The 55,011-nt window shown below is 71.9% G+C and carries 54 protein-coding genes and 1 pseudogene (1 of these 55 only partly in view); 26 read left to right on the top strand and 29 right to left on the bottom strand.

The genetic code is table 11. From position 1 onward, the window contains the following. The 3 genes in view from ngcE to ACWEOZ_RS30240 are tightly spaced (at most 60 nt apart) and all read left to right on the top strand, a layout consistent with a single transcriptional unit that may run on beyond the window. Positions 1–118: the 3' portion of an N-acetylglucosamine/diacetylchitobiose ABC transporter substrate-binding protein gene (gene ngcE / locus ACWEOZ_RS30250; protein WP_451914059.1), read on the top strand. 1,319 nt of this gene lie to the left of the window's left edge; the window shows 118 of its 1,437 coding nt (coding positions 1,320–1,437); its start codon lies off the left edge, out of view; it ends in the stop codon at positions 116–118. A gap of 60 nt (positions 119–178) precedes the next feature. After that, positions 179–1,090, top strand: a complete 912-nt coding sequence (locus ACWEOZ_RS30245; protein ID WP_360547582.1) for a carbohydrate ABC transporter permease — start codon at positions 179–181, stop codon at positions 1,088–1,090. A gap of 19 nt (positions 1,091–1,109) precedes the next feature. Beyond that, on the top strand, positions 1,110–2,030 hold the full coding sequence (locus ACWEOZ_RS30240) for a carbohydrate ABC transporter permease (RefSeq protein ID WP_451914058.1): 921 nt from the start codon (positions 1,110–1,112) through the stop codon (positions 2,028–2,030). Positions 2,031–2,086: 56 nt separating this feature from the next. Here ACWEOZ_RS30240 and ACWEOZ_RS30235 read toward each other — a convergent pair whose 3' ends face one another. Together ACWEOZ_RS30235 and ACWEOZ_RS30230 are read right to left on the bottom strand one after the other, a co-directional pair. Further along, positions 2,087–3,283, bottom strand: coding sequence for an MFS transporter (locus ACWEOZ_RS30235; protein ID WP_451914057.1), 1,197 nt, complete (start codon positions 3,281–3,283; stop codon positions 2,087–2,089). After that, a complete protein-coding gene (locus ACWEOZ_RS30230; RefSeq protein WP_451914056.1) occupies positions 3,280–5,538 on the bottom strand; it encodes a glycoside hydrolase family 3 C-terminal domain-containing protein in 2,259 nt (752 codons plus the stop codon). The genes ACWEOZ_RS30235 and ACWEOZ_RS30230 overlap by 4 nt, the downstream gene beginning before the upstream one ends. Before the next feature lie 59 nt (positions 5,539–5,597). Here ACWEOZ_RS30230 and ACWEOZ_RS30225 point away from each other — a divergent pair, with 59 nt between their 5' ends. Both ACWEOZ_RS30225 and ACWEOZ_RS30220 read left to right on the top strand, forming a co-directional pair. Beyond that, positions 5,598–6,194: a TetR/AcrR family transcriptional regulator gene (locus ACWEOZ_RS30225; RefSeq protein ID WP_451914055.1), complete on the top strand. Its 597-nt coding sequence runs from the start codon at positions 5,598–5,600 to the stop codon at positions 6,192–6,194. A gap of 30 nt (positions 6,195–6,224) precedes the next feature. Next, positions 6,225–7,913 carry a bifunctional 3'-5' exonuclease/DNA polymerase gene (locus ACWEOZ_RS30220; protein ID WP_451914054.1) on the top strand — a complete coding sequence of 563 codons (1,689 nt, stop codon included), beginning with the start codon at positions 6,225–6,227 and terminating at the stop codon, positions 7,911–7,913. A 1-nt stretch (position 7,914) separates the two neighbouring features. Here ACWEOZ_RS30220 and ACWEOZ_RS30215 read toward each other — a convergent pair whose 3' ends face one another. After that, entirely contained in the window at positions 7,915–8,736 is an 822-nt protein-coding gene (locus ACWEOZ_RS30215) for a phosphotransferase family protein (protein WP_451914053.1), read from the bottom strand. A gap of 166 nt (positions 8,737–8,902) precedes the next feature. Here ACWEOZ_RS30215 and ACWEOZ_RS30210 point away from each other — a divergent pair, with 166 nt between their 5' ends. Then, the gene (locus ACWEOZ_RS30210; protein ID WP_451914052.1) at positions 8,903–9,445 is read left to right on the top strand and encodes a hypothetical protein; all 543 of its coding nucleotides are present in this window, start codon (positions 8,903–8,905) and stop codon (positions 9,443–9,445) included. Between the two features lie 331 nt (positions 9,446–9,776). Next, positions 9,777–10,754, top strand: a complete 978-nt coding sequence (locus ACWEOZ_RS30205) for a tetratricopeptide repeat protein (RefSeq protein WP_451914051.1) — start codon at positions 9,777–9,779, stop codon at positions 10,752–10,754. Between the two features lie 603 nt (positions 10,755–11,357). On the opposite strand, the gene ACWEOZ_RS30200 is transcribed toward ACWEOZ_RS30205, so the two are convergent. Further along, positions 11,358–11,627, bottom strand: a complete 270-nt coding sequence (locus ACWEOZ_RS30200) for a hypothetical protein (RefSeq protein ID WP_451914050.1) — start codon at positions 11,625–11,627, stop codon at positions 11,358–11,360. A gap of 627 nt (positions 11,628–12,254) precedes the next feature. Continuing rightward, entirely contained in the window at positions 12,255–12,986 is a 732-nt protein-coding gene (locus ACWEOZ_RS30195; protein WP_451914049.1) for a carbon-nitrogen hydrolase family protein, read from the bottom strand. 148 nt (positions 12,987–13,134) lie between these two features. Between ACWEOZ_RS30195 and ACWEOZ_RS30190 the strand changes: the two are divergent. Next, positions 13,135–13,428, top strand: a pseudogene (locus ACWEOZ_RS30190) (GNAT family N-acetyltransferase); the annotation flags it as partial. Between the two features lie 97 nt (positions 13,429–13,525). On the opposite strand, the gene ACWEOZ_RS30185 reads toward ACWEOZ_RS30190, so the two are convergent. Further along, positions 13,526–13,831 carry a DUF7677 family protein gene (locus ACWEOZ_RS30185; RefSeq protein ID WP_451914048.1) on the bottom strand — a complete coding sequence of 102 codons (306 nt, stop codon included), beginning with the start codon at positions 13,829–13,831 and terminating at the stop codon, positions 13,526–13,528. Between the two features lie 208 nt (positions 13,832–14,039). Between ACWEOZ_RS30185 and ACWEOZ_RS30180 the strand changes: the two genes are divergently transcribed. Beyond that, positions 14,040–14,303 (top strand): antibiotic biosynthesis monooxygenase, encoded by a 264-nt coding sequence (locus ACWEOZ_RS30180; RefSeq protein ID WP_451914047.1) that lies wholly within the window; start codon positions 14,040–14,042, stop codon positions 14,301–14,303. 34 nt (positions 14,304–14,337) lie between these two features. Here the strand turns inward: ACWEOZ_RS30180 and ACWEOZ_RS30175 are convergent, their stop codons facing one another. The 3 genes from ACWEOZ_RS30175 to ACWEOZ_RS30165 all read right to left on the bottom strand — a co-directional run bounded on the left by ACWEOZ_RS30175 (position 14,338) and on the right by ACWEOZ_RS30165 (position 16,573). Beyond that, positions 14,338–15,159, bottom strand: a complete 822-nt coding sequence (locus tag ACWEOZ_RS30175) for a hypothetical protein (protein ID WP_451914046.1) — start codon at positions 15,157–15,159, stop codon at positions 14,338–14,340. A gap of 5 nt (positions 15,160–15,164) precedes the next feature. Next, positions 15,165–15,989 carry a metal-dependent hydrolase gene (locus ACWEOZ_RS30170; protein ID WP_451914045.1) on the bottom strand — a complete coding sequence of 275 codons (825 nt, stop codon included), beginning with the start codon at positions 15,987–15,989 and terminating at the stop codon, positions 15,165–15,167. A 119-nt stretch (positions 15,990–16,108) separates the two neighbouring features. Next, the gene (locus ACWEOZ_RS30165) at positions 16,109–16,573 is read right to left on the bottom strand and encodes a DUF1707 SHOCT-like domain-containing protein (protein ID WP_451914044.1); all 465 of its coding nucleotides are present in this window, start codon (positions 16,571–16,573) and stop codon (positions 16,109–16,111) included. 204 nt (positions 16,574–16,777) lie between these two features. Here ACWEOZ_RS30165 and ACWEOZ_RS30160 point away from each other — a divergent pair, with 204 nt between their 5' ends. Continuing rightward, positions 16,778–18,094, top strand: coding sequence for a sensor histidine kinase (locus ACWEOZ_RS30160; protein ID WP_451914043.1), 1,317 nt, complete (start codon positions 16,778–16,780; stop codon positions 18,092–18,094). Then, the gene (locus tag ACWEOZ_RS30155) at positions 18,091–18,777 is read left to right on the top strand and encodes a response regulator (protein ID WP_451914042.1); all 687 of its coding nucleotides are present in this window, start codon (positions 18,091–18,093) and stop codon (positions 18,775–18,777) included. Before ACWEOZ_RS30160 ends, ACWEOZ_RS30155 begins: the two co-directional genes overlap by 4 nt. A 217-nt stretch (positions 18,778–18,994) precedes the next feature. On the opposite strand, the gene ACWEOZ_RS30150 is transcribed toward ACWEOZ_RS30155, so the two are convergent. Further along, positions 18,995–19,609 carry a LysE family translocator gene (locus ACWEOZ_RS30150; protein ID WP_451914041.1) on the bottom strand — a complete coding sequence of 205 codons (615 nt, stop codon included), beginning with the start codon at positions 19,607–19,609 and terminating at the stop codon, positions 18,995–18,997. Between the two features lie 74 nt (positions 19,610–19,683). Here ACWEOZ_RS30150 and ACWEOZ_RS30145 point away from each other — a divergent pair, with 74 nt between their 5' ends. Beyond that, complete coding sequence (locus ACWEOZ_RS30145) at positions 19,684–20,592, top strand: LysR family transcriptional regulator (RefSeq protein WP_451914040.1); 909 nt, start codon at positions 19,684–19,686, stop codon at positions 20,590–20,592. 10 nt (positions 20,593–20,602) lie between these two features. Here ACWEOZ_RS30145 and ACWEOZ_RS30140 read toward each other — a convergent pair whose 3' ends face one another. The 3 genes from ACWEOZ_RS30140 to ACWEOZ_RS30130 form a co-directional block, all read right to left on the bottom strand. Next, positions 20,603–21,268 (bottom strand): hypothetical protein, encoded by a 666-nt coding sequence (locus ACWEOZ_RS30140; RefSeq protein WP_451914039.1) that lies wholly within the window; start codon positions 21,266–21,268, stop codon positions 20,603–20,605. Between the two features lie 147 nt (positions 21,269–21,415). Then, complete coding sequence (locus ACWEOZ_RS30135) at positions 21,416–21,910, bottom strand: NUDIX hydrolase (protein ID WP_451914038.1); 495 nt, start codon at positions 21,908–21,910, stop codon at positions 21,416–21,418. A gap of 23 nt (positions 21,911–21,933) precedes the next feature. Next, positions 21,934–22,716 (bottom strand): TSUP family transporter, encoded by a 783-nt coding sequence (locus ACWEOZ_RS30130; RefSeq protein ID WP_451914037.1) that lies wholly within the window; start codon positions 22,714–22,716, stop codon positions 21,934–21,936. A 120-nt stretch (positions 22,717–22,836) separates the two neighbouring features. Here ACWEOZ_RS30130 and ACWEOZ_RS30125 point away from each other — a divergent pair, with 120 nt between their 5' ends. Next, a complete protein-coding gene (locus ACWEOZ_RS30125; RefSeq protein ID WP_451914036.1) occupies positions 22,837–25,443 on the top strand; it encodes an MGH1-like glycoside hydrolase domain-containing protein in 2,607 nt (868 codons plus the stop codon). A gap of 61 nt (positions 25,444–25,504) precedes the next feature. Here the strand turns inward: ACWEOZ_RS30125 and ACWEOZ_RS30120 are convergent, their stop codons facing one another. Next, positions 25,505–25,774, bottom strand: coding sequence for a hypothetical protein (locus ACWEOZ_RS30120; RefSeq protein ID WP_451914035.1), 270 nt, complete (start codon positions 25,772–25,774; stop codon positions 25,505–25,507). Positions 25,775–26,155: 381 nt separating this feature from the next. Between ACWEOZ_RS30120 and ACWEOZ_RS30115 the strand changes: the two genes are divergently transcribed. Together ACWEOZ_RS30115 and ACWEOZ_RS30110 are read left to right on the top strand one after the other, a co-directional pair. Beyond that, positions 26,156–27,274, top strand: coding sequence for a helix-turn-helix domain-containing protein (locus tag ACWEOZ_RS30115; RefSeq protein ID WP_451914034.1), 1,119 nt, complete (start codon positions 26,156–26,158; stop codon positions 27,272–27,274). Continuing rightward, positions 27,267–28,454: a hypothetical protein gene (locus ACWEOZ_RS30110; RefSeq protein ID WP_451914033.1), complete on the top strand. Its 1,188-nt coding sequence runs from the start codon at positions 27,267–27,269 to the stop codon at positions 28,452–28,454. Before ACWEOZ_RS30115 ends, ACWEOZ_RS30110 begins: the two co-directional genes overlap by 8 nt. Here ACWEOZ_RS30110 and ACWEOZ_RS30105 read toward each other — a convergent pair. Continuing rightward, positions 28,375–29,496 carry an MFS transporter gene (locus ACWEOZ_RS30105; protein WP_451914032.1) on the bottom strand — a complete coding sequence of 374 codons (1,122 nt, stop codon included), beginning with the start codon at positions 29,494–29,496 and terminating at the stop codon, positions 28,375–28,377. The two genes, ACWEOZ_RS30110 and ACWEOZ_RS30105, sit on opposite strands and share 80 nt — an antisense overlap. Before the next feature lie 125 nt (positions 29,497–29,621). Here ACWEOZ_RS30105 and ACWEOZ_RS30100 point away from each other — a divergent pair, with 125 nt between their 5' ends. The 4 genes from ACWEOZ_RS30100 (at position 29,622) to ACWEOZ_RS30085 (ending at position 35,330) form a co-directional block, all read left to right on the top strand. Further along, positions 29,622–30,455: an LLM class F420-dependent oxidoreductase gene (locus ACWEOZ_RS30100; RefSeq protein WP_451914031.1), complete on the top strand. Its 834-nt coding sequence runs from the start codon at positions 29,622–29,624 to the stop codon at positions 30,453–30,455. A 53-nt stretch (positions 30,456–30,508) separates the two neighbouring features. Further along, on the top strand, positions 30,509–33,775 hold the full coding sequence (locus ACWEOZ_RS30095; RefSeq protein WP_451914030.1) for an SCO7613 C-terminal domain-containing membrane protein: 3,267 nt from the start codon (positions 30,509–30,511) through the stop codon (positions 33,773–33,775). An 88-nt stretch (positions 33,776–33,863) separates the two neighbouring features. Next, positions 33,864–34,310, top strand: a complete 447-nt coding sequence (locus ACWEOZ_RS30090) for a DUF6010 family protein (protein WP_451914029.1) — start codon at positions 33,864–33,866, stop codon at positions 34,308–34,310. A gap of 279 nt (positions 34,311–34,589) precedes the next feature. Further along, positions 34,590–35,330: an SDR family oxidoreductase gene (locus ACWEOZ_RS30085; RefSeq protein WP_451914028.1), complete on the top strand. Its 741-nt coding sequence runs from the start codon at positions 34,590–34,592 to the stop codon at positions 35,328–35,330. A 6-nt stretch (positions 35,331–35,336) separates the two neighbouring features. On the opposite strand, the gene ACWEOZ_RS30080 is transcribed toward ACWEOZ_RS30085, so the two are convergent. The 5 genes from ACWEOZ_RS30080 to ACWEOZ_RS30060 form a co-directional block, all read right to left on the bottom strand. Next, positions 35,337–35,606 (bottom strand): hypothetical protein, encoded by a 270-nt coding sequence (locus tag ACWEOZ_RS30080; RefSeq protein WP_451914027.1) that lies wholly within the window; start codon positions 35,604–35,606, stop codon positions 35,337–35,339. Between the two features lie 71 nt (positions 35,607–35,677). After that, positions 35,678–36,256 carry a DsbA family protein gene (locus tag ACWEOZ_RS30075; protein ID WP_451914026.1) on the bottom strand — a complete coding sequence of 193 codons (579 nt, stop codon included), beginning with the start codon at positions 36,254–36,256 and terminating at the stop codon, positions 35,678–35,680. A 20-nt stretch (positions 36,257–36,276) separates the two neighbouring features. Continuing rightward, positions 36,277–37,296, bottom strand: a complete 1,020-nt coding sequence (locus ACWEOZ_RS30070; RefSeq protein ID WP_451914025.1) for an aldo/keto reductase — start codon at positions 37,294–37,296, stop codon at positions 36,277–36,279. Positions 37,297–37,305: 9 nt separating this feature from the next. Continuing rightward, positions 37,306–38,691 carry a sensor histidine kinase gene (locus ACWEOZ_RS30065; protein WP_451914024.1) on the bottom strand — a complete coding sequence of 462 codons (1,386 nt, stop codon included), beginning with the start codon at positions 38,689–38,691 and terminating at the stop codon, positions 37,306–37,308. Beyond that, positions 38,688–39,353 carry a winged helix-turn-helix domain-containing protein gene (locus ACWEOZ_RS30060; RefSeq protein WP_433727181.1) on the bottom strand — a complete coding sequence of 222 codons (666 nt, stop codon included), beginning with the start codon at positions 39,351–39,353 and terminating at the stop codon, positions 38,688–38,690. The genes ACWEOZ_RS30065 and ACWEOZ_RS30060 overlap by 4 nt, the downstream gene beginning before the upstream one ends. A 144-nt stretch (positions 39,354–39,497) precedes the next feature. On the opposite strand from ACWEOZ_RS30060, the gene ACWEOZ_RS30055 reads away from it, so the two are divergent. Beyond that, the gene (locus tag ACWEOZ_RS30055; RefSeq protein WP_451914023.1) at positions 39,498–40,094 is read left to right on the top strand and encodes a hypothetical protein; all 597 of its coding nucleotides are present in this window, start codon (positions 39,498–39,500) and stop codon (positions 40,092–40,094) included. A gap of 87 nt (positions 40,095–40,181) precedes the next feature. Here ACWEOZ_RS30055 and ACWEOZ_RS30050 read toward each other — a convergent pair whose 3' ends face one another. From ACWEOZ_RS30050 to ACWEOZ_RS30040, 3 genes are all read right to left on the bottom strand, one after another. Further along, on the bottom strand, positions 40,182–42,011 hold the full coding sequence (locus tag ACWEOZ_RS30050; RefSeq protein WP_451914022.1) for an anthranilate synthase family protein: 1,830 nt from the start codon (positions 42,009–42,011) through the stop codon (positions 40,182–40,184). 161 nt (positions 42,012–42,172) lie between these two features. Next, positions 42,173–42,445, bottom strand: coding sequence for a hypothetical protein (locus tag ACWEOZ_RS30045; protein WP_451914021.1), 273 nt, complete (start codon positions 42,443–42,445; stop codon positions 42,173–42,175). Between the two features lie 152 nt (positions 42,446–42,597). Further along, positions 42,598–42,837, bottom strand: a complete 240-nt coding sequence (locus tag ACWEOZ_RS30040; protein WP_451914020.1) for a hypothetical protein — start codon at positions 42,835–42,837, stop codon at positions 42,598–42,600. A gap of 197 nt (positions 42,838–43,034) precedes the next feature. Here ACWEOZ_RS30040 and ACWEOZ_RS30035 point away from each other — a divergent pair, with 197 nt between their 5' ends. The 6 genes from ACWEOZ_RS30035 to ACWEOZ_RS30010 all read left to right on the top strand — a co-directional run bounded on the left by ACWEOZ_RS30035 (position 43,035) and on the right by ACWEOZ_RS30010 (position 50,003). Beyond that, positions 43,035–43,409 carry a response regulator gene (locus ACWEOZ_RS30035; protein WP_433727191.1) on the top strand — a complete coding sequence of 125 codons (375 nt, stop codon included), beginning with the start codon at positions 43,035–43,037 and terminating at the stop codon, positions 43,407–43,409. Positions 43,410–43,419: 10 nt separating this feature from the next. Further along, a complete protein-coding gene (locus ACWEOZ_RS30030; RefSeq protein ID WP_451914019.1) occupies positions 43,420–45,411 on the top strand; it encodes an ATP-binding protein in 1,992 nt (663 codons plus the stop codon). A gap of 40 nt (positions 45,412–45,451) precedes the next feature. Next, entirely contained in the window at positions 45,452–46,360 is a 909-nt protein-coding gene (locus ACWEOZ_RS30025) for a serine hydrolase domain-containing protein (RefSeq protein WP_451914018.1), read from the top strand. A 30-nt stretch (positions 46,361–46,390) separates the two neighbouring features. Beyond that, positions 46,391–47,452: a LacI family DNA-binding transcriptional regulator gene (locus ACWEOZ_RS30020; RefSeq protein WP_451914017.1), complete on the top strand. Its 1,062-nt coding sequence runs from the start codon at positions 46,391–46,393 to the stop codon at positions 47,450–47,452. Positions 47,453–47,521: 69 nt separating this feature from the next. After that, positions 47,522–49,237: a glycoside hydrolase family 13 protein gene (locus tag ACWEOZ_RS30015; protein WP_451914016.1), complete on the top strand. Its 1,716-nt coding sequence runs from the start codon at positions 47,522–47,524 to the stop codon at positions 49,235–49,237. After that, on the top strand, positions 49,224–50,003 hold the full coding sequence (locus ACWEOZ_RS30010) for an aminoglycoside adenylyltransferase domain-containing protein (RefSeq protein WP_451914015.1): 780 nt from the start codon (positions 49,224–49,226) through the stop codon (positions 50,001–50,003). Before ACWEOZ_RS30015 ends, ACWEOZ_RS30010 begins: the two co-directional genes overlap by 14 nt. Here the strand turns inward: ACWEOZ_RS30010 and ACWEOZ_RS30005 are convergent. From ACWEOZ_RS30005 to ACWEOZ_RS29980, 6 genes are all read right to left on the bottom strand, one after another. Then, the gene (locus ACWEOZ_RS30005) at positions 49,984–51,291 is read right to left on the bottom strand and encodes a hypothetical protein (protein WP_451914014.1); all 1,308 of its coding nucleotides are present in this window, start codon (positions 51,289–51,291) and stop codon (positions 49,984–49,986) included. The two genes, ACWEOZ_RS30010 and ACWEOZ_RS30005, sit on opposite strands and share 20 nt — an antisense overlap. Next, the gene (locus ACWEOZ_RS30000) at positions 51,288–52,394 is read right to left on the bottom strand and encodes a hypothetical protein (protein ID WP_451914013.1); all 1,107 of its coding nucleotides are present in this window, start codon (positions 52,392–52,394) and stop codon (positions 51,288–51,290) included. Before ACWEOZ_RS30000 ends, ACWEOZ_RS30005 begins: the two co-directional genes overlap by 4 nt. Positions 52,395–52,411: 17 nt before the next feature. Continuing rightward, the gene (locus ACWEOZ_RS29995) at positions 52,412–53,371 is read right to left on the bottom strand and encodes a matrixin family metalloprotease (RefSeq protein ID WP_451914012.1); all 960 of its coding nucleotides are present in this window, start codon (positions 53,369–53,371) and stop codon (positions 52,412–52,414) included. Further along, positions 53,316–53,522, bottom strand: a complete 207-nt coding sequence (locus ACWEOZ_RS29990) for a hypothetical protein (protein WP_451914011.1) — start codon at positions 53,520–53,522, stop codon at positions 53,316–53,318. The genes ACWEOZ_RS29995 and ACWEOZ_RS29990 overlap by 56 nt, the downstream gene beginning before the upstream one ends. A gap of 557 nt (positions 53,523–54,079) precedes the next feature. Beyond that, positions 54,080–54,703, bottom strand: a complete 624-nt coding sequence (locus ACWEOZ_RS29985; protein ID WP_451914010.1) for a DNA-3-methyladenine glycosylase family protein — start codon at positions 54,701–54,703, stop codon at positions 54,080–54,082. After that, positions 54,700–54,903, bottom strand: coding sequence for a hypothetical protein (locus ACWEOZ_RS29980; RefSeq protein WP_451914009.1), 204 nt, complete (start codon positions 54,901–54,903; stop codon positions 54,700–54,702). Before ACWEOZ_RS29980 ends, ACWEOZ_RS29985 begins: the two co-directional genes overlap by 4 nt. Between the last annotated feature and the right edge of the window lie 108 nt (positions 54,904–55,011).

Genomic DNA, 55,011 nt, shown 5'->3' with positions numbered 1-55,011 from the left:
CGCCGCCACGAACGAGCTGATCTACCAGGGCGGCACCGCCGACAAGTTCGTCGAGCGGATGCAGAAGGCCGCCGACGCGGTCAAGAAGGACTCGTCCATCCAGAAGTTCTCCCGCTGATCCAGCGCTGATCCAGCGCTGAGCCGACGTACCCGCAATCACGAACGGAGCTAAAGAACCATGAAGCACGGCAGGTACCCGTTCATCATTGGCTTCCTGATCGTGCCGGTGGCCATCTACGGCACGTTCGTGATCGCGGCGTACGTCCAGGCGTTCCAGCTGTCGTTCACCAACTGGCGCGGCTTCTCGCCGGACGTCAGCTACATCGGCTTCGACAACTTCACGAAGCTGTTCCAGGACAGCACGTTCTGGAAGGCGATCCAGCACCACATCCTGCTGCTGATCTTCCTGCCGCTGCTCACGATTGTGCTGGCGCTGTTCTTCGCGTTCCTGCTCAACGTGGGCGGCGGCTCGAAGGGCGGCCGTACCCGGGGGGTCTGGGGTTCGAAGTTCTACCGGGTGGTGTTCTTCTTCCCGCAGCTGCTGGCCCTGGCCCTGGTCGCGGTCATCTTCTCCCGGGTCTACTCGTCCGACGACAGCGGCCTGATCAACGGCCTGCTCAATCAGGTCGGCGCCGGGCCGGTGCTGTTCCTGGCCGACAAGAACCTGGCGCTCTGGTCGATCCTGGCCGTGCTCGTCTGGCAGGCGGTCGGCTTCTACGTGGTGCTGTTCTCCGCCGGGATGGGCTCCATCCCGACGGAGATCTACGAGGCCGCCGCGCTGGACGGCGCCACCCGGGGCACCCTGTTCTTCAAGGTGACGCTGCCGCTGCTGTGGAACACGCTGCAGGTCGCCTGGGTCTACCTGGGCATCGCCGCCTTCGACGCGTTCGCCCTGGTGAACGTCATGTCCGTGGACCGCGGCGGCCCGGACGGGGCCACCACGGTGCTGGGCCTGGAGATCTACCGCAACGCCTTCGACTACGCGCAGTTCGGCTACGCCTCGGCGATGGGTGTCGTGCTGTTCTTCCTCACCATCACGTTCGCGGCGCTGACCCTGCGGGTCACCCGGCGCGACGCGATCGAGCTGTGAGCCGGACCGGGAGCCTCAAGTGACTTACACCAAGACGGACGGGCCGGCGGCCTCGTACACCGGGTCGCGGCACGCCAGCACCGCCACGCAGCGGGACAAGAAAGAGATCAAGCTCTTCAGCGGCTTCGCCCACATCGCCCTGGCGGTCTGGGGCCTGCTGGTCATCGCCCCGCTGATCTGGGTGATCCTGGCGTCGTTCAAGAGCAACACCGAGATCTTCACGCAGGCGCCGTTCAGCCTGCCCAGCAAGATCTCGTTCGAGACCTACAAGACCGCCTGGACCGAGGCGCACGTCGGGCGCTACTTCCTCAACAGCGTCTTCGTGGTGGCGATCAGCACGGCCGGCACCATGCTGTTCGGGTCGATGGCCGCCTACGTGCTGGCCCGCTACAAGTTCGTCGGCAACCGCTTCATCTACTACCTGTTCGTCTCGGGCCTGGCCTTCCCGGTGTTCCTGGCGCTGGTGCCGCTGTTCCTGATCCTGCAGAACCTCGGCCTGCTCAACACCTACACCGGCCTGATCCTGGTCTACATCGCGTACTCGCTGCCGTTCACGGTCTTCTTCATGACGGCGTTCTTCAAGACGCTGCCGAACCAGATCGCCGAGGCCGCGATCGTCGACGGCGCCTCCCACACCCGGCTGTTCTTCCAGGTCATGCTGCCGATGGCCAAGTCCGGCCTGGTCAGCATCACGATCTTCAACATCGTCGGCCAGTGGAACCAGTACCTGCTGCCGGTGGCGATCATGCAGGGCGCGGGCGCGCAGGAGAAGTGGGTGCTCACCCAGGGCATCGCCAACATCTCGGTGTCGGCGGGCTACCAGGCGAACTGGGCCGCGCTGTTCGCGGCGCTCACCCTCTCGATCCTGCCGATGATCATCGTGTACGCGTTCTTCCAGCGCCAGATCCAGTCCGGCCTGACCGCGGGCGCGACCAAGTAGCTCAGCACGGCCCACGGGCGGCGTCCTTCCTCGGGGAGGGGCGCCGCCCAGCCGCGTCAGGCGCGGTTGAGCAGGACCCGGCCCAGCAGCAGCGTGCCCAGGCCGGCGACCACCACGCTGAGCAGGCCGACCCGCAGGCTGCTGTGGTCGGCGACCAGCCCCACCAGCGGCGGCGAGACCAGGAAGCCCACCCGCTGCAGCCAGCTCACGATGGTCAGACCGGCGCCGTGCGGGAGTCCGCGCAGCTCGTCGGCTGTGTGCATCGCGGCCGGGACCAGCGTTGCCGTGCCCAGCCCGGCCAGCGCGAAGCCGGCCAGGGCCGAGCCGACCGACGGCCAGGCCAGCGCGCAGCCCATCCCGGCCGCGGCCAGCGCCCCGCCGGCCCGGGTCACCGTGCGCTGGCCGAACCGGTCGACTGCCCGGTCGCCCAGCAGCCGGCCGGCGGTCATCGCCACCTGCAGCGCCACGAAGGCGAGCCCGGCTGTCGCCGCGCCGGCGCCGAGATAGTCGGACAGGAACAGCGCGCCCCACGAGGAGCCGGCGTCCTCCACGAGCGCCCCGAAGGCCGCCAGAGCGCCGAGCGCGGCGAGCATCCGTACCGCAGGCCAGGCGAAGGACCGCCGGCCCGGCGGGGCCGCACCCGGCTGCGGCGCCGCCCGCTCGGCGTCCTCCGGTCCGGGCAGCATGAACCGGTACGCGACCAGCAGGATCGCCCCGACCAGCACCGCGGCCACGCTCAGGTGCAGGACCAGCGGCACCCGCAGCCCGGCCGCGGCCGAGCCCATGAGCCCGCCGAGCACCGCCCCGATGCTCCACACGCCGTGGAAAGAGTTGACGATCGAGCGGCCGTAGAGCCGTTGCACCCGCAGGCCGTGCGCGTTCTGCGCGACGTCGACGATCGCGTCCGCCGCCCCCGCCACCAGGAACACCGCCGCCAGCACCCACCAGGCCGGCGCGACCGCGACCAGGATGAACGCCACCGCCATCAGCAGCATGCCGGCCAGCCCGGTCCGCGACGACCGGAACCGGCGGATCGCGGCCGCGGCGAACAGGCCGCCGAGCAGCGAGCCGAGCGCGCCCGCGCCCAGGGCCGAGCCCAGCGCCGCGTTGCTCAGCTCCAGCGACTCCTTGATCTGCGGGTAGCGCGGCACGACGTTGGCGAACAGGGCGCCGTTGGTCAGGAACACCGCCGCGACGGCGATCCGGGCCCGGCGGGCCTGCTCGGCCGGAGCGGCGCCGAGAGTCGCCGTCACCGCGCGCTGAACCGCTGCACCGCGGCCTCGACGTCCGGCTCGGTGACCGGGAAGCCCGGGAAGCGCGACAGCCGGACCAGCGGAATGGCCCGCATCATCTGGCCGTTGGTCGGGTCGGAGAGCATGTCGGTGAACAGGCCCGTGCCGAGCTGCTCGCGCAACCACGAGCCGGCGGCCGGGTGGGCCAGCCAGACGTCCACGGTCGACTCGGGGGTCAGCGGCACGGCGTAGCCCTGGCCGGCCAGCGTGACCGTGCCGGTGAGCCGGATGTCGCGCGAGGACGCGCCGACGCGGACGCCGAACTCGCCGCCCTCGACCACCCAGCTCCGGGCCGCCTCGTGCCAGAACGCGAACGCCCGCGCCCCCAGCGTCAGGGTCACCGGCGCGCTCTCGCCGGGGCCGAGCGCAACCTGGGTGAACGCGCGCAGCTCCTGCTCGGGGCGGTAGACGCTGGCCTGCGGGTCGGTGACGTAGAGCTGGACCGTCTCGCGGCCCGGGCGCGTACCGGTGTTGGTGACGGTCAGGCTGACCTCGACCCGCGGGTCGCCGCCGTCGGCGAGCACGGTGACGGACAGGTCGCTGTAGCCGAAGCTCGTGTAGGACAGGCCGTGGCCGAACGGGTACGCGACCTCGAGGCGGTGGGCGTCGTACCAGCGGTAGCCGATCAGCAGGCCCTCGCCGTACCGGACGTGGCCGAGCTCGCCGGGGAACGCGCCGATGGTCGGGTTGTCGGCGAAGCGCACCGGGACGGTCTCGGCCAGCCGGCCCGCCGGATCGGCCGCGCCGAGCAGCAGGTCGGCGGTCGCGCTGCCGCCGGCCTGGCCGAGCAGCCAGCCTTCGAGGACGGCCTGCGCGCGGTCCTGCCAGGGCGCGACGGTGACGACCGAGCCGTTGGACAGCACGACGACCACGCGCCGGTTGGCGTCGGCGACGGCGTGCAGCAGGTCGAGCTGGTGGGCGGGCAGGTCCATGTGGTCGCGGTCGTAGCCCTCCGACTCGTACGACGGGGGCAGCCCGAGGAAGAGCACGGCCACGTCGGCGGCGGCTGCGGCCCGTACCGCCTCGGCGACCAGGCTCTCGTCGGCGGCCTCGGCGTCGATCACGAAGCCGGGGGCGAAGGTGACCTCGCGGCGGCCGTCGAGGGCGGCCCGCAACGCGTCCAGCGCGGTGTCCACCCGAGTGGGGTTGACCTGCGAGGATCCGGCGCCCTGGAACCGCGGCGTCCGGGCGAACTCGCCGATGACCGCGACCGGGCCACCGCCCGCGGCGTCGAGCGGCAGGATCCCGCCCTCGTTCTTGAGCAGCACCGCACTGGCCACGGCGGCCTCACGGGCGAGCGTGTGGTGGGCGTCGGCGTCGAAGGTCTGACCCTCCTGCAACGCCGGCAGCGACCGGTTGATCAGTGTCAGCACCCGGGTCGCCGCCCGGTCGACGTCCGCCTCGCTCAGCGTGCCGGCCCGGACGGCGTCCAGGATGACCCGGGTGCCGGCCCCACCGGACGACGGCATCTCCAGGTCCAGCCCGGCGGCCACCCCGGCGTCGCGGCGGTTGACCGCACCCCAGTCGGAGACGACCAGCCCCTGGAAGCCCCACTCGTCGCGCAGCACCTGGGTGAGCAGCCAGGGGTCCTCACTCGCGTACGTGCCGTTGATCTTGTTATAGGCGCACATCACCGTCCAGGGCTGCGCCTGGGTGACCACCCGCTCGAAGGCCGGCAGGTAGATCTCCCGCAGCGTCCGCTCGTCCACGTCGGCCGAGACCGTCATCCGGTCGGTCTCCTGGTTGTTGGCCGCGAAATGCTTGAGCGAGGCGCCCACCCCGGTGCTCTGCAGGCCGTTGACCAGGGCCGCGCCGAGCTCGCCGGCCAGCAGCGGGTCCTCGGAGAAGTACTCGAAGTTGCGCCCGCACAGCGGCGAGCGCTTCATGTTGACCCCCGGGCCGAGCAGCACGGCGACCTGCTCGGCGCGGCACTCCCGGCCCAGCGCCTCCCCGATGCGGGCCAGCAGGTCGGTGTTCCAGGTGGAGGCGAGCCCGGCGGCGGGCGGGAAGCAGGTGGCCGGGACGCTGTCGTTGAGGCCGACGTGGTCCGACTCGCCGGCCTGCTTGCGCAGGCCGTGCGGCCCGTCGGTGACCATCACGCCGGGGATGCCGAGGCGCTCGACCGGCTGCGTACGCCAGAAGTCGGCCCCGTCCAGCAGGGAGGCCTTCTCCTCGAGGGTGAGGGTGGCTAGCAGCGCGGGAACGTCGAGTGTCATGACCCGACCGTAACAATGAAAACCTCCGCATGGAAGTTTTTGTGGTCTACGATGGCCCGATGGACGAGGCCCCCGAGATCACCCGGCGCGGCGCGTACGACAAGGGTGTGCGCCGCCGGCGCGAGATCCTCGACCGGGCCATCGAGGTCTTCGCCGAACGCGGCGCCGAGGGCACCTCGCTGCGCGCCATCGGCGAGGCCATCGGGGTCTCGCACGCCGCGCTCAAGCACTACTTCGCCTCCCGCGAGGAGCTGCTGATCGAGGTCTACCGGGCCGCCGAGGAACGCTCGGTCGCCGAGGACCGGCTGCCGCCCGACGTCTCGGTGGTCGGGCTGATGACCCACGCGGCCCGCCGCAACCACGGCGTGCCCGGCCTGGTCCAGCTCTACTCGACGCTGGTGGCGGGCGCGCTGGAGGAGGGCCACGAGCCGTCGCGCGAGTTCTTCGGCCGGCGCTTCGCCCAGCTCCGCGAGGTGCTGACCGAGCGCATCGAGGCGGACCAGCGGGCCGGCCGGATCCGCCCCGACATCAGCCCGCCGGCGGCGGCCGCGCTGATCATCGCCGCCTCCGACGGCCTGCAGACCCAGTGGCTGCTGGACCCCGCGGTCGACCTCGAGAAGTCCCTGGAGCTGCTGGAAGTCCTGCTCGGCGGCTGAAGTGTCATACCCGCACGGCAGAATGGGTCCGTGCTGGTGGCTGTGGTGTCCGACGACGGGAGCTGGCACGGTTCCGGCCGCTGGCAGCAGCTGCACCCCGACGGCAGCCCGGCCGGTGAGCCGCGGCGGGTCGCCGACCTGCCGGCCGCCATCGCCGCCCGCGAGGCCGCCGAGCACCCCCGCTGGCTGTGGGCGGCCACCACCGACTGCTATCCGACGCTGCTGCGCGCCGGCGTGCGGGTGCGCCGCTGCCACGACGTCGAGCTGACCGAGGCGCTGCTGCTCGGCCACGCGGGCCGCTGGGGTGAGCCGCGGGCGCTGGCGGCGGCCTGGGCCCGGCTGACCGGCGCGCCGGTGCCGGCCGACCCGCCACCGCGCCTCCCGCAACCACCGGGCTTCGCCCAGGGCGCCCTCTTCGAAGCCATGTCCGGGCCGTCGGCCGCCGCCGGCTCCGTGACCCTCGAGGCCCTGACCAGGGTGTACGCGGACCAGCACGCCCGGATCGCCGCGACCGGTCAACCCGGCCGTTTCACCCTGCTGGTGGCGGCCGAGTCCGCCGGGGCGCTGGTCGGCGCCGAGATGGGCCACGCCGGCCTGCCGTGGCGCGCGGACCTCCACGACCAGCTGCTGCGCGACCTGCTCGGCGCCCCGCAGCCGGTCGGCCCGCCCCGCCGGCTGGCCGAGCTGACCGCCGAGATCAACGCGGCCTTCGGCGTGCACGGCCTGCACCCGGACTCCCCGGCCGAGGTGCTGCGCGCGTTCGCCCGGGCCGGCATCGAGGTGCCCAACACCCGGGCCTGGGTGCTGCGCCAGGTCGAGCACCCGGCGGTGAAACCCCTGCTCGAATACAAGGAGCTCTACCGCATCTGGACGGCCCACGGCTGGGCCTGGCGCGACGCCTGGATCAGCGAAGGCCGCTTCCGCCCCGAGTACGTCCCGGGCGGCGTGGTGTCGGGCCGCTGGGCCACCCGCGGCGGCGGCGCCCTCCAGGTGCCCAAGGTGGTCCGCCGGGCGGTGGTCGCCGACCCCGGCTGGCGCTTCGTGGTCGCCGACGCGGGCCAGCTGGAGCCGCGCGTGCTGGCGGCGGTGTCCGGCGACTCCCGGCTGGCCCGCGCCGGCGCCGCCGGAGACCTCTACGCGGCGCTGGCGGCCGACTCGTTCGCCGGCGACCGGGCCAAGGCCAAGGTGGCTCTGCTGGGCGCGATGTACGGCCAGACCGGCGGCGCGGCGATCCCGGCCCTGGCGGTGCTGAGGCAGAGCTACCCCACGGCCTTCGATTACGTGGAGGCCGCGGCCCGCACGGGCGAGGCGGGCGGGCTGGTCCGCTCCTGGCTGGGCCGCACCTGTCCGCCGGCCTCCACGGCCTGGCGCGACGCAGGCCTGGAGCCGCCGGAGGAGTCCGGGTCGGCGGAGCCGCAGGGCGGGGCATCGGGGCGGGCGCGAGGCCGCTTCACCCGCAACTTCGTGATCCAGGCAACGGCGGCCGAATGGGCGCTGGTGCTGCTGGCGACGCTGCGCACGGCGTTGGAGGGGCTGCGAGCGGAGCTGGTGCTGTTCGTGCACGACGAGGTGGGGGTCCATTGCCCGGTCGAGGAGACGGAGCAGGTGGCGGAGGCGGTGCGGGCGAGCGCGGCCCAGGCGGGGGAGCTGCTGTTCGGGGGCATCGAGGTGCGGTTCCCGCTCGACGTGTCGATCGTCGAGTGCTACGCGGACGCCTGACCTAGCGCGCCGTCGCCTCGCGGAGGTCACTCAGCCACTCGACGCCGAGCCGCCGGCCGTCGGGAAACTGGTCGTCGCGATCCCAGCGCCACGCAGTGATCATCGCCAGCATGACGGCCCGGCAGTCGCGGAGCAGGTCGTGGTCGACCCCCGGATAGAAGTCCGCGACCTCGCCGGGTGCGTGGGCCAGGTCGAACTCGACCGGTCCACGGCAGCACGTCTCAAAATCGATGAAGAGCGGGCCGAGCGCGGTCGGGAGCAGATTGCCCGGGTGAGGTTCGCCGTGCAGGAGCTGTTCGGGCCGGCCGCTGTCGCTGACCGCCCGGCGCAGCCGGTCCAACGTGCCGGCGAGAAAGGCCCGGTCCGCGTCGATGAGCTTCGGCGTCCGGTCATGGTCGGCCACGAGCGTCCAGGCCTCGGCGATCCGATCCGTGAAGTGCGGGGCGGCCAGATCGACCCGCCGCATCCCGGCATGCAGCCGCTCGAGCGCGCCGGCGTAGTCCGCGGGCGGGATCGCTTGCGTGGTCACCGGTTCGTAGTAGGTCCACAGGGTGACCACAAAGTCGCCCCGGACGAAGACCTCGGGCGTCTCCAGGGCGGCCACCGGGCTGCCGAGCTCGAACAGTCGCTGAGCGACGTCCACTTCGAACTGGGCGGACTGGTGTGCTGCCGGAGCGACCCGGGCCAGCACGTCGCAGGGCTGAAGGCGCAGGGTGAGTGCGTTGGAGTTGTGCAGCACGACGGTGTGGTGGGCGGTCAGGCCGAGCGATGCGGCGGCTGACAGGGCTGCCTGGGTTGCCCGATGGGCCGCGTCCGCCTGCATCGGAGCACCGTAACGCGACGTTGCCGGAGCAGCAGCCGTATTTCGACCCCGCGACGTTCCCTATGTCGTGTGACCGTCACAACTCTGGCCGAAACTTCGAAGGTTCGCTGTCCTGGGAGTGCAGGCAACCTATTCGGGGGTTGCCGATATTCGGGGGAGAAGCGGGATGCGTAGATTACTGAGTTTCGCTGCTGCGTTCGCGCTGCTGATCACCGGCAGTGCTGTGGCGGCGTCGCCGGCGGTGGCCGCCGCCCCGCCGGTGACGATCATGCACGCGAACAGCCTCGTCTGCCTTTACCAGGCGTTCGACGGGAACGGGGCCGCGACCGTCAACGCATACTTCGCCCCGAGGAGCCCCTGCGCGGTGTACGGCGGAAACGCCCAGTGGCGTTTCGAGTACGCCGGAGGCAACAACATCTATCGGATCGTGAACCACCGCTGGGACCCCCGTGGCCTTTGGTGTCTGTCCGCTCCGAACAACCAGTTCAACGAGACTGTCTACGTCGAGCTGTGCGACCCGGCGATGCCGGGCAAGCAGTTGTGGCTGCCCTACGTCAACACTCTCAACGGCATGAACCGGCTCAAGAACATCGGCACCGACAGATGCCTCTATCGGAGCGATACCGAAGGTTACCGCCACCTGCCCACCATGATTTCTTGCACCGTGTCGGGCGGGCAGAACGACTCCGAAGACTTCAGGTGGAGCTGACCGGCCCAGCAATCCTCATCGGTACCGGCGAAGGCACCGGACGAGAATTTTCCGGGCAATGCTCGCCGCCGCTCAGGGCCAGGAGCGCCGAGGCTGGTCTGACTATCGCTAGACGTTGCTGCGCTTCATGGGAAGCCAGCGGAACTCCGTCTCGACCACGAAGGACTCCGAGATCCGTTCTACGCCCATGCGTGAATAATCCTTCGCCTCGTCACCGGCGTGCTCGTCTGCCGCCGGCCGCACGTGTCAGCTGCTGCATGCAGACCACCGTCCAGTCGATTACTTTCTCGGCAGGGGTGAACCCGGCTTCGATCGGGTAGTGTGCCGTTTCGTGTCGAAGTCCGGATCGCTGGCCCTCGCGCGGGTTCTGGCGCATTGCGGTGGCTCGCCGGCCGAGGCGGTGAAGTATTCCGCTGGGGCGATCGCGGACGACCCCAGCGACCCCGAGCCGTACGAGTTTCTCGGCGAACTGCGTCGGGAGTTTCCTGGCGAAGTGGCGGCGGCCGTCGCGGCGCCCAGCGATCTCTGGCAGTTCGTGCTTGATGCCTACGTGCGTTTCCTTGACGGCGACATGGATGCTGCGGCCGGGCGGCTGGGCTCGGTGATCGGCTATCGTCCCGGCGTTCCTTGGGCGTCGGCGCCCTGGTTCGGCGATGAGCGCTTCCTCGCAGCGGTCACGGCGGCCGGCCTCTCCGATGCCTGCCTGAACATCACCGATTACGGCGCCGACCTCAACAACGACGTGGTTCGCGGGCATCTGCGGCCGTGGCTGCGGGCCATCAACCTGGTCTGTGACCGGGAGCCCGAGCCGGAAGCGATGGCGCGCATGGCGATCCTGTTGCGCTTGTGTGGGCGTACGGATGAGTCGTTGGCCCTGTGTGACCGCGCGGACTCGGTGGCGCGGGTGATGCTCACCGAGGTCGTCCGCGCGGGGACCTGGCGCGTTCTCGGCGACCGGGGGCAGACAGTGGCTGCTTTCGAGCGGGCGCTGCGGCTCGAGCCGGGCAACTGGTCGCTCTATCTCGATCTGGCTGATCTGCAGGCGGAGCGCGGTGACTTCGCCGCGGCCGCCGGTCTGGTCGGCCAGGCCCTCGAGCACGAGCCGCAGGAGATCACGCTGCGGGCGGCCGGCGCGGCGTACCGGACCCGGGCCACAGGCTCGGTCACCGACCTGGACCTCCTGCTGGAGCTGGCACCGCAGGTCCCGCATGCGGGCTATCGGAACGGACTCATCGACCATGCTCTGGGCGCCGAGCAGCTACCGTCCGACCGGATAGCGGCAGCCCGCCAGCTCCAGGCCCGCGACTGACGCATTCCGCGTAACCCGACGGTGACCAGCCGGTCCAGCTGAGCGGGCTGCAGGAACGGCGCCAACTGTTGCGGCCTGGCCAGGACCGTGTCGAGCCGTACGGTCGGGAGCCGCGCCACCAGATCGACCAGAGCGGAGGCCCGGTTCCTCACGCCGGGCAGATCCGACGCGAACCACAGCAGGTCGTCCAGCGCCGGGATCATCGCGTGTGGACCGTGGTCAGGCCGGCGACCACGAGGCAGGCGAAGGCAACACAGCGGCGGGCCAGCGCATTGTCCTGCCGATGTTAGTGCGCCGATCTGTGCCGTCTCTTCATCGCTTGGGGCTACGCCGAATGCGCGCGTTCGCCCTCGCACGTACCGCAATGGGAAAGGAGCTGCACCACTCACTGCCGACGCTGTTCGCTGCCCTCGGCGGCGAACGACGGTGACAACGGCTGACCAAGGGGAGTCAGCTGCGTGACCGAAGGCCTTGGGTCCGTGCCCGAAGACCAACCCGCTCAGACTGGGCGTCTGGGCGCCCGGTCGGCGGCTGAGCGGGTGATGTGGCAGGCATTCGCCAGGGATCTGCCGCGATCCATGCGGCGTAGTGCGCTCCGGCCGACTAATCCTTCGCCAGGTAGACGCGCCGGCCGAGGTGTCCCGGCCAGCGGGCGCCCGGCTCGCCGACGTGGATTGATGCCTCGATGTCGATGAGCTTGTCTTGGAGGGCGTGCAGCTCGAATACCAAGTCATCGACGGCTTCCTCGACCTGTGCACTGCGCTCATGAACGGCGACGTAGAGAATGACCCGGTCCGGCTCCGCGCGAACCGAGATGGCCCGCATTTCACGGGAGATCAGGCCGAGGGCGGCTTGGACGACATCGAGGACCACGCGATTCTCTCGCGCTAATGAGGCTTCCACTGTCAACTCTCAGGCACGATAGATGGCCACAGGCATCGAGTACTCCGTCCGCCGCCGGACGATAGTTGCAGGGCCGCCCCATCGCACGCCAGTTCTCCGAGTGGTCGACGCACTGGCCTGTCCCTATGAGGCGCGATCAAAGCCCGGCCCACTGACGCCTACCCGTTCACGCACGTCGGGATTGCTGTCGCCTACAACGGGCGTCGCCGATCCCACCACGGCAGGGTGGAGCACAAGTGTGGGTCAGGGAGGGTACGTCGGTGGAACTCGCTGTCGAGCTCGTCGATGAGCTTCGTCAGTGCTCGTGCTGCGGAGGTGGTGAGCTCCCGTCGAGTACCTCTTCGAGGACGGCTCGTGGGTGTCGGCCACAGCAGCACGGGAGAAGTATTCGGGTGGAGGGCCGCCGGGATATCGTCCGCCAGCTGGTCAAGGCCTCGATGGTGGCACCTGACCAAAGTCCTCGCCGGGCCCAATGCTGGGCCGCTTCCGCGGCATAGAGCCTTTTCTCGTAGAGGACGTTCCGTTGCGCAACCATGGCTGGGTTGTAGTGAAGCGACTCAGCAAGATTCCCTCGCATGCCGCGATCCTTGTGTAGGGCTACGGCTGGCGAATTTCGGCGATCGCCATGCCGGTGGCTCCGGGCGGGACGTGAGCGACCACGTGGCCGGCTGGATCGATGATGCAGGTCGGGCCGAGGGCCACTCGGGTGTTGTCCCGCTCGCCGGTGACGTCGGCCGATGCCAGCCACATGCCCGTTTCGTGGACACGCTGAGCCCGGATGTCGTTGTGGCGGTGCTGCCACCACAGTGCCTTGTCCCGGGGCATCATGTTCTGCGCCGGCACGAGCAGCATTTGCGCCCCGGCCGCGGCGACTGCGGCCGCGGCTTGCCGGAACTGGGTGTCGTAGCAGATGTTGATGCCGAAGCGCACGCCGCCGCAATCGAAGACCGGATAGTCGTCGCCCGGCGTGAACACCGCTTCGCCGCTGGTCAGAAACATTTTGCGGTAGCTGCCCAGGACGTGTCCGCCTGTGATGACGACTGCCGTGTTGTAGTACTCGTGGTTGCGTCGTTCGATGATGCCCAGGACCAGCAACTGGCGCACTGCGGCCAGCCGCGCCAGGACCGCGGCGAACTCGGAGGACTCCACCTCCAGCGAATGGGTCTGCACATGCTGGTCGGTGACCAGATAGCCCTGCAGGAAGCACTCCGGGAACAGCAGCAGATCGACGTCTGCCGCGTCCGCCTGCCCGGCGAAGTCACAAACGACGCGCACCGCCGCGTCCACATCACCGAGAATCTCCGGCGTCTGGCACGCACCGATCAGCATCAAGCGAACCTATCGGCCGCAGAAGCGCCCGTGTGCAGGCTCAGCCGCGGGTCGCATATGAGTCAGCCGGCGGCGTGTACGGGTACGGCGAAACCGCTCGGCGGCGACGCTGACGACAACGGTCAGGCCCGCACGGAGCCGCGATGAGGTGGCACATCCCGGTTGCGGACGGCTTCATCGGAGCAGCAAGCTCACCGACTCTTTCGCGATCGCCGACGCCGAAACTGATGTCGCCGTGGGCAGCATCGGCCTCTGGACCGGCAACGTCTCCACCGGGCGAGCGTCCACCGGCTATTGGATCGCACCTGAGTACCGACGCCGCGGATACGTCAGCACTGCGCTACGGATTCTCACGGCTTGGGCCAGCTCGCTGGAGGACATCCAGCGGCTGGAATTGTTCGTGGAGCCATGGAACGAAGGATCGTGGCGAGCCGCGGAAGCGTACGGGTATCAACGGGAAGGGCTTCTGCGCAGCTGGCAGCAGGTAGGGGCCGAACGAAACGCGGCCGGCGAGGCGGGTCCCCAGCCATGGGCGCCGTTTACAGCGGCAATTCGAGCTCCCAATCAGCGAACGGAGGACTCACCTCGTAGTTGCTGTCGCAGGCGCTTCGGATCCACTGGGCGGCGCGATACTCCGCGTCGGGGTAGTTGGTCACCAGACCCGACTCGTCGACGTCCAGAACATTGGCGAAGACAGCGAATACCTGCTCCAGGCCCGAGCCGTACGTCAGGAAGACGGAGCGATAGTCGATGTCCTCCAGCAGGTCCATGACGAGCGTGCCTTCGGCCAGGTAGAAGGCGAAGAAGCGAAGCGCTGACCGGACATTCTCGGGTAGTTGTGCCACGCTGTGATCATCCCTTGAGCCGCTTCCCCCGGAGTCGGCAGCGCACTGTCATGCCGCTGACTGTGCGCGGGGCTGGGCACCGCAATGACGTCCGGTAGCGTTTGACCGGGCCACTTTCAGCCAGTCAGGGTGACATCCGCCGATCGTGCGCTGCTCCCGTGGCTCCACCAAGATCGGGGGGCTGGGCCGAGTTCAGAAAGGGACGTGCATGACGCGTGTCGTGGTCATCCATCGCGTTGCTGATGTCGACCGCTGGCGCGCAGCCTTCGACGCGGCCGCCGACCTTCGCGCCGCGGGTGGCGAGCTCGGCTTCGAGGTGCTGCACGCCGACGACGACCCTCATTTGATCGTGCACCTCGCGCAGTGGACGACGGTCGCCGAGGCGCGGGCTTTCTTCGAGTCACCTGAGGTCGTTGCGATCCGGAAGCGTGCCGGGGCGGAGCCGCCCACCTTCCTCTACCTGGTCGAGTGACCTGAAGTTGATCTCTCGCTGAGCGGATGTCCCGTCAGGAGAGGCGGAGGCGTAGGTAGGAGCGGTCGTCGAAGCTGGTCTGGCCGGCCATGACGCCCTTGGTCCCGCACAGCGGGCCGATGCAGTGCGGGTCCTCCGCCAGCAGCTCGGCCAGCCGCGCCTCGGTCTCCGCCAGCGTCGGCAGGATCACCGGATAGCCGTCGCTGGCCAGCACCAGCTCTTCGACGTGCCGGGGCACGTCGTGCACGACGATGAGTGAGGGCGGCACCGGACGGCCGTCGATCGCCGCGAAGCCGTAGGGACCGGTGGTGTTGCGCAGCGCGCCTTGGCGGGATATCAGCGCCCGGGCCGCGAGCCGGCCCGGATCGGTGACAGTCAGATCCAGCGCTCCGGTCCCGACGCCGGCGATCTCGGCCGCGATCACCGCCGCCCGGAACTCGGCGGCGATCCGGTCGAGCGGCTTCCGCGGCTGCCCTACCGCCGCCGGCATCCCGGCGTAGGAGAAGCCGACGTCTCCGAGCTGCCACACCTGCCTGCGCTGCCGCGAGTAGATGGTCACCGACGCGCTCGGGCGCAGGTGCGGCGGCAGCTCCGGGTCGATCCGCTCGGCCAGTGTCGAGGTCAGGCGGACAGTGGCCGACTCCACGTCGGCGTCCTCGGGGAGAGCGGTGATGGCCGAGACGCAGGCCGCCATCGCCCATCGGCCCCCGGTGACGGCCGGCACGCCGTACCCCTGGCCGGTTATGTCTGTGGCGCCGTCCACGATCGCCGCGTGACCCTCCGTCACGATGACGGCGTCCTCGCAGAGCTGGGGATCGCCGGCCTTGCCGGCGACGAAGCTCTCGACGGCCCGCACGTCGCTCAGCCGCCGTCGGCCCAGGCGTCGAGGTCCAGGCGTTGCAGCACGTGCGGGGCGAACATGCCGCAGACCGACAGGATGGCGATCAGCGTGAACAAAGTGCGCAGCACCAGCACCTCGCCACGACCGCCGACCTTGATCGCTATGCCGTTCGGGACCCCGATCATGCGCCACATGCGGCGGCCCATCGGGATGGGCCACAGGATCGGTACGCCGTTCTTGGTGATCATGTCGCCCAGCAGGTGCACGACGCAGCCCACGCCGACCGCGAAGCCCAGCATCGGATAGCCGCGGTCGCCGGGCAGGTTCGCCGCCGTGAACCACGCGATGACGCCCGAGGCCAGGGTCACGATCACCCAGCCGGCGCGTTCGGCCCACTCGTCGAACAGCCCGCGCAGGGCCAGGCCGGCCATGAAGAACACCACCGCCACGACCGCCCACTTGCCGGAGCCCGCGCACAGTGCCGTCGTGCCCCAGCCGACCAGCGCCGCGAACGGCAGCGTGTGGGTGAATGTGCGGTGACCGTTGTTGCGGCGCGGGTCCTTGCTCAGCTTCGTCGCCGTGTAGATGCCGAGCGAGATCTTCTCGATGACCTCGGCCACGAACAGCGAGAACACGCCGAACGTGCGGGCCACGGTAGCGCCGCCCTGGTTGCGGGTCACCTTGCCGGACAGGTCCAGGTCGGGCAGCAGGGCGCCACCCGCGCAGACCGTGGTGCCGACCGCGATCGCGAGCGGCGACTGGGCGTACCCCGCGAAGTGATCCAAGGCCCAGCTGCCGGCCAGCCAGACGGCCGCGCCCGACAGCGCGTGCGACGGACCCATCATGGTCGTGCCCACCCCTCCCCGTGACCCCGGCGCGACATGGCCGGGGGTAAACCTGGCCACTGTCGCAGAGCGGGGAAGGGCGGGCAACGACCGCCACGTCTATTGTGGAGTGGTTACGATCACCTGTAGGTCGGTGCGTTCCACGGTGCGACGTGGTGGCGGTAGGCGTACTCGGCCCGGTAGCGACCGTACCGCGCGTGCCGCATCAGGCCCATGACCAGGAACACCAGCGGGATCGCGGGCCAGAAGAAGTGTGCTCCGGAGAGCGCCCAGAGGCCGGTCAGGAAGAGGGCCAGCATCGCGACGAAGCCGGCGTGGCGGCGTACGCCCCGGCGTGTCGCGGCCTGCGCCTCCGGCGTGGCGGCCAGTGCGCGGCGGCCGTTGTGGGGCAGGTCGGCGGTCAGCGGGGCAAGCTCGTCGCGGTACTTGGCCGCGTACACCTGACCGAGCCTTTCCTCGCCCTCCTCGAGGGTGAGCCGGCCCTCGGTCATCGCGGCCCGCAGGATCTCGGCCACCTGCTCGCGCTCGGTGTCGGAGGTGCGGAGCCGATTCGGACCGGACCGGGTGGGATCGCTGGGATACACGGTGACCTCCTGAAACGTGGCGGGACTGACTTCCAGGGTGGCGGATCCGGCGCCGGGCCGCGTCGGCCCGGCGGAGCATCCGGTACGCCCACCGCCATACGCCCTCAGGAGTACGCGACGGCCGGCTGTAGTACCTGAGGCGCACGAGACCGTCGTTCTTCGTGCGGATGCCCGGCCCAGCCGCGGTGCCGTAGGTTCGAGAACGTGCCAGACCCGGGCGTACGCGACCAGCCGTCTTCCCTCCGGGGGAGACCGTCTGCTGCTGCCCGCAAGGCGGAGTGGGAGGAGTGGCGCCGCCGCAGCCGCTCGGCGGACTGGCCCGGTTACGCACGTCGCCGGTCACGGCACGGGCACTGGCGTGGTGCGGTCATCACCGCTCTCTGCTTCCACATCTTCGGCAACTGGACGCACGCCGCCCACCTGGCTCACCCGTGGGACGTCATCGCCTGCGCCCTGCTGCTGGCCGGCCCCCTGGCCCTGGCCTGGCGGGGACGCGCGCCGGTCGTGGTGCTAGCGGTCGCCGGCGCGGCCTCGCTCGGGTACGCCGTCCTCGCCGTCCCGTCCTGGACGTACGCTGTCGCGCCGGTCATCGCCTTGTTCACCGCGGTGCGCACCGGCCACCGCCGCTCCGCGCTGATCGCCGTGGCCGGCGGCTACCTGGCCTACCTCGTCGTCATGGTGGTCTGCGCCGATCCGCTCGGGATCGCGGCTGCCGCCCGTCCGACCGCGCGCGACGCCGTGTTCACCGGCTTCGGGCTGGCCCTGACCGCGTGGCTCGGCAGTGCCGCCGGGGCCCGTGCGGCGTACCTCGCCGAGATGTCGAAGGTCAACGCCGAGCGGGCCCGCGCCCGCGAGGAGCAGGAACGCCGCCAGGCCGCCGACGAGCGGTTGCGCATCGCCCGCGAGCTGCACGACGTGCTCGGCCATCACCTGTCGCTGATCAATGTGCAGGCCGGGGTGGGCCTGCACCTGATGGACAACCGGCCGGAGCAGGCCCGCGAGGCGCTGACCGCGATCAAGACCGCGAGTGCGGAGGCGCTGCGGGAGGTTCGCGCCGTGCTCGGCGTGCTGCGCCCCGAGGAGGAGGCCGCACCCCGCCAGCCCGCGCTCGGCCTGGACCGCCTCACCGACCTCACGGCGGACGCCGGCCTGCCGGTGACGACCGAGACCGTGGGGGAGCGGCGGGACCTGCCGGCGGAGGTGGACCGCGCGGCGTACCGGATCGTCCAGGAAGCCCTGACGAACGTACGCCGGCACGCGGCGACCGGCACCGCGGCCACCGTCTCCGTCACCTACGGCCCGGACGAGCTGCGCCTGACGATCCGCAACGATGCCGGCAGACCGGCCCCTCGACCGGACCTCGACGCGGCACCGGAGACCGACGACGGCGGCAGCGGCATCGCCGGGATGCGGGCCCGGGCCGCCAGCCTGGGCGGCTCCCTCGAAGCGGGCCCGTTGCCCGACGGCGGTTACCTGGTCTCCGCGGTTCTGCCCACCACCCCGACAAGGGAGCCTGCATGATCACGGTGCTGCTGGCCGACGACCAGGCCCTGGTGCGGGCCGGATTCCGGGCCCTGCTGAACGCCGAGCCGGACATCGAGGTGGTCGCCGAGGCGGGCGACGGGCTGGAGGCGGCCCGGCTGGCCGCCGAGACCCGCCCGGACGTGGTGCTCATGGACATCCGGATGCCAGGGGTGGACGGCCTGGAGGCGACCCGCCGCATCGCCGCGGACCCGGCCCTGGCCGGCACCCGGGTGGTCATCCTGACCACGTTCGAGCTGGACGAGTACGTCTTCGAGGCGTTGCGCACCGGCGCATCGGGCTTCCTGGTCAAAGACACTGAACCGGTCGAGCTGCTCCGCGCGGTCCGGGCGGTCGCGGCCGGCGACGCCCTGCTGTCGCCGAGCGTCACCCGGCGGGTCATCGGCGAATTCGCCACCCCGGGCGGGCGCGGTCGTCCGTCGGGGCCGCCCGAGGAGGCCGAACGCGCGCTGGAGCAGCTCACCGACCGGGAACGCGAGGTGATGGTCCTGGTCGGCGAGGGGCTGTCCAACGACGAGATCGCGGCCCGTCTGCTGATCAGCCCGGCGACGGCCAAGACGCACGTCAGCCGCACGATGGTGAAGCTGGGGGCGCGGGACCGGGCGCAGGTGGTGGTGCAGGCCTACGAGGCGGGGCTGATCCGGCCGGGCTGGTTGGCCTGAGACCGCGCGGTCGCGGCTGGGCGGTGTGGTTAGGCGGTTGTGGTTGGGCGGTCGCGATTGGGCGAGCTGCGGCCGAGCGGGCGCGGCGGGTGCGGTTGGGGTGCGGTGCGGTGCGGCGAGGTGCGGTGCGACGGCGCGCGGTGCGACGGGGTAAGGCGCGGCGGGGTGAGGCGCGACCGGGTGGCGCTCGGCGGGTGGGCTTCGCCCGGAGGTGGTGTCAGACGCCGGCGGCGACCGCCACTCCGAGCAGGACCAGCACCCCGCCGGTGACCACCTGCACCCGGCGATGCACCGCCGGCCGGGACGCGAACGACCGTCCCCGGTTCACCGCCCAGGTGAACACCACGTACCAGCAGGCCGTGACCACCGCCCACAAGCCACCGAGGGCGAGGCTCGACAGCAGCACCGGCCCGTCCGCCGTCACGAACTGGGGGAGCAGCGAGATAGCGAAGACACCGGCCTTGGGGTTGCCGAGGTTGGTCGCCAGCCCGGCGAGGTAGCTGCCCCACCGGACCGGCCGCTGCGGCGCTCCGGCTGTGGGCGGGGGCTTGCGCAGGGACAGCAGGGTGTTCACGCCGAGGATGGCGAGCACCGCACCACCGGCCGCGCGGATTGTTGCGTACGCGCCGGGGTTGGCCAGGATGATCGCCGACAGGCCGGCGGCGGCTGCGGTCGTCCAGATCAGCAGCCCGGTCGCCGTGCCCGCGATGCCTGCCCATGCTGCGCGGAGTCCGCCGGTCAGGGTCTGGCGGACCATGAGGGCCTGTCCGGCGCCGGGGAGCATGGCGAGCAGCCAGGTTGTGCCGATGAAAGCAGCCAGGTGAGTGGGCATGGGACCAGCGTGCGGGCATCCGAGTGTGAAGTGAAGGCTGCGATTCGGCAGGTAGCGTTAGCTATTCTTCACGCATGGAGCCGGCCCAGCTGCAGCTGCTCGCGCTCATCGACCGCTTCGGTTCGATGGCTGGGGCAGCGCAGGCGCTGGGTCGCACGCCCGCGGCGGTCACGCAGCAGCTGGCCAAGGCGGAGCGGGAGCTGGGGACGACCCTGGTGCATCGTGGGCCGCGGGGCGCCGCCCTCACTGCCGCCGGCGCCCTGCTGGCCCAGCATGGACGGGTCATCGACGAGGAGACGCGGCGCGCCGCTTCCGGGCTCGACGGGCTGCTCGGGCGTCTCTCCCTTCGGCTGCGGATCGGCGCTTTCCAGGCCGCCGCTCTGCACCTGCTGCCACCGGCGCTCACCGCCCTGCGCCACCGCTACCCGGACGCCGACCTGACCGTCACCGACATCACGTCCGACGTGGGCATCGACGAGGTTGTCGCCGGCCGCCTCGACGTGGCGGTCATCGCCTCCTGGGACACCCCGCTCACGCCGCCGGAGCGGGTCACCCTCCATCCGTTGCTGCGCGACCCGATGGTCGTCGTGCTGCCCGACGACCATCCCGCGCTGGCCGGGGCTTCCCCCGTCGGCCTGGCGCAGCTGCGCGACGAGGCCTGGGTGACCATCCTGGCCGGTCACGCCGCCCGGGCCCAGTTCGACCGGGTCACCGCGGCCGCCGGCTTCGTGCCGCGGATCCGCTTCCAGACCGCGTCGTACGACGTCGCCCAGGCACTCGTGGGCACCGGCATCGGCGTCGCCCTGGTGTCCCGGCTGGCGCTCGCCCACGCACCGGGCACCGCCCATCGGGCCCTGCGTCCTCCCGTGCCGCACCGCGACCTGCAGGTCGTCACGATGACCGACGCCACCGTCACGCCGCTGGTCGCGGTGTTTCTGCGGCTGCTGCAGGATGTCGCGGCCAGAGGCGACGCGGACGAGTGAGTGCGGCCGCCTACTTCTCGACGTACTTCTTCAGCAGTTCGTAGTACTGGCGGTCGCCGACCTGGCTGTAGACGTTCCGATCGGCGCCGAGCAGCACCATGAACGGGCATTCCTCGTCCTCGCCCGACAGCGTCTTCTCGATCACCTTCTTGCCCGTCGCCACCTCGTACAGGGCCAGCCGGTACTTGGCCTCGCGCAGCGGGATCTTGAGGCCCTTGGGGTCGTCGTACTTGCAGCTCTTGATCTTCTTGCCGGTCTGCACCAGGTCCACGCAGGCCACCAGGCGCACCTTGCCCGGGGACGACGGGTCCCACGCCTGCTGCTTCGGCTTCGTGTACCAGTTCGGGATGTCGAACAGGGTGGCCTCGTGCTTGGTGTCGAAGTCCTTGCTGTCCTGGGCGAAGATGCTGACCGGCTGGGTGCCCGACGACTTCACCTTCGGCGACTTCGGGTAGTACCACTGCTCGCAGACCCGCTTGAGGTCGTCGGCCGTGCGTACCGGATAGGTGCTGGCCCGCGGGCCGGTGGCCGTGTCGGCCTCCGTGTCCGGGGTCGCGCCCGGCGCGGCCGGCGCGCCCGGGAAGCTCAGGCCCTTCGTGACCGGCGGTGTGGTCGACCGCATCGCGTGCACACCCAGGAAGCCGGCCCCGCCCAGACAGCCCAGCACCAGCACCACAGCGGTGACCGTCCCCCAGACGCGCCGGAGCGAGCGCTGTGGCTGTGGCTGCGGCGGAAATGCCGGCTGATCAGGTGCGGTGCGCGTTTCATCCATGGGTCGCCTCCCCGTGTACCGGCATGCAAGCGGCGATCATATAGGTACCGGTCAGTAACCGGGGACCGCGTTCTCGCCGGGCCCGGCGAACCAGGCCGGCGCGTTCTCCGGCAGCGACGTGCGGATCCGGACCAGGGCGAACGGGTTCAGCTCGGGCAGCGCGTCCGGGGCGAACCAGCCGACTGCGATCGACTCGGAGTCGTTGACCCGGGCCTCGCCGGCCACCGCCCGGCAGCGGAACCAGGTGTTGACCATGTGGCAGCGGTCGCCGTTGCCGTAGACCACCTCGTGCAGGGCCACCCCGGCCAGGCGTTCGATCTCGACCTGGATGCCGGTCTCCTCCTCGACCTCGCGGACCAGCGCGTCCGCGGGCTGCTCACCGGGGTCCATCATCCCGGCGATCACCGACCACTGGTGGTTGTCGCTGCGCTGCCCGAGCAGGATCTCGCCGCGGTCGTTGAGGATGATCGCGCTGACCGTCGGGAACATGATCAGGTCGTGGCCGACCCGGGCGCGCAGCTTCTTGACGTAGTCGGAGGCAGGCATGGGCCGACCTTAACGACGGCCGGTCAGCGCCCGAGCGCGACCTGGCCGGCGTAGAGGACCGCCACCGCGACCGCCAGCCCGCCGAGGACCAGCCGCAGCCCGCGTTCCGGCAGGCGCGGTTGCAGGTGCGCGCCGACGTACCCGCCGACCAGGCCGCCCGCCCCGCAGAGCAGGCCGATGCCCCAGTCCGGGGCGATGTCGCCCGGTCCGGCCCAGCCCAGCACGGCGAAGGCGGCGGCGCCGGCCACCGACGTGACGAAGGTCGAGGCCAGTGCCGCGGGCGCGACGACCGCCACCGGCAGGCCGCGGCCGACCAGGATCGGGCCCAGGATCGACCCGCCGCCGATGCCGTAGACGCCACCGACCACCCCGACGCCGAGGGCCAGCGCGACGACGCCCCGCTGCGGTGGTCGTCCGGTCACCGGCCGTTCCGGCGGTGGTGGTGGTTCGCGCAGGCAGAGCCACACGCCGAGCGGCAGCAGCAGCACGGCGACGATCACCCGGAACACTCCCGGGCCGGGCACCGCGAAGACCCGCAGGACCGCCCCGGCCGTCACACCGGGCAGCGTGCCGAGCAGCAGCAGCCTGGTCAGCGGGCTGGCCAGGCTGCCCCGGCGCCGGTAGCGCAGCAGCGCACCCGGCCCGGACACGACGTTGAACAGCAGGTTTGTCGGCGTCACCGCCGGGTTGGGCACGTCCAGCACGCTGAGCTGCACCGGCAGCAGGAACACCGCGCCGGAGACGCCGACCGGGGTGGTCACCAACGCGATCACGAATCCGGCGGCGACGGCGAACACCGAGGTCATCGGGCCAGTGTGCCGGGCCATTGTTAAGCCGGACGATCTTCGGGCACGGCCTCCGTTAGTGTTCGTAACACCTGCCGGTAACAATGCAGCGAGGTCCGGACGAAGGGGGTGGGCGGCGGCGTGGCGGAGCGCGAGCGCCTGGCGCAGGCGGACTCCGGCGAGCGGCCCTGGCGTGCGTGGGGGCCCTATCTCGCCGAACGGGCCTGGGGCACGGTCCGGGAGGACTACAGCGAGCACGGCACCGCCTGGGACTACTTCCCGCACGACCACGCGCGCTCCCGGGCGTACCGGTGGAACGACGACGGCATGGCCGGCGTCTGCGACGACCGGCAGACGTTCTGTTTCGCCCTGGCCCTGTGGAACGGCGCCGACCCGATCCTCAAGGAACGGATGTTCGGCCTCGGCGGCGACGGCGGCAACCACGGCGAGGACGCCAAGGAGTACTGGTGGTACCAGGACTCCACGCCGACCCACTCGTGGATGCGCTGGCGCTATCACTACCCCCAGGCCCCCTTCCCGTACGACGAACTGGTCCGCGTCAACGGCCACCGTTCCCGGGAGGAGCCGGAGTACGAGCTGATCGACACCGGCGTCTTCGACGACGACCGGTTCTGGGTCGTGACGGTCGACTACGCCAAGGCCGACGTGCACGACATGTGCATCGTCGTGACCGTGTCGAACCGCGGCCCGGACGAGGCCACGCTGCACGTGCTGCCGTCGCTGTGGTTCCGCAACACGTGGTCGTGGGGCCTGCCCAACCGGCCGGTCCCGGTGATCACCGGCAGCCCCGGGCGCCTCGACGGCGAGCACCGCACCCTCGGGCACATCACCCTGGACGGCGAGGACGCGCCGCCCGCGCTGATGTGCGACAACGAGACGAACGCGCAGCGGCTCTGGGGCCTGCCCGGCACGAGCATGTACCCCAAGGACGGCATCAACGACCACCTCGTCGCCGGCGCCCCGACGGTCAACCCGGCCGGCGTGGGCACCAAGGGCGCGCTGCACTACGAGGTGACGCTGGGCCCGGGGCAGACCCGCGAGATCCGGCTGCGGCTCACCCGCACCGACGACGGGCCCGGGGCGCCCGACCTCGGCGATGGCTACGCGGCCGTGGTTCGGGACCGGCTGGCCGAGGCGGACGCCTACTTCGCCGAGCTCATCCCGGCCGCGGCCTCGGCCGAGGAAGCCGCCGTGGCCCGGCAGGGCATCGCCGGGCTGATGTGGGGCAAGCAGTTCTACCACTTCGACGTCAAGCAGTGGCTGCACGGCGATCCCGGCTCGGCGCCACCGCCGCCCGGCCGGCGCTACGGGCGCAACAACGCCTGGTGGCACATGAACAGCTTCGACGTCATCTCCATGCCCGACCCCTGGGAGTACCCCTGGTACGCGGCCTGGGACCTGGCCTTCCACTGTGTCTCGATCGCCCGGGTCGATCCGGGCTTCGCCAAGTCGCAGCTGCTGCTGTTGCTGCGCGAGTGGTACATGCACCCCAACGGCCAGATCCCCGCGTACGAGTGGGCCTTCGGTGACGTCAACCCGCCGGTGCACGCCTGGGCCGCGCTCAACGTCTTCGAGATCGACGGTGGGCGGGACTTCGACTTCCTGGCCCGGGTCATGCACAAGCTGCTGCTGAACTTCACCTGGTGGGTCAACCGCAAGGACGTCGGCGGCAACAACGTCTTCGAGGGCGGCTTCCTCGGGCTGGACAACGTGGGCCCGTTCGACCGGTCCGCGGCGCTGCCCGTGGCCGGGGTGCTGGAGCAGTCCGACGGCACCGGCTGGATGGCCATGTACGCGCTCAACATGCTCGACATGTCGATCCGGCTGGCGCTGCACGACCGCACCTACGAGGACATGGCCACCAAGTTCTTCGAGCACTTCGCGTACATCGCCGAGGCGGCGTACCGGCAGGGGCTGTGGGACGACGAGGACTGCTTCTTCTACGACGTGCTGCGTCTGCCCGACGGGCACCGGATGCCGCTCAAGGCCCGGTCCATCGTCGGGCTGCTGCCGCTGGCGGCGACCACCCGGCTGTCCGCCGGCACCCTCAACCGGCTGCCCGAGCTGGCCGCACGGCTGCGCTGGCTGCTGGCCGGGCAGGCCGAGTACGCCGACGTGATCAGCGCGCGCCGGCTGTCGGCCGACGGCCGCCAGCAGCGGCTGCTGTCCATGGTGGGCCAGGACCAGCTGCTGCGGATCCTGGCCCGGATGCTCGACCCGGAGGAGTTCCTCTCCCCGTACGGGCTCAGAACGCTCTCCCGGGCCCACCTGGAGAAGCCGTTCACGGTCCACCTGGGCGGCTCGGAGTTCACCGTCGGCTACGAGCCGGCCGAGAGCACCAGCGGCCTGTTCGGCGGCAACTCCAACTGGCGCGGCCCGGTCTGGATGCCGGTCAACTACCTGCTGATCGAGGCGCTGCGGGAGTTCGCGGCGTTCTTCGGCGACGACCTGATGGTGGAGTACCCGACCGGCTCGCAGACCAAGATGCCGCTGAGTGCGGTCGCCGACGACCTGTCCCGGCGGCTGGTGTCGCTGTTCGTCCCGGACTCGTGGGGCCGGCGCCCGATCTACGGCGCGTCCGAGGTCTTCCAGAACCACCCGGACTGGAAGGACCTGATCGCCTTCCCCGAGTACTTCCACGGCGACAACGGCGCCGGCCTGGGCGCTTGGCACCAGACCGGCTGGACGGCCCTGGTCGTGGATCTCATCCTGACCTTGCATCGCTGAGCCCGGCGGACACACCACTCCGCCCGGCGGCCGCACCGCCCGGGCGGAGGGTGTCCCCGGATCAGAGGGCGGAGATCACGGCCGGGTAGATCCTCCAGGCAACCGTGGCGAGTGCCGCCGCCGTCGTCGCGATGACGAAGGAGGCCGCCAGTCGCCTCAGCGGCATCCGGCTGGCCAGGATGTGCTGCACCAGGTGGACAGCTGCCAGGCACAGGGACACACCCAGCGCCAGCAGAACGCCGCGGAGGGCCAGCACCGCCTGGGCCGCCGGCTCGTGATCTGTGCTGGCCAGGGGCTGGGTCAGGAGGCTGAGGAGCGGTAAGTTGGTCATTGCAGGTCTCTTCTCGTCTTCACCACGGACGTCAGGCTTTGCATCTGAGTCGCCTCCGGGTCGCATCCGGGGGCGATTCGCGTTTCCGGGTCCAGATCGGACGGATCGAGCGGGGCGCGGTGGAGAACGCGGGAGCGGGGTGCGTCTTCGTCGGCGGGGCTCTGTGGCCATCACTGATCTCCCTGCAGTTCACTTCAGGGAACTTCGATGAACTTATGGTAGGCGCCCTTCAGGGGCCGAACAATGCTGATATCTCGATTCAGTCACGTTCACGCGCGTCCTTGAGCGCCATCTGGCTGCTTGAGCTAACGTTCTGGCCTTCCAGCCGCGTTCGTCCTAAACTTCGTCGCACTTGCTTGAAGTTCAGTGAAGGAAAATGACATGCAGCCGGCAGTGTCGCCCGATGCCCGTCTTGCCCGGCGCCTGCGTGCGCTGCGGGAGCGGCACTGGCCGGGTGTCAAGGTCACGCAGCAGCAGATCGCCGAGGCGCTGGGCGGCGGGACCGCGCTGAGCCTGTCGCTGATCTCGTCCTGGGAATCGACCCGCAAACCGGTGCTGCCCCCGGCCAATCGCCTGGCGGGATACGCCACCTTCTTCGCCAGCCGGCGCAGTGTGGCGTCCGATCCGGCGCGACTGCTCAGCGAGCGCGAGCTCAGCGACGAGGAGCGAGCCGAACGCAACGAGCTGTACGCCGAGCTGCTGAGCCTGCGCTTCCCGGAGGAGCCGCAGCTGGTCGACGAGTCGCCGGCCCTGTCCGCCCGGCGCCTCGCCCTGTCCGCCCCGGTCGACACGATCGGCGGCGGCACCTGGTTCTTCCCGGATCAGCGACCGGTCGTCATCGTGCCCGGCAGCCTGCCGAAGCGGATCCGCGACCGCATGCCGTTCACCGACCCCCACGACCCCGACTACGTACGGTCGTACATCCTGGCCGACCTGGACGCGTTGCTGGAGTTGCACGGCCACATCCGCGCGGTGAACCCGGCCGTCGACGTCCGCATCCGCCGGTCCGAGGAGATGGACGAGGACGACTTCACCAAACACCTGGTCCTGATCGGCGGGGTCGACTGGAACCCGGTCAACCGGGACATCACCCGCCGCCTCGATCTGCCGGTCCGGCAGCAGATGCGGCCGAACGACGAGGACTCCGGCTACTTCTCGACCGTGGACGGCGCGACCTTCGAGCCGGTCCTGGACGAGGCCGACGGGAGCCTGGTCGAGGACGTGGCGCACTTCTATCGAGGGAAAAATCCTTATAACGCCCTCCGCACCGTGACACTATGTAACGGCATGTACGGACGCGGAACGTACGGGGCCGTCCGGTCGTTGACCGACGCGAAGTTCCGCGACCGCAACGAGGAGTACGTCCGCAAGGCCTTCCCCGACTCGTCCGAGGTCAGCATTCTGATGCGAGTCCGGATCAACCCGAACGGAGACGTGGTGACCCCGGACTGGACGCTGGCCGAGAACCGCCTGCACGAGCGGCCGACGGTCAATGGGTGACGCGCACCGCCGGATCCACCACGCGAGCCATCGGAATCTGATCCAGCCGTCGGCCCCGGGCGTCCGCCGCGCACCCGTCGACGCCATCATCGTCCCGAGCGCCCGGGCGGCCGGCATGCTCAGCGAAGCCGGGCGCCTCGCCGTCGAGCTGGACTGCACCCTGCTCGTGCTGTCGAGCAAGCACTCGGAGGCGGAGAAGGTCTTCCGGTATCTCACCGGCCGCGGCGTGGACCGGGTCATCGCCGTCGACTTCCCCGCGGCGGGCGTGCCGCGGTTGCCCGGGCTGGAGACCTCGACCGTTCTCGGCGGGTCCCGGCTGCAGCGGCGGACGGACACGAGCGCGAAGCGCAATCTGGGACTGGTGCTGGCGCGGGTGCTCGGCTGGAAGAACGTGGTCTTCCTGGACGACGACATCACCGTGCCCGAGGCGGCCGACCTGGAGCGGGCCGCCGGCGCGCTGCCCGGCCGCGACGGCGTCGGTCTGCACATCGGCGGGTTCCCCGACAACTCGGTGGTGTGCCACGCCAACCGGGTGACCGGGGCGCCGCAGAGCACGTTCATCGGTGGCGGGGCCCTGGTCGTCCCGGCCGACCGGATGGACTCGTTCTTTCCCGAGATCTACAACGAGGACTGGTTCTTCCTGCTCGGCGACACGATGCTGCGCCCGGTCGGGCAGATCGGTACGGCGCTGCAGAAGCCGTACGACCCGTTCGCTGATCCCGATCGCGCCCGCCGGGAGGAGTTCGGCGACGTCCTGGCCGAGGGCCTGTTCGCGCTGTTCGACGACGGGCTCAAGATCGGCGACGCCGGTCCCGGTTACTGGTCGGGGTACCTCACCACGCGGCTGGAACTCATCATGAGCATCCAGGAGCGCCTCGATCCCAGCGAGCTCCAGGGCAAGCAGATCCTCGAGTCGCTGACCGCGGCGCGGGGCCGCTTGCAGTTCATCAAGGCGGACCAGTGCACCGAGTATCTCGCCGCCTGGCAGCGGGACCGGGTGCGCTGGCGCGGCTTCATGAACGGCATGCGGCCGATCCGGCGCCTGCCGGCCGGGATGACGCCGGTCGACGTCGCGCTGACCCGGTTCGGTCTGCAGCAGATCACCCGTCGGGCCGGGGCGTCGCGCCCGCCAGCACCGACGCCAGCAGGCTCACCGCGAGAGCGAGTGGCAGTAGCGTGACGAGCGCCGATCCCAGGCCGGCCCCGTGGGCCAGCCAGCCGATCGCCAGCGGTCCGAAGATGCTCGCGCTGTAGCCGACGGCCGTCATGTGGGCGACGGTGGCGGCGGTTCCCACGTCGCCCGCCGCGGTCAGGGCCGCCGGGAAGACCCAGCAGATCCCCACCCCCCACCCGACGGCACCCACGTAGCCCCAGGGCGCCGGGGCGTTGAGCACCACGATGCCGATGCTCACCCCGGCCAGCAGGGCCCCGGTCCGGACGACGCCGGTGGCGCCCACATGCTGGTGGGGGCGTTCGGCCGCCAGGCGCCCCGCGGCCATCGCGGTCACGAAGAGGGCGTAGGCGAGCGCGGCGCCGCTCTGCGACAGTCCTCGTTCCTTGTGGAGGAAGACGGCGAGCCAGTCGCCCGCCGCGCCCTCGACCGTCGCCCCGCAGAAGATCAGGACGCCGATGGCGGCCAGCCGCCGGACCGGCCGGCGGGCCGGCGCCGGTGACCGGGCGAGATCCGGCTCGGAGGGCTTGTCCTGGTTGAACGAGGCCAGGCTGCGCCCGCAGAACCCGGCGGCCAGCACGCTCACCACGACCATGTGCGCGAACAGCGGCACGGACAGGTGCACCGCGGCCAGGGCCAGCCCGGCTCCGGCCATGCTGCCGACGCTCCACCATCCGTGGAAGCGGCTCATCAGGTGCTTGCCGAGCTCGCTCTGCACCGCGTAGCCCTGCATGTTCATTCCGGCGTCCCAGACGCCGCCGCCCACGCCCAGCCCGAACAGCACGACCGCGAGCACCTCCGGGGACCGGGTCAGGGCGATCCCGACCAGGCACCCGAGGGTCAGGCCGAAGCCCAGGGTGACCACCCGCCGGCTGCCCCAGCGCGTGGCCGCGGCCCCCGTCACGGTCATCGCCAGCATGGTCCCCAGGCCGAGCATCACCAGCGCGAAGCCGAGCCGGACGAAGTCGGAGCCGGTCTGCTCCACAACGCTGGGAAGCCGGGACATCCAGGACGCCTGGGTCGCGCCGCTGACGGCAAAGATGAGACTCACCTGCCGAGCCGTCCGCACGAAGTTACCCCCGTCGATCACTGTAGCGGGGCCCGTCACTCCCTGCTGATCCGATAGGGGCGCTGGGTGATGGAGCTGCCGGACCCGGTCCGCTTAGACTCCCGGGCATGGAGTTCGGCGTCGGCTATTTCCCCACTCATGACGGACTGGGCCCGGGTGCGGTCGCGCGGCTGGTGGAGGACCGCGGGCAGGACGCGTTGTTCTTCGCCGAGCACACGCACATCCCGGCGAGCCGGCTGTCGCCGTGGGGTGACGGCAGCCGCGAGCTGCCCCGCAAGTACACGCACACGTACGACCTGTTCGTGGCGCTGACCGCGGCGGCCGAGGCGACCAGCCGGCTGCGCGTGGGCAGCGGCGTCTGCCTGGTCATCGAGCGCGACCCCATCATCACCGCCAAGGAGGTCGCCAGCATCGACCACCTGTCCGGCGGCCGGCTGGAGTTCGGCGTCGGCGCGGGCTGGAACCGTGAGGAGATGGAGAACCACGGCACCGACCCGCGGACCCGTACGGCGCTGCTCACCGAACGCGTCCAGGCGATGCAGGCGATCTGGACGCAGGACGAGGCCTCGTACGCCGGGGAGTTCGTGACCTTCGACCGGATCTGGTCGTGGCCCAAGCCGGTCCAGCGGCCGTGGCCCCCGGTGCTGATCGGCGGGGGCGGCCCGACCGTGCTGGACCGGGTGCTCGCCTGGGCCGACGGCTGGTTCCCGCAGTGGCACGACAAGGACCTGTTCGCCCGCATCGCCGAGCTGCAGGCCCGCGCCGACCGGCCGATCCAGGTCCAGGTGCTGAGCGTCCCGCCGGAGGCCAAGGCGCTGGAACAGCTGGCCGGCGCGGGTGTGCACCGGGCGTCGAGCTGGCTGCCGTCCGGGCCCCGCGACGAGGTCGAGGCCGGCCTGGAGAAGTGGGAACGGGCGATAGCTGAGTTCACCGGCCGCTGAGTTAGGTACGCGCACTCAGGGTCCGGGCGGCCGCCGCGACGAGGATCGACGGCGTGACCTCGTACCCGTGCCCGTCGTGCCGTACCCCGGCCGACCTGACCTCCGGCTGCCCCAGCTGCGGCCGCGGCCCGGACCCCGACGCCGCCGAGGTGATCCGCCTCGACGCGGAGATCCCGGTGCTCACCGCCCGGCTGACGGCCGCGCGCGAAGCGGTCGCGGGCGCCGACGCGGCGCTGCGCCGGGCGTGGCACCTGCGGCAGGCCGCGGTCGCGCGGATCCAGGCATCGCTGGCCCCCGTGACCCCGGCCCTCGTGCCGCTGCCGCCACGGCCTCCGCTGGCGGCACCTCGCACCAAGGAAGCCTCGACCCGGCTCGTGCAGAACGCGTTGTTCCTGCTCGGCGGCCTGCTGCTGGGCGTGGCCGCGATCGTCTTCACCGCGGTGGCCTGGTCGCAGTTCGGCGTGGGCGGCCGGGCGCTGCTGCTGACGGGCTTCACCGTCGCGGCCCTGGCGGCGCCGCTCGCCGCGCTGCGCCGCGGCCTCACCGCGACGGCGGAGACCTTCGCGGCGGTGGGCCTGCTGCTGGTGCTGCTCGACGGGTACGCGGCCTGGTACGTCAACCTGTTCGGCGTCGCGGACTACTCGGCCCTGGGGTACGCGGGCGCGGTCTGCGCGGTGACAGCCGCCGTGGCTGCCGGGTACGAGCACGTGACCGGACTGATCGGACCCCGCTTCGGGGCGCTGCTGGTGGCTCAGCCGGTGCTGCCGCTGCTGGTCGCGCCGTTCCACCCGGACGCCATCGGCTGGGCGTACACGCTGGTGGCGGTGGCCGGGGTGAACCTGGCAGTGGTGCAGTTGCGGCGTTCCGGGCTGACCGCGCTGGGGGTCACGGCGTACGCGCTCGGGGGCGGGGCGGCGATCGTGGGCGCGCTCGCCGCACTGACGGGGCTCTTCACCCGCTTCGCGGCCGGTGAGGTGGCACTGGCCGGCGGGGCGTTGATCGCGGCGGCGGGCGTACCCGTGGCGGCAGCCGTCCTGGCCCGGGCCCCGCGCTCGCAGTCGATCACGGGTGGCCTCATGGTGGTCGCGCTGGCCGTCGCGGCTGGGCGGTTCGCCGCGGTCGCCGGCGGCAGCTTCGCCGCGCCGGTGCTGGTCGCCGGGGTGGTCGCGGCGCTGGCCGCGTTGGTCACGGTCGTGCGGCGGCGGCTGCCGGCAGCGGTACGCCGGGGGCCGTGGATCGGTGCTCTGCTGGTGGTCGCCGGGACGGGTGTGGTGGTCGTGGGGGTCACGATCGCCGTCGCGGCCACCGGTGACGGCGACTGGCGGCTGCTCGCGGTGATCGCTCTGCTCACCGGTGGGTTGACTGTGCTGGTGCCGCGGGGGATGCAGGCGCATGCCGTGCTGGGCGGGCTGGCGCTCGCGGCTGTCGCGGCACCGGCCGGTTTCGGGTTGCCGTGGTGGACCGCGCCGGGATTCGAGCTGGTGGTGGTCGCGGCTGCGCTGGGGCTGGCGTTGCGGGTCCTTCCGCTGTGGCCTGGCGCGGTGGCGGTTGTCCTGACGACTCACGCGGTGACGGTCGCCTTTGGACGGCCGTGGGTCGCTTGCGCGACGCTCAGCGCGGTAGCCGTCATCGGGATCTCCACCGCACTGGTGGCTCGAAGGGCCGGCGTGCTCGGGGGAGTGGCGCTTGCCGTCGGCATGGTGGCTGTACCCGCGGCGGCGTGGAGCGGCGCGGCTGCGTTGTCGCTGTCCGACCCGGTGCAGAGCCGGGTGGCGCTGGGCGCGGCGGCCCTGCTGGTCGGTGCGCTGCTGGTCATCGGTCGCGGGTACCGGCCCTATGCCCTGGCGGCGGCGCTGCTGGGTGTCGTGTCCGCGCCGGTCTGGGCGCTTGCCACCGGTGACTCCCCGGCGATCTATGCGGCCACCGCGTTGGTGCTGGTCGCGCTGACCTTCTCGCGAACCGTCCCGGCCGGTCTGGCTGCTCTTCCGCTCGGGATCGCGCTGGTGCTGGCGACCGCGCCGAGCCTGTCCGCTGTGCTGCTGCAGCCCTACGAGTGGCTGGGCCAGGTGTGGAGCGGACGTCCGGACGGCACCGGCGTCGGTGCGGTGGCCCGGGCCGACGTCGGTGCGCTGGGGGTGCTCGCCGTGGCAGTGGTGATCGCGGTGCAGGGCGCTCGGGGGCGCCGGGCTGCTGTGTGGGCCGTGGCGCCGGTGCTGGCGGTCATCGCTCCCATGGGTCTCGCCGCGGCCGGGGTTCCGTGGCCCGGTGTGCCGGCGGAGAGCCTGGTTGTCGGACTCGCCGGGCTGCTCGCGGTGGCGTTGCTGCGCCCGGGGATGCGGGCGGCCGGGCCGGCGGTGACGGGTGCCGCGCTGGCCGGTGCCGGGCTCGCCGGTGCGCTGGCGACGCGCGGTGCGACGCTGGCCGCGCTGGGATTGACGCTGGTTGCCGGGGCAGTGGCGGGTGTTGCCGGCCGCGCCCTCGCTGCTCGGCTGGCCGGCTGGCTGACCGGCGCCGGTGCGGCGGTGGCGTTCGCCTGGACGGTGGGCCGGGCGGCTGAGCTCTCCCCGGCGACCAGCGCCTTGGTCGTGCTCGGCGCGGCCGCGGTGATCCTGGCCGTGGGCGCGACGCTCACCGGGCGCCGGGCCGATGCGGGTCGGGCGGTCGAGGGGCTGGCGGTGGAGGTGGCGGCCCACGCGGGGGCCTTGGTGGCGCTGCTGCTGACCGACGGCTCGATCCGGCACGCCGCCGCGGTGTGCACGTTCTGGGGGCTGGCGCTCGGGGTGCGGGCGTTGTGCCCGGGTGCGGCCGCGCCGGTCCGGCGGGGACACGTGCTCGCCGCGGCGGTCGCGGAGCTGGGTGGCTGGTGGCTGCTGCTCGCCTCGGAAGAGGTCGCGACGGTGGAGGCGTACACGGTGCCGGCGGCCGCGGTGGCGCTGCTGGCCGGCTGGCTGGCGCGGCGCTCGCGCCCGGGGCTGTCCAGCTGGGTGACCTACGGCCCGGCGCTGGCAGCGGCACTGTTGCCGACGCTGGCCTCCGCGCTGGCGGACGAGGGTCAGCCCCTGCGCCGGTTGCTGCTCGGCCTGGGCGCGCTCGCGGTGCTGCTGGCCGGCGCCCATCGCCGGCTGCGGGCGCCGGTGGTGGCGGGCGGCACTGTGCTGGCCGTGGTGGCACTGCACGAGGTGGTGCTGGTCTGGGACCTGCTGCCGCGGTGGATTCCGCTGGCGGCGGCCGGGCTGCTGCTGGTCGGGCTGGCCATGACGCTGGAACGACGCCGCCGGGACCTGGCCCGGGTCCGATCCGCCCTGGGCCGGATGGGCTGAGCGGAACCCCCGGCGGCTGGCGAGAATCCGGTGGAACGCGGCCGTCAGAGCCCTGTCGGCCGCACCAGCCGTGTTCCTACGGTGGCACATGCTTCGTTACGTCATCCCCGTGGTCGTGGCGCTCGTCTGGGCCGGGGTCTTCTCGTTCGTGCCGGAACCCCACCGCCTCAGGATCAACGCGGTCCTCGTGGGCGGGGCCGGGGCCGCCTACATCAGCGGCGGGAGCTTCGGCCTGGGCGAGCTCGGCTTCGCCGCCCTGATGAGTGTGGTCGCCTACCTGGGCCTGCGGTCGTGGACCTTCGTCGGCGTCGGCTGGCTGCTGCACACCGGCTGGGACATCCTGCACCACCGCCGCGGTGCGCCGCTGATCCCGTCGCTGTCCGACTCCTCGTTCGGGTGCGCCATCTGCGATCCCGTCATCGCCCTGTGGTGCTTCACCGGTGGGCGGTCGCCCCGGGAACTGCTGCTGTGGCTGCGGGAACGTCGCCGCGGGCTCGCGCGCGACACGTACGGCCAGGGTGACAGGATCCGGTAGGGTGCGCGATCATGGGCGCAATCAAACCGTGGCATCTACTGGTCTGTCTCATCGTCGTAGTGGCAATTGTCGGCGGCCTCGTGGTCGCCGCCCGGAGAGGCCGGCGCTGACAGCCCCGGCTCAGTCACGAGCGCGGGCCGGGTCCGGCGGCTCCCGTCATTGATCGGTCAGGGGCCCTGCGACTCCCAGGATCAGCGGGGAACTCCCGGCCGCCGGGAGTCCGGGGGAGTCTCCAGGTAGAAGGTTCGGCAGGCGCCGGACAGCTACCAGGAGGCCCCGGTGGAGATCACCCAGCGCACAGTTCTCATCGTCGGCGGCACCTCCGGGATCGGGCGCGGGCTCGCGCGGCGGTTCGTGGACGCCGGCAGCACGGTCATCGTCGGTGGTCGCACCCCTCAGCCGGAGGACGGGTCGGCGACGGTCCGGATCGACGTCACCGATCCGGAGTCGGTCCGGCGCGCCCGCGACGAGGTGCTGGCGGCGCACCCCGGTCTCGACGTCGTCGTCACGATGGCCGGCGTCATGCTCACCGAGGACCTGCGCGACCCGGCGCACTTCGCCGCGGCCGAGACGACGATCGCCACGAACCTGCTCGGCACCATCCGCGTGGTCGACGCCTTCACCCCGCACCTGCTGACCCGTGACGCCGCGACGATCATCACGGTGAGCTCCGGCATCGCCTTCCTGCCGTTCCCGCTCATGCCCGGCTACGGCGCGTCGAAGGCGGGCGTGCACGCTTACACCGAGTCGCTGCGGGCCCAGCTCGCGGGTACGGGCGTCGAGGTGGCCGAGCTGATCCCGCCCGCCGTCGCCACCGCCGGACAGGAGCAGGTCAACCCGGCGGCGCTGCCGCTCGACGGTTACCTCGACGAGGTCATGGCGCTGCTGGCGACGGAGCCGACACCGCCGGAGATCCTGGTCGAGGGCGTGCAGACGCACCGGTGGGCCGAGCGTGACGGCACCTACGCCGAGCTGGTGGAACGGCGGTCGCAGGCGCTGAGGTCGCTGCCCGGCCGCTGAGCACCCTCAGTCGTTGTGGACGATCGCCTCCGCGACGCGGCGCAGCTCGCCCTGGTCCGGGGTGAAGCCCGCGGCGATGTCCGGGTGCAGGCCCGCGCGGGTCTGCTCCAGCAGCTGGCCGGCCACCGTGTTCACCGGCTCGCCCGCGTAGTCGTGGCTGACCTTGTCGGTGGCGTGCTGCAGGGCGGACGTCAGCTGCTCCTCCAGCGGGCCGCGCAGCTTCTCCTCCACCGGGCTCAGCGATGCGGGGTCCAGGTGGATCTGCGGGTCATGCATGGAGTTCTCCTCGTTGTACGGTGCCGGCGCGACGCGGTTACCCAACCAGGTCGCGCCGGCAAACCTGGTATTCAGGAACGGCCGCGCTTGAGTTCGAAGAACGTGGTGCTGCGGGCCAGCGGGACCACGGCGTCCCAGATCGCCAGCGCTTCCTCCCGGCCCAGGACCTCGTCGATGATCGGTCCGTGCACGCCGCGCCCGGCGCCCTCGATCATCAGCACCGGGGAGCCGATGTCCGGGCCCGCCGAGCCGAACGCCAGCTCGTGCGACGCGCGGACCGCCTCGTCCCAGGACTCGTCGTCGAGCACGGTCTTGGGATCGGGCACGCCCGCGGCCTCGGCGGCGGCCACCACGATCTCGTCGGTGAGCGCCTCGCCCGCCTCGAACGTACGGGTGCCGAGCTCGGTGTAGAACGTGGCGATGGTGTCGTCACGGTGGTCCGCGCGCAGCGCCTCGACCAGCCGCAGCGCCCGCGCCGACGCCGCCATCATGGGCTTGTACTGGTCCGGGACGTTGTCGCCGTTGAGGATGGACAGGCTGAATGCGCGCCAGTGCAGTGTCACGTCGCGCTCCGGCGCCACGCCGACCAGCCAGCGCGAGGTGCGCCAGGTGAACGGGCATGCCGGGTCGAAGAAGTAGGTGGCCTCCATGGCTGCGATCCTAGGCCGGGCTACAGGGCGCGGCTGCGCTGGTCGATGCCGAGCGGCCCGTACGGGTAGTCCGGCGCGTGCAGGTCGCTCGCCTCGTCCAGGGCGGTGATCTCCGCCTCGTCCAGGTGCAGCTCGGCCGCCCGCAGGTTGGTCTCCAGCTGCTCGACCGTACGGGCCCCGAGGATCGTCGAGGTCACGCCGGGCCGGTCGGTGACCCAGGCCAGCGCCACCTCGGCCATCGACACGTCGCGGGCCTCGGCCACCGACTGCACCGCGTCGATGATCGTCCAGGTCCGGTCGGTGCCGCGCCGCTCCCACGCCTCCATGCCGCGGCCGGGGTCCTCGCCGAGCCGGGTCGCGCCGCTGGGCCGCTGGTCGCGGCGGTACTTGCCGCTGAGCCAGCCACCACCGAGCGGGCTCCACGGCAGCAGCCCGAGGCCGGCGTCGCGGGCGGCGGGCACGATCTCCCACTCGATCTCGCGCACCAGCAGGCTGTATTGCGGTTGCAGGGTCACCGGGGCGGCCAGGCCCAGCTCGCGGGCCAGGTGCACCGCCTTGGTGAGCTGCCAGCCGGTGAAGTTCGAGAAGCCGTAGTAGCGGATCTTGCCCTGGCGTACGAAGCTGTCCAGGGTGCGCAGGCTCTCCTCCAGCGGGGTCACCGGGTCCCAGGAGTGCGCCTGGTAGAGGTCGACGGTGTCGAGGCCGAGCCGGGTCAGCGAGGCGTCGAGCGCGCGGGTCAGGTGCCGGGCGGACAGGCCGGCGCCGTTCGGGTCGCCGGCCATCGGGAAGCGTCCCTTGGTGGCCAGCACGATCGGTTCGGTGACGTCGGCGCTGCGCGAGGCGAACCAGCGGCCGATGATCTTTTCGGACTCGCCGGCGGAGTAGACGTCGGCGGTGTCCACGAACGTGCCACCGGCCTCGGCGAACCGGTCGAGCTGGGCGTGCGACACCTCCTCGTCGGACTCGGCGCCGAAGGTCATGGTGCCCAGGCAGAGACTGGAGACGGCGCAGCCGCTGCGGCCGAGAGTGCGGTATTCCATTCCAGCAACCTACGTCGCGGCGGGCAGTTCCACCCGGAAGCGGGCGCCGGCCGGGCTGTCCACGTACCGGAGATCGCCGCCGTGTGCCGCGGCCAGGCCGCGGGCGATCGGCAGGCCCAGCCCGGCCCCGCCGGTGTCGCGGGAGCGTGACGTGTCGCCGCGGCCGAACCGTTCGAAGATCAGCGGCCGGTCGGCGGCGGGCACGCCGGGCCCGGTGTCGGCCACGTCCAGCACCACGCGCCCGCCGTCGTGCCGCACGGTGACCGTCACCGTCCCGCCCGCCGGGGTGGCGTGCCGGGCGTTGTCGAGCAGGTTGGTGACGATCTGGCCCAGCCGCACCGGATCGCCGTGCACGACCGGTGCCGGCTCGGCCGAGACGGTGAAGCTCAGCTGCGGCGCCAGCGTGCGGGCGCGGGCCGTCTCCGCCTCGGCCAGCCGGGCCAGGTCGACCGGCTCGGTGGCGAGCCGGATGCCGCCCTGGCCGAGCCGGGCCGTGGTGAGCAGGTCGTCGACCAGCCGGGCGGCGCGGCGGGTCTCGCGGATCATGGCGACCGCGACCCGTTCCCGCTCCGGGCGGTCGAGGTCCTCGCGCAGCAGCAGCTCGGCGTTCGCCTGCAGCCCGGCCATCGGGGTCCGCAGCTCGTGCGACGCGTCGGCCAGGAACGAGCGCATCCCGGCCTCGGCGGCGTTCGCGGTGGCCAGGGCCGCCTCCAGCTCGTCGAGCATCGAGTCGAACGCCGCCGCGGTGCGGCCGAGCTCGGAGTCGGTGCGCGGGTGGCCCAGCCGGCGCCCCCGGTCGCCGGCGGCGATCCGCCCGGCCAGGGCGGTCATGTCCTCCAGCGGGCGCAGCGCCGTGCGCGACAACCGGGCGGCCGCGAGCCCGGCGAGCAGCAGGGCCAGCAGCCCGCCGACGACCTCCAGGAAGACCAGCCGGCGGAGCGCGTCGGTGATCTGGGTGGTGTCCAGGCTGAGCGTGAGGACCTGGTGCCCGCTCAGCTCGGTGCGTACGAAGATGACGCTGCCGGCCGTCTCCACCGGCACCTCGGCCCGGGCGGCGGCGGGCCGCTGCCGGGCCGGGCCGCCGGCCGGGTAGCGCCGGCCCGGTGGCGCCGGGTCGGACGCCGCGGCGACACAGCCGCCGCCGTCGCGCACGCACAGCCGGGCGGTCACCCCGTCACCGCGTAGCCGGTCCACGAGCTGCTGGGCGGTGAGCTGCGGATCGAGCTGCCCGGCGAGCGCCACCCGGTCGGTCAGCCGGGTACGGGCGTCAGCGTGCAGCCGGGCGGACAGCGCGATGTCGACGGCGGTGAACAGCACCACCAGGATCACGGCGAGCAGGCCGAGCACCGCCCAGGTGACCCGGCCGCGCAGCGACAACGGCCGCAGCAGCCTCACGGGCGGACCACGTAGCCCAGGCCGCGGGCGGTGTGGATGAGCCGGGGGCCGTGCTGCTCGAGCTTGCGGCGCAGCGCGCTGACGTGCACCTCGACCAGGTTGGGGTCGTACTCGTCGTAGCCCCAGACCTGGGTGAGCAGCTGGGTCTTGGACAGGATCCGGCCGCGGTGCCCGGCCAGGTAGGCCAGCAGCTTGAACTCGGTCGCGGTGAGCTCCAGCGCCTGACCCGAACGCACCGCCAGCCGGGCGTCCTCGTCCACCACCAGGTCGCCGACCTGCACGGTGGAGGGCACCCGGCCGAGCCGGCGCAGGATCGCCCCGACCCGGGCCAGCACCTCGACGGTGGCGAAGGGCTTGACCACGTAGTCGTCGGCCCCCGCGGCGAACCCCCGGAGGCGGTCGTCGACCGCGTCGCGGGCGGTGACCATCAGCACCGCGCAGTCGCTGCGCCCGCGCAGCGCCGCGGCCAGCGCGAAGCCGTCGCGGCCGCCGGGCAGCTGCACGTCGAGCAGGGCCAGATCCGGCCGGTACGCGTCGACGACCTCCTCGAAACCGGCGCCGTCGGCCACCTCCCGCACCTCGTGCCCCGCACCGCGCAACGCCGCCGCGAGCGGTGCCCGGATCGCGTCCTCGTCCTCCACGACCAGCACTCTCGCCACCATGGCCGAAGTATCGGCAGCGCGCCTGTGCGGGGGTGAGCAGCGAGCTGAAGAACAGCTGAAGACCGCCACCGATTCAGGCCCGCTTCAGTTTCGCGGGCGACGGTGGGACGAGCACCGAAACCGACATCCAGCACTGGAGGAGCTTTGCCACCGATCCTCAGCACCCAGCGGGCCCGGCGCGTCGCCGTGGCCGTGGCCCTCGGCGGCGGTCTCGCGCTCGGCGTCGCCGGGCTGGCCCAGGCCGCGGACACGCCGGCACCGAGCGGCTCCGCGGCGCCGTCGGCGGGTACGGCGGGCCCGGGCCGCGGCGCCGGCCATGAGCACGCGCCGCACCTCGCCGGCACGGTGAAGTCGATCAGCGACACCCGGATCCTGATCACTGACCGCGACGGCTTCACCCGTCAGATCAACATCACCAGCAAGCCGGACGGGGTCGCGGTCGGCACGCGGATCCATGCCGTCGGCACGGTGAACGCGGACGGCGTCTCGCTGGACGCCACCTCGGCCATGATCGCGCCCGAACGGGACGGCAAGCAGGGTGGCGGCCCAGGACATCGTGGCCCGGGCGGACCCGGTGGTCCGGGCGGCGAACGCGGCGGTGCACCGGCCGCTCCGGGAGCGCCACCGTCGGCGGGGTCCACCGCTCCGGGCACGCCGCCGCCAGCGGGCTCCGCCGCTCCAAGCGCGCCACCGTCGGCGGGCTCCGCCGCTCCGGGCGTGCCGGCTCCGTCGTCGAGCTGAGCCCGGCGGGCGGCCTCCGCCCGGTGACATGGGTCGGTGGTCCAAGCGGAGGCTCTCGATCCGCTTGAACCACCGACATCACTATCGCTACCCCGCAGCGGCGGGACTAATCACCTGAGTGACAAGTGGCGGGATCAGTTCGGTGAGGACAGTGATGCCGTCCGCGCTGAGCACCGATTCCGGGTGGAACTGCACGCCGGCGAAACCCGGGCCGCGCAGGGCGTGCACGGTGCCGTCGGCCTCGTCGCGGGCGATCTGCACCTCGCCGTACGCGGTGCCGAGCCGGTCGTCCGGGCTGAGCGCCGTGAAGCTGGAGTAGAAGCCGACCCGGCGGACGGCACCGCACAGCGGGATGTCCCGGGCCACCCCCTGGTACGGGCTGTCCCGGCGGTGCAGCCGCAGTCCCAGGGCGGCGGAGAGCACCTGGTGGCCCAGGCACACGGCCAGCAGCGGCTGCCGGGCCGCCAGCAGCTCGGCCACCAGTGCGCGTACGCGGACCATCTTGGGCTCGTCCGAGGCGGGGTCGCCGGGGCCGGGGCCGACGACCACCAGATCCGCCGGCGGTACGACAGGGACGGTCCACGGCACCACGGTGACGGCCAGGCCCAGGGCTTTGAGCTGGTGGGCCAGCATCGCGGTGAACGTGTCCTCGTTGTCGACGATCACCGCCGTACGGCCGTCGAGGGCGGGGACGGTCAGGGCGCCCGGGCGGCGCTGGTCCAGCCAGAAGCGGGCGAGGCCGTCGTTGCGGGCCGCCAAGGCCGCCTGGATCGCCGGGTCGTCGTCGTTCGGGCGTACCGGTGGGTGTCGCAGCGAGGACGCGCCCAGCGCGGCCAGCACGCCCGCCGCCTTGGTGTGGGTCTCGGCCACCTCGCCCGCCGGTGTCGAGTGCCGGACCAGCGTGGCCCCGACCGGCACCCGCAGCCGGCCCGCCGGGGAGATCTCCGCCGTGCGGATCAGGATCGGCGCGTCCAGCGTCTGCCGGCCCTCGTCGTCGTGGCCGAGCAGGGCCAGCACGCCGGCGTAGTAGCCGCGGCCGCGGCGCTCGTGCCGGGCGATCACCCGGCAGGCGTTCTCCACCGGGCTGCCGGTGACGGTCGGGGCGAACATCGTCGCGCGCAGCACCTCGCGCACGTCCAGGGAGCCGCGGCCGGCCAGCAGATACTCGGTGTGGGTCAGGTGCGCCATCCGCTTGAGGTAGGGACCGACGACCTGACCGCCGTGCTCGGCCACCGCGGCCATCATCTTGAGCTCCTCGTCGAGGACCATGTAGAGCTCGTCGATCTCTTTGCGGTCGGAGAGGAAGTCGGTGAGCTCACGCGTGCCGTCGTGCCGGAAGGTGCCGCTGATCGGGTTCATCATGGTCAGCCCGTCGGCCACGCTGACGTGCCGTTCCGGGGTGGCGCCGACCAGCGTGCGGGTGCCGGTGTGGACCAGGAACGTCCAGTAGGCGCCCTGCTCCCGGGTGAGCAACTGGCGGAACGCCGACCGCGCGGCCTCCAGCGGGTCGCCGTCCACGTCGGCCGTGAAGACCCGGTGGATGACGAAGTTGGCGCCCTCGCCGTGGCCGATCTCGTCGCGCAGCACCTCGGCGACGATCTCGCCGTACGCCTCGTCGGAGAGGTCGAAACCGCCGTCGCGCAGCGAGACCGGCGTCGCGGGCAGCTCGGCGACCACTTCGCCGAGCGGGCGGGTGGTCCGGGTGGCGATCCGCAGGCACTCCAGCGGCGCGCCGTCGTCGACGCACGCGAAGCCGCGCTCGGCGATCTGCCGGTAGGGCACCAGCGCGAGGGTCTGTGGCCCGGGTCGGCCCGGGGTCAGCGGGATGTCGGCGAGCGTGTCGACGGTGACGACATCGCCGGTCAGCACGTCGACGTGGTCGGCGCCGTCACGGTGCAGCAGGGCGAAGGGTTGCATCGGGTCCTCGTTCCGGGCTGGGGTCGCCGCCGAGGACCGGGCCGTACGAAAAAGGCCGCCTCGTCGGAGGCGGCCGCGGTGGTGTGATCTACACGCGGGTGGGTGTGGCCGCCGGGTCGGCGGGCCACCACATGCTCAATCGCGCGTGCATGAGGGTCATCCTAGGGGCCGTCGCGGTAGCAGCGCCAGCTCCGGGCGTCACCGGCGCGCCCGAGATCCGCCCAGGCCTCGGCGCCGTAGCGCCGGCGGCAGAGTGCGTCCATGTCGACCGCGACCCCGGCCCGGCCGATCCGGGCGCAGGCCCAGGTGTCCGCGGTGGCGGTCGCGAGGCTGAACCGGCCGTGGGTGGCCCGGCAGTAGGACCCGACCAGCGGGCCCACGTCGGCGTCCGTGCCCGGGCCCAGCAGCACCGCGGCGGGAGCGCCGGGTGACACGGACGGCGACGCGGAGGAAGGTGCCGGGCTGAGCTTGGCGGCCTGCCGGACCGCCCGCAGCAGCGGGCGGGTGGCAGCGTGAACATCCCGGTTCGGTCGTCACGGTGCGTATTCGAGGCGAAGGGCTGAGCGGTCGCCGCCGTACGGGGGAGTCAGGCGGCGGCGTACGCCCGGCGTACCGCTGTGCGGGCCCACTGCATGCGGCCGAGCGCGCAGTCCGGGTGCTCGCCGAACTCCTGGGCGACCAGGGCGGCGCAGCCGCGTTCGCCGAGCCGGTCCACCGTCGCGGTCACCGCCGCCCGGATGAGCTCGGGGGTCGGCTGCTGCGAGCGCTGCAGGTCGGAGACGAACAGAGCCTCGGTACGGATGTCGTCGGGGTTCACGGAAGTCATCAGGTCCTCCTGCCGTGCGTCTCGGTCGGGTGTCGTGGTTCCAGGACACCCCGGCGGGGCTGCGAGAGCGGCTGCGCACCAGTTGCCGTGCGGTTGCGCCGAGCGGCAGTCACACCCGGTACTAACCGGATATCGTGCGATTAAGTAGCGTAAGTAGGCCGAGCGTTTCCGGGCGGCCTCGACGGGGGGAAATGGCCGTGACGGTGGTCCTGGTCGCCGACGACGACGCCGACATCCGTGACCTGGTGGCGTTCAAGCTCGAGCAGTCCGGCCTCGAGGTGATCGCGGTGGAGGACGGGCAGGCGGCTCTCGAGCAGGCCCGGGCGCACCGCCCCACCCTGGCCGTGCTGGACGTCTCGATGCCCGGGCTCTCCGGCATCGACGTGTGCCGGATGCTGCGGGCCGAGCCGGCCACCGCCGGCATGCTGATCATCATGCTCACCGCCCGGGTGCAGGAACAGGACGTCGAGGGAGGCTTCAGCGCCGGCGCCGACGACTACGTGACCAAGCCGTTCAGTCCCCGTGAGCTGGTCTCCCGGATCCAGGCACTGCTGAGCCGAGCCCGGGCCTGAGCCGGCTCCCATGCGCCGTGACCCCTCTGTCGGGCGCCTGCTGACGAGGTCGTTCGCCGTCCTGGTGGCTCTGATCGTCTGTTCCGGGCTGGCCGAGACGACCACGGTCCTGGTGCAGCATCGGGTGGTCCGCGAGCTCTCGACCCACGTGCAGCCGCTGGAGCTGGCCAACGCCCGGCTGCGGGCGGTGCTCGGCGACGCCCAGCGGGGCCTGCGCGGGTATCTGCTCACCGGCGACCCCCAGGTGCTGGACACGTATCTGGTCGCCCGCGGCGAATACACGCAGGCGAGCCTGAACCTGCTGGACCTGGCGACCGACGCCGAGGAGCCGGCCGTCGACGCCCAGCTGGTCCGGGCGGACATCTGGTGGGCCCTGGCCGAGCAGCAGCGCCGCGCACCGCCCCGCAGTGACGCCGCGGCCCATTACGTGACCGAGGGCAAGCCGCTGTTCCAGGCCTTCGTCAGTGAGAACGAGGCCTTCGACCGCGCCCTGGCCCGGCGCGTCACCACCCTGCAACGGCGCAGCTCCTGGCTGGGCGGCGTCACGGTTGTCGTGGTGATCGTGCTGACGCTGGTGGCGGCGGCGACGGCCGGGGTCGCGGCGCTGCTGACGGCCCGCCGGATCACCCGTCCGCTCAGTGGCGTGGCGTGGGTGCTCGACGAGCGTGGGGCCGGCCGGCTCGACGCCCGGGCCGACACGGGCCGCGGGCCGACCGAGATCCGGGCGGTCGCGGCCGCGGTCAACGCCATGGCCGACGAGCGCGAACGGATCCGCCTCGCCGATCGGGACGTGGCGCGCTTGCGCAGTGAGGTCCGCGAGCTCGGCTACCGCATCCGCGCGCACCTGCGGGTGCAGGACGCGATCGGCGAGGCGATCCGGGGCCTGGCCGCCACGATGAACGCCGACCACGTGCTGGTCCGGATGGCTCCGGGGCAGAGCGGCGTGCCGCAGTACGCGAGCCTCGGTGACGAGCACCTGACGGGCCCGCTCGCCGCGCTCGCCGCCTGCGACGTCGGCTGGCTCTCCGGCGGTGACGTGTGGACCACCGACGACGCGGCGCCCGCCGGGGACGTGCAGCCGCCGGAGGCCGAGATCCGGGCCTGCGCCGAGGCCGGGGCCGATGCGGTGCTGACCGTGGCGGTCAGCGTCGGCGAGGAGTGCCTGGGCGCGCTCACCCTGCTGCGCGACCACGGCCCGCCCTTCACCCCGGTCGACGTACGGCTCGTCGAGGTGGTCGCCGCCGACCTGGGCCGCGGCGTGCACCTGGCCCGCCTGTACGAGCGCGAGCAGCACCTGGTCGCCCGCCTGCAGGAGCTCGACACCGCCAAGACCGACTTCATGTCCACCGTCTCGCACGAGCTGCGCACCCCGCTGACCAGCATCTCCGGCTACGTCGAGCTGTTGCTGGACGCCGAGGCCGGCGAGCTGAACCCGCCCCAGGCCAAGATGCTGAACGTGATCGGCCGCAACACCCGGCGGTTGCGCGACCTGATCGAGGAGATGCTCATCCTCTCCAAGATCGAGTCCGGGGCGTTCTCCACCTCGCGGGAGCCGGTCGATCTGGTCGCGCTGGTCGAGCACGCGGTCGAGGTGATCGCGCCGGCGGCGGCCAAGGCGGAGGTCGCCCTGCACACCGACGTGCGGGGCCCGCTCCCGCTGCACGCCGACCCCGATCAGCTCGACCGGGTCCTGATGAACCTGCTGGCCAACGCGGTGAAGTTCACCCCCGGCGGGGGAGAGGTGCGGGTGACGGCCCGCCGCGAGGGGGCCGAGATCGTCCTGGTGGTCGCCGACACCGGCATGGGCATCCCGGCCGGGGAGCAGAAGGCGCTGTTCGCCCGCTTCTTCCGGGCCAGCAACGCGGTCCGGCAGGCGGTTCCCGGCACCGGCCTGGGCCTGGCCATCGTGAGCACGGTGGTGGACAACCACGACGGCCGGATCGAGGTGGAGTCGACCGAGGGGACCGGTACGACCTTCACCATCCGGCTCCCCGCCGCCTGAGGCCTCCGCGTCCGCGCCGGACAGGGATAGCCTGTCGGCCATGCGCACACTCGAGGGCCTGCGCGGCGCCGCGCTGGTGACCGTCGGCGGGTCCGTCGTCGTGCAGTCCGCCGGCCCGCCCGTCACGCTCACGACCCGCTTCCCGGTCGCCTCGATCGGCAAGCAGTTCGCCGCGGTCGCCGCGCTGCTGCTGGCCGAGCGCGGCCGGCTCGCCCTGGACCGGCCGGTCGCGCGCTGGCTGCCCGGCAGCCCGCCCTGGTGGCGTGAGGTGACCCTGCACCACCTGCTGACCCACACCTCCGGTCTGCCGCACTGGGGCGCCGAGCCCGGGTTCGACGTGGGCGCGGCGATGGCGATCGCCGACCGGCTGGGGCTGATCCCGCAGGGGACGCCCGCGAGCCGGCCGGGCCTGCGCTGGCTCTACAGCAGCCCGGGTTACCTGCTGGTGGCGTCCATCGTCGAGCAGGCGGCGCAGCAGCCGTACGGCGACTTCCTCGCCGAGCAGGTGTTCGCGCCGCTGGGGATGACGGCGACCACGATCGGCCGGCCCGGCAGAGACGCGGTGGCGGCGGAGACCCTGCCCCCGATGGCGGGCACCAGCGACGTGTGGTCGACGGTCGGCGACCTGAGCCGCTACCAGGAGCAGCTGCACGCCGGTGCGCTGCTGGGCTTCGAGTCGCACGCGGTGCTGACCGGCCCGCTCGCCCCCACGGCCGAGGAGCCGCGCCCGGGGCGTTCCTTCTTCGCCGGCCACTACGGCTACGGCCTTTTCGTCGGCACGGTCGGCGGCCACCGGGCCTGGTTCCACCCGGGTGACCTCCCGGGTTTCGTGTCCTTCGCGGCCTGGCTGCCGGAGCGGCGGGCGAGCGTGGTGCTGCTGAGCGACGACGAGCACGCCGACGTGCACGCGGTGACCCGGCTGCTGCTGACCGCCGCTGCGTTATCGTAAGCGCTCACCTACTGCAGCGAGGTCGGGCGGATGCCGTCGAGAAGGACCGGCGAGCAGCCGCGCCGCCGCGGTAAGCCCACGTCCAGCGACGTGGCGGCGGCCGCGGGGGTGTCGCGTTCGGCGGTGTCCTTCGCCTTCAACAACCCGCAGCGCATCTCCACCGCGACCCGCGAGCGGATCCTCGCGGCGGCGCAGGAGCTCGGCTACGCCCCCGACACGCTGGCCCGGATGCTGCAGTCCGGTGCCACCCAGTCGCTCGGGGTGCTGCTGCCGCAGCGGCTGGCCCGGATCCTGGAGAACCCGTACTACGCCCGGTTCCTGATGGGCGTCGGGCAGGTGTGCGACCAGGAGGGCTACACGCTGCTGCTGACCCCGCCGCTGCAGGACTCCGTGCTCAAGGCGATCCCGTACGCGGCGGTCGACGGCTTCATCGTCTGCGGGCTGGAGACCGACCGCGGTGAGGTCGCCGAGCTGGTCCGCCGCGACATCCCGTTCGTGCTGATCGACAGCGACCGGTACGAGAACGCGCCCAGTGTGGACGTCGACGACCACGGCGGCGCCCGCGAGGTCACCCGCTACCTGCTGGAGCTGGGCCACCGGCGGCTCGCTGTGGTCTCGATGGACCCGGGCCCGGACCGGGCGGTGCGCGGCTACCGGGGGCCGCTGGCCCGGCGGATGGCCGGCATCACCGAGGCGCTGGCCGAGGCCGGGCTGAGCCTGGCCGACATCGAGCTGGCCGAGGTGCCGGTGACCCGGACGGACGGCTACCGCGCGACCCGGGCGCTGATGACCGGTCCGCAGCCGCCGACGGCGATCCTGGCTCTGTCCGACGTGTTGGCCTACGGGGCGGTGGACGCCCTGCAGGAGCTGGGCGTCGACGTGCCCGGTGAGGTGTCGGTGACCGGCTTCGACGACCTGGCCGAGTCGGCCTGGTTCCGGCCCCGGCTGACCACGGTCCGCCAGCCCATCGTGACCAAGGGCCGCACCGCGGCGAACTTCCTCATCTCGGCGATCCGCGGCGAGGACCAGCACCCGCACCAGTCGCTGGGCACCTCGCTGATCGTGCGCGACTCCACGGCGAAACCGGCCTGACCGGGCCCCGTCGGAATCTCGGTCGCAAGCTATGTAACACGAGTTAGTAACCTGCTAGCGTCAGCCGCCATGACCGATCAACTGACCGCATACCCCACGGCTGAGCGCGACGGCGCCGCCACAACCGCGCCCACCTCCTGGTGGCGGGGCGCGGTCATCTACCAGATCTACCCGCGCAGCTTCGCCGACTCCGACGGCGACGGCATCGGCGACCTGCCAGGCATCCGCAGCCGCCTGCCGTACCTGCGTGACCTGGGCGTCGACGCCGTCTGGCTGTCGCCGTTCTACGCCTCGCCGCAGGCCGACGCCGGCTACGACGTGGCCGACTACCGCACGGTCGACCCGATGTTCGGCACCCTGGCCGACGCCCGCGCCCTGATCGGCGACGCCCACGACCTCGGCCTGCGGGTCATCGTCGACCTGGTCCCCAACCACTCGTCGGACCAGCACGAGTGGTTCCGCCGGGCCGTCGCCGAGGGCCCCGGCTCCCCGATGCGCGCCCGCTACCACTTCCGCCCCGGCCGCGGCGCCGGCGGCGAGCTGCCGCCCAACGACTGGCCGTCCATCTTCGGCGGCCCGGCCTGGACCCGCACCACCGACCCGGACGGCACCCCGGGCGACTGGTACCTGCACCTGTTCGCGCCGCAGCAGCCCGACTTCAACTGGGACCACCCGGCGGTGGCCGACGAGTTCCGCACCATCCTGCGCTTCTGGCTGGACCTGGGCGTCGACGGCTTCCGCATCGACGTGGCCCACGGCCTGGTCAAGGCCGCGGGCCTGCCCGACCTGGGCACCCGCACCGAATGGCACCTGCTCGACGTGGGCGTCAGCCCCTGCTTCGACCGCGACGGCGTGCACGACATCTACCGCAGCTGGCGCCGGATCCTCGACGAGTACCCGGGCGAGCGGATCGCGGTGGCCGAGGCCTGGGCGCCCACCCTGGACCGGGTCGCCAACTACGTCCGCCCCGACGAACTGCACCAGGCGTTCAACTTCAGCTACCTGGGCACCGCCTGGGACGTCGCCACCCAGCGGCGGGTCATCGACGAGTCCCTCGAGGCCATGCGCCGGGTCGGGGCCCCGGCCACCTGGACCCTGTCCAACCACGACGTGGTGCGCCACACCAGCCGGCTGCTGCAGGCCGGCGAGGGCGACGTGGCGGGACGCCGGCCGGCCGAGGTGGACCCGGTGGCGGGCCTGCGACGGGCCCGGGCGGCCACCCTGCTGCTGCTGGCGCTGCCCGGCTCGGCGTACCTGTATCAGGGCGAGGAGCTCGGCCTGCCGGAAGTGATCGACCTGCCGCCGGAGGTCCGCCAGGACCCGGCGTTCCACCGCGCGACCGGCCAGGACGGCTACCGCGACGGCTGCCGCGTCCCGATCCCTTGGGCGGGTGAGCAGGCGCCCTACGGCTTCGGTCCGGAGGGCGGCGCCAGCTGGCTGCCGCAGCCGGCCGGCTGGGCCCGGCTGAGCGTGGCGGCCCAGCAGGGCGACCCGGCGTCCACCCTGGAGCTGTACCGGGCCGCGCTGGCGTTGCGCCGGTCCGAGCCGGCGCTGGGCGCGGCGGACAACCTGCGCTGGTGCGATGGGCCGGACGGCCTGCTGGTCTTCGAACGCGGAGACTCTCTTCGGTGCACGGTCAACATGACCGCGGCGCCGATCCGCATCCCGCGGCCCGGTCAGGCCCTGCTGACCAGCGGACCGGTGGACCTGTCGGGCGCGGAGGCGGAAATTCCGGCGGACACGACCGTCTGGTGGGTGCCAGGATCGCCGGATGGAGCACGTTGAGCGGGTCGTCGAGCTGATCACCGAGGTCGCCGGGGCGGAGCTGGCCGGTGCGTACCTGCACGGCTCGGCCGTCCTCGGCGGCCTGCGGCCGGCCAGTGACGTCGACATCCTCGCGGTCACCCGCCGCTCGCTGACCGAGGACCAGCGGCGGGCCCTGATCGCCGGCCTGCTGCCGATCTCCGGTTCCGCGGTGGGGGCCCGGCCGATGGAGCTCACCGTCGTGGTCCAGGCCGCGGTACGCCCGTGGCGCTACCCACCGACCGGCGACTTCCTGTACGGCGAATGGCTGCGCGCCGACTACGAGGCCGGCCTGATCCCCGCGCCCGAACCGATGCCCGGCCTGGCGCTGGAGGCCGCGGTGGCCCTGGCCGGGAACCGTACGCTGGCCGGGCCCCCACCGGCGCGGGTGCTCGACCCCGTGCCCACCGAGCTGCTGCTCCGGGCCGGCGTGGACGGCATCCCCGGACTGCTCGCCGACCTGGCCGAGGACACCCGCAACGTGCTGCTGACCTTCGCCCGCATCTGGACCACGCTGAGCACCGGCACGATCGTCGCCAAGGACACGGCGGCGGACTGGGCGCTCGCCCGCCTGCCCCCGGAGCACCGGCCGGTGCTCGAGCACGCCCGTGACCTCTACCGCACCACCAGCTACGCCGACGAAACCTGGAGCGACGAGCTGAAGGCCCAGGTCGGGCCGCACGTCGACGCGGTCCTGGCCCAGCTCGGCCGGCTGGTCACGGACGGACTCAATCGCGCAGCCAGGTGAAGGTGTACTGCTTGCCCTGCCCGCCCCGCAGCCAGAATTCGACGGGGATGTACGCGGCGATGCCCAGGAAGCCCGCCTTGTGAAATTCCAGGTGCACCTCGTTGCCGTCGAGCATCCACGGCTCCACCCGGAACGTGGCCTGGTGGGTGAGATCTTTGGTCTCGATCCGCCCCAGCAGTTGAGCGTTCGGGTCGGTCAGCGCCGCCGCGTACTCGCTCAGGCCCCGCGGCTCGGTGCGCCTCGCCAGGAACTGCACGTTGGTCACGAACTGCAGCGGGTCCTGCCCGGGTGGAACGCGCACCGCGTACACCGTGATCGACTTCCACCACGTGATCGTGTTGGGCGTCTGCAGCACGATGGTGAGCCGGTCGCGGTCCACGGTCGACGTCTCGACGAGCCGGATGGCCGCGCCCGGTTCGTCGACCAGCATGGTGTCGACCACCGGATCGCCCCAGTCCCCGAACCGGTCCGCGACGGCCGGCCCGGCCGGTTCCGTCGCCGAGTCGCCGAAGGGATCGCTCGGGTCGTAGTCCAGCTCGCCGCCCGGGTCGCCGGGATCGGGCAGATCCGGAATCCCGGCCGGCACGAGCGGTGCCACCATGGTGGTGCGGCGCTCGCCGAGCCGCTGTTCGATCGTGGACCGGCCGGCGGCGTAGGCGCGCTCGTCGAGCGTGAGGTCGCCATAGCGGGTCCAGAACCGGGTGCTGCCGGGCAGCGGCTCCGCCACCAGGCTTCTGAGGTGTTCCGGGGCCTGCAGGACGCACTGCGCCAGGCGCAGCCGCACAGTGCCGTCCTCGGCGTCGGCGATCACGACCTGGAAATTGCCCAGCGCGCCGGAGAGGCAGGCCGCCTCGAAAGTGGTTTGCGCGCCCGGGTCGAGGCTCAGTGCTGACAGGACGTCCTGCACCCGTCGACGAGCGAAGTCCCCCGCGTACTCCGTGAAGAGGTCCAGCACGGGGGCGGCGTACGAGAACGGTCCTGCCGCCTGCCACTGCCGGGCCTTGGAGTCGTTGCCACGGACATAGCCGATCTGTTCGAGGACAGTGCCGAACTCGTCGTACCACTGCGACCACCGGCTGGGCCGGTCGGCGCGGGCCGACGCGGCGAGCTGACCGAAGAGCAGACTGTGCACGACGTCCAGGCGCTGCCGGCCGGACAGCGCCGCGCCGAAGGCGATCACGGCGCCGCCGGTCACGGCGCCTGCGGACGACTCGTCCAGCGGGACGCCGGCCTGCGCCGGCGTCTCGCCGAGATCGATCGCCCGCAACCGGCTGGCGGGCAGTGTCATCGCAGCGACGCCCATCCGGCGGCGTCGCCGAATCCGCTCAGTCCGCCGGGCTGCGGCTGAGGCTCCTCGGCCAGGGGAATGGTCCGGACGTAATCCGTGATGTGCCCGACCACCCGCGTCATGATGGTGTCGCGAATCTGCCCGAAAACGTTCTGATTGAGCGCACACAGATTGCGGTTGATGGCCACCTTGGTGTTCGGCCCGCCCCGGAACGAGAACCAGAGCACCTTGGTGACCGATTCGGTGGACTTGAACACGAAAGAACCGAGCGACATCATCACCACGCCGCCGGGCGACACCGTGCACGGCTCGATCATGAAATTGCCGTTGTTCACGGTGTGCGAGTTGCGTTCGAAGATGACCAGGGCGCCACTGTCGTCACGCAGTTCCTTGACCGCGTCGATGGACTGCTGCAACGTGGCCCGGGCATCCTCGGTCAACACCGCGGCGAGCATCTTGAGCACGACCTCGTCCATCGTGAACCGCGCCTGCGACGATTCGAAGCGCCGGAACTGGCTGTTCTGGTGTACGAAGCCGATGTTGCCCAGCACGTCGGCGTAATAGTTCGACCAGTTGAACGGGTCCTCCGTCCTGTTGTAACGCGCGTTGGCCGCCAGTTGCGCGAACAGCGTCGCCAGCAGCACGTCGTCCTTCTGCTGACCGTTGAGACCGTCGACGAACGACGCGACGGTGTTGCCGTCCACCGCACCGGTCGCCGGCTGCGGCTGGGCCGGATCCAATGTGTCCCAGGGATCCTCGGTGCCCTCCAGCCCGGCGGCGAGCCCACGCAGGCCGGTCTCGGCGGCCACGCTGTTGGGGATCAGCTGGAAGCCGGGAATCTTGCCGCTCGCCGGCGGAAGCTGCAGCGACTCGACGTATCTTGCGGCCATCTCCGCCCGGTACCCGGTGAACTCCGGGTTGGCGTTCTGTTCCTGCACGGCCCGCAGTGGATCGGTGACGCCCGGGCCGGTGGTCTGCTCCAGCGTGTCGCGCTGGCGCTGGGCGACGGTCGTCGACGGCCGGCGGGTGGCCCACGACGGGCCGGATCGGGCGGTGGTCGAGGCGGTACGGCTGCCGTTGCCGCCCCGGGTCGTGATCGACATGGCTGTCTCCTCAGGCTTCAGGGTTCCAGTAGGACGAAGTCGCGCAGCGGTGGCCCGTAGACCAGCTGGGCGCCGGTCCGGTCCACCTCGGTGATGGCGAGCTCACGGGAGCCCACCCCGCCGCAGAAGTAGTGCATGACCGACTTCGGGTCGTAGGCGGTGAGGTCGACGGTGCCGCTCGTCGACTCGTCGGGGCAGACCGCCGGGGCGGCGGAGCGGATGTGCTCGTGCCGGAATCCGAGCGTGTGCCCCAGTTCGTGGCGCAGCACGCCGACCTGGTCGAACGACGTCCCGTAGTACGACGGGTCGATCAGGACCCGCCAGCGCGACTTCTCGTCGGTGGGGAAGAACGCGGCGGCGATGAACGCTCCGCTGGCGTCGATGTGGCGGACCGGGAAGACGACCCCTTCCGGGCGTAGCGACGTGCTGGTGTCGAACTCCTGCAGGTAGCGGAACTCGATCCCGCACACGTCCATCCACTGCTGGGCGGCCAGCTGCATGTTCTGCGCGGCGATCTCGTACTTCTGCTGGTCGGGGAAGGTCTCCCGCAGTACGCAGAAAGTGAGGATCACTCCCGGCGCCCACCGCACGATCTGCCCCTCCTGGGCGATCGCCACCAGCGCGCTCGTCCCGGCGCCGGGCGTGACCGGCGCGTCGCTGAACTCGGTCCGGTTCATCAAGGCGCTCTGGGCGCGGCGCAACCGCTGGTCCAGCGCGTAGATGTCGACCTGGTCGCGGTCCAGCAGCAAGTCACCCTCGGCGAGCTGGTACTCCTCGCCGTCGATCACGACCTGATTGCGCTTGATCTCCTCGTGGCCCGAGGCCGCCGGCTCGTCCACCGCCGATGCCTCGAAGCCGGTCGTCGCGGCGCGGCGGGTCGCGTACCGCCCGCCGCCCTCGGTGGCCTCGGGGAGCGGGGAGTCACGCCTGGTCCGGCTGCTGCGGGTCGCCGGCGTCTTCGTTTCCCGGGTTGCCATGATTTCCTCCTTCGCGGTCGGCCCACTCACGGCGGAGCTGACTCTCGTCGACAAGCCGATCGCCGTGAATGACGAAGAGTTGTTCACCGTCCACGACGAGAACACGCAGCGAATCCCGCCAGCGGGCGAACTCCATTTCCTCGCGCGTCATGTCCCCTCCCGCGCGAGTAATCGCCGGGCCGGTGGCCGCGGTGATCCGAATGGGAACGGAAAAGTCCTGGCCTCTGTTCTACGCCCGACCGAGGATGGCCGTCAATCAGGCGTGAAGGCGGGAACGAAGACCATCTTTCATTCTGCGGAAAATGATTCCGGGGAGGGCCGGGGGCCATTTTCCAGAATGCATCGAGGCCGCGACGGTCAGACATATTCCGGGTGCGGACTCCGCGCGCCGATCAAAGATTGTGGCGGCCCCGGCCGGCTGGGACGGCTACTACCGCGGCGCTGCCGCCGGCCGGACAGACCGGGCGGCACACCCGGGCCTTCGTCCTGGCCCGGTGGAGCGTGCAGCGACACCGCGGCCTTCACCATGTAGCGCCCGCAGATCAACGGCGCGCGGGCTTCTACGCCAGCTCCCGCCACCTGCTGAAGGTCGGCGACCCCGCGGACCCGGACGTCTTCCTCACCGACGGCAACCGGTACGACTACTCCCACCGGCCGACCCGCGGCGTCCTGTTCGGCAACCCGCTCGCCGCCACCCGCGGAATCTCGTCACCGACCGGGCCTTCGCGGTGTCGAGAGGTAGTAGTGCCACAGCAGCTTCGCCGCGATCGCGCGCCACGGACGCCACGCCTCGGCGATCTCCAGCAGCTGCTCGGGGGTCGGGCGGGCCGGCAGGTTCCACAGCTCAGCGACCGCCTGCGCCACAGCGATGTCGTGGGCCGGCCACGCGTCCGGCCGGCCCAGGGCCATCAGCCGGTAGATCGTCGCCGTCCAGGGGCCGATGCCCGGGATCGTGCGCAGGGCCGCGTCGACCTGCTCGTCGGTCTGCCCGGCGAGGGCGTCGAGGTCGAGGGAGCCGTCCAGCACGGCGGTGGCCAGTGCCCGGGCGTAATGGGTCTTCTGCCGGCTGAAGCCGATCGTCAGCAGGCGGGCGTCGTCCAGGAGCAGGAATCCGCCCGGCGTGAGGGGCTCGACGACCGCGCGGAGCCGGTCGTAGGCCGCCTGGGCCGAGGCCAGCGACACCTGCTGCTCCAGCACGATCCGCAGCAGCGTGCTGAAGCCGGGCTCGCGTTCCCACGCCGGCGGCGGCCCGAAGCGCTCGACGATGCCGGCGAAGGCGGGCTCGCGCCGGCCGAGCTCGGCGAGCCCGAGGGTGGTGGCCGGGGCCGTCACTCCGGGGACTGGCCGGTGGCGCCCTCGGTCGCGCCGGGCTTGTTGGCGCCGGTCGAATTGATGCCGGAGTTGCTGCTGCCGTGGGCCGGCGTGGTCGCGGTGGGCGCCTGGTCGGTGATGAAGTCGCCGGTCTCCTGACTGCCGGTGATGTGCTGGTCGGTGCTGGCGGCGTTGGTGACGACGCGGTCCTCGCTGCTCATGGGTTCCTCTCGGTGGTCGCTGCGGTGCCTCGCCCCGGGTAGTACCCCGTCAGACCCGGGTGACTCGCGAACCGGCCGGGGGGCGCCGCGGGGGGGGGGGGGGCGGGA

The sequence above is a fragment of the Actinoplanes sp. NPDC004185 genome (assembly GCF_053603475.1).
Note: the sequence above shows the minus strand (reverse complement) of the source record. Positions and strands in the feature narration are given on the sequence as shown.

Excerpts from the sequence above, each read along its gene's own strand:
- ACWEOZ_RS30245 (WP_360547582.1), top strand. The coding sequence starts at position 179 with ATGAAGCACGGCAGGTACCCGTTCATCATTGGCTTCCTGATCGTGCCG.
- ACWEOZ_RS30230 (WP_451914056.1), bottom strand. The coding sequence starts at position 5,538 with ATGACACTCGACGTTCCCGCGCTGCTAGCCACCCTCACCCTCGAGGAG.
- ACWEOZ_RS30225 (WP_451914055.1), top strand. The coding sequence starts at position 5,598 with ATGGACGAGGCCCCCGAGATCACCCGGCGCGGCGCGTACGACAAGGGT.
- ACWEOZ_RS30215 (WP_451914053.1), bottom strand. The coding sequence starts at position 8,736 with ATGCAGGCGGACGCGGCCCATCGGGCAACCCAGGCAGCCCTGTCAGCC.
- ACWEOZ_RS30210 (WP_451914052.1), top strand. The coding sequence starts at position 8,903 with ATGCGTAGATTACTGAGTTTCGCTGCTGCGTTCGCGCTGCTGATCACC.
- ACWEOZ_RS30195 (WP_451914049.1), bottom strand. The coding sequence starts at position 12,986 with ATGCTGATCGGTGCGTGCCAGACGCCGGAGATTCTCGGTGATGTGGAC.
- ACWEOZ_RS30180 (WP_451914047.1), top strand. The coding sequence starts at position 14,040 with ATGACGCGTGTCGTGGTCATCCATCGCGTTGCTGATGTCGACCGCTGG.
- ACWEOZ_RS30170 (WP_451914045.1), bottom strand. The coding sequence starts at position 15,989 with ATGATGGGTCCGTCGCACGCGCTGTCGGGCGCGGCCGTCTGGCTGGCC.
- ACWEOZ_RS30155 (WP_451914042.1), top strand. The coding sequence starts at position 18,091 with ATGATCACGGTGCTGCTGGCCGACGACCAGGCCCTGGTGCGGGCCGGA.
- ACWEOZ_RS30150 (WP_451914041.1), bottom strand. The coding sequence starts at position 19,609 with ATGCCCACTCACCTGGCTGCTTTCATCGGCACAACCTGGCTGCTCGCC.
- ACWEOZ_RS30145 (WP_451914040.1), top strand. The coding sequence starts at position 19,684 with ATGGAGCCGGCCCAGCTGCAGCTGCTCGCGCTCATCGACCGCTTCGGT.
- ACWEOZ_RS30135 (WP_451914038.1), bottom strand. The coding sequence starts at position 21,910 with ATGCCTGCCTCCGACTACGTCAAGAAGCTGCGCGCCCGGGTCGGCCAC.
- ACWEOZ_RS30130 (WP_451914037.1), bottom strand. The coding sequence starts at position 22,716 with ATGACCTCGGTGTTCGCCGTCGCCGCCGGATTCGTGATCGCGTTGGTG.
- ACWEOZ_RS30120 (WP_451914035.1), bottom strand. The coding sequence starts at position 25,774 with ATGACCAACTTACCGCTCCTCAGCCTCCTGACCCAGCCCCTGGCCAGC.
- ACWEOZ_RS30115 (WP_451914034.1), top strand. The coding sequence starts at position 26,156 with ATGCAGCCGGCAGTGTCGCCCGATGCCCGTCTTGCCCGGCGCCTGCGT.
- ACWEOZ_RS30110 (WP_451914033.1), top strand. The coding sequence starts at position 27,267 with ATGGGTGACGCGCACCGCCGGATCCACCACGCGAGCCATCGGAATCTG.
- ACWEOZ_RS30100 (WP_451914031.1), top strand. The coding sequence starts at position 29,622 with ATGGAGTTCGGCGTCGGCTATTTCCCCACTCATGACGGACTGGGCCCG.
- ACWEOZ_RS30090 (WP_451914029.1), top strand. The coding sequence starts at position 33,864 with ATGCTTCGTTACGTCATCCCCGTGGTCGTGGCGCTCGTCTGGGCCGGG.
- ACWEOZ_RS30080 (WP_451914027.1), bottom strand. The coding sequence starts at position 35,606 with ATGCATGACCCGCAGATCCACCTGGACCCCGCATCGCTGAGCCCGGTG.
- ACWEOZ_RS30075 (WP_451914026.1), bottom strand. The coding sequence starts at position 36,256 with ATGGAGGCCACCTACTTCTTCGACCCGGCATGCCCGTTCACCTGGCGC.
- ACWEOZ_RS30070 (WP_451914025.1), bottom strand. The coding sequence starts at position 37,296 with ATGGAATACCGCACTCTCGGCCGCAGCGGCTGCGCCGTCTCCAGTCTC.
- ACWEOZ_RS30060 (WP_433727181.1), bottom strand. The coding sequence starts at position 39,353 with ATGGTGGCGAGAGTGCTGGTCGTGGAGGACGAGGACGCGATCCGGGCA.
- ACWEOZ_RS30050 (WP_451914022.1), bottom strand. The coding sequence starts at position 42,011 with ATGCAACCCTTCGCCCTGCTGCACCGTGACGGCGCCGACCACGTCGAC.
- ACWEOZ_RS30040 (WP_451914020.1), bottom strand. The coding sequence starts at position 42,837 with ATGACTTCCGTGAACCCCGACGACATCCGTACCGAGGCTCTGTTCGTC.
- ACWEOZ_RS30030 (WP_451914019.1), top strand. The coding sequence starts at position 43,420 with ATGCGCCGTGACCCCTCTGTCGGGCGCCTGCTGACGAGGTCGTTCGCC.
- ACWEOZ_RS30025 (WP_451914018.1), top strand. The coding sequence starts at position 45,452 with ATGCGCACACTCGAGGGCCTGCGCGGCGCCGCGCTGGTGACCGTCGGC.
- ACWEOZ_RS30020 (WP_451914017.1), top strand. The coding sequence starts at position 46,391 with ATGCCGTCGAGAAGGACCGGCGAGCAGCCGCGCCGCCGCGGTAAGCCC.
- ACWEOZ_RS30015 (WP_451914016.1), top strand. The coding sequence starts at position 47,522 with ATGACCGATCAACTGACCGCATACCCCACGGCTGAGCGCGACGGCGCC.
- ACWEOZ_RS30010 (WP_451914015.1), top strand. The coding sequence starts at position 49,224 with ATGGAGCACGTTGAGCGGGTCGTCGAGCTGATCACCGAGGTCGCCGGG.
- ACWEOZ_RS30005 (WP_451914014.1), bottom strand. The coding sequence starts at position 51,291 with ATGACACTGCCCGCCAGCCGGTTGCGGGCGATCGATCTCGGCGAGACG.
- ACWEOZ_RS30000 (WP_451914013.1), bottom strand. The coding sequence starts at position 52,394 with ATGTCGATCACGACCCGGGGCGGCAACGGCAGCCGTACCGCCTCGACC.
- ACWEOZ_RS29995 (WP_451914012.1), bottom strand. The coding sequence starts at position 53,371 with ATGGCAACCCGGGAAACGAAGACGCCGGCGACCCGCAGCAGCCGGACC.
- ACWEOZ_RS29990 (WP_451914011.1), bottom strand. The coding sequence starts at position 53,522 with ATGACGCGCGAGGAAATGGAGTTCGCCCGCTGGCGGGATTCGCTGCGT.
- ACWEOZ_RS29980 (WP_451914009.1), bottom strand. The coding sequence starts at position 54,903 with ATGAGCAGCGAGGACCGCGTCGTCACCAACGCCGCCAGCACCGACCAG.